We start from the raw sequence: 57671 nt of genomic DNA, 5'->3' as shown, positions 1-57671 counted from the left end.
CCGCTGCGGAGCTGGCTCGCTGATCCTAGCAAGAAGAAGGTCGGCTTTGATACGCATAAAGTGGAGCTGGCTTTGAAGTGGGCGGGCATCACGCTGAGCGGCGTGAGCTTTGATGTCCAGTTGGCTGCTTATGTGATTGATCCGACGGAATCGAGCCTTTTGCTCTCCGGCATTACCCATCGCTACGAACAGCCAGCTGTGCCTAGCGATGAGTCGGTATACGGCAAAGGAGCGAAGCTTAAAGTACCAGCTGCGGCCGTGCTGTATCAGCATCTGGCAACGAAAGCCGATGCGGTGCGCAGAGTGGCGCCTTTGCAGCGCGACGAGCTGAAGGAAACAGGCATGCTCAGCTTGTATGAAGAGCTGGAGCTGCCGCTCTCCGTTATATTGGCGGGGATGGAGCATCAGGGCATCAGCGTCGAGAAGGCGGAGCTGGAGATGCTTGGCAGCGAATTGGAGCGTCAGCTTACGACGCTGGTGACGGAAATTTACAAGCAGGCGGGTATGGAATTTAATTTGAATTCGCCGAAGCAATTGGGCGAGGTGCTGTTCGAGAAGCTGGGCTTGCCCGCGAGGAAAAAGACGAAAACGGGCTACTCGACAGATGCCGAGGTACTCGAGGAGCTGGCGCCATACAGTGAAATTGTTCCGCTGATTTTGCATTACCGGACGCTGGCGAAGCTGCAATCCACCTATGTGGAAGGGCTGCTCAAGGAGATTCGCGAGCAGACAGGCAAAATCCATACGTATTTCCGCCAGACGATAGCGGCAACAGGCCGTCTGAGCAGCCAATTCCCGAATTTGCAAAACATTCCGATCCGTCTGGAAGAGGGCCGCAAAATCCGCAAAGCATTCGTTCCGTCCGAGCCTGGCTGGACCATTCTCGCAGCAGACTATTCGCAAATTGAGCTGCGCGTGCTCGCCCATATTTCCGGCGATGAGAATATGAAGGAAGCGTTCATTCAGGACATGGACATTCATACAAAAACGGCGATGGACGTATTTGGCGTAACCGAGGATCAGGTGGATTCCAATATGCGCCGCTCGGCGAAGGCGGTCAATTTCGGCATTGTGTATGGCATCAGCGACTTTGGGCTGTCCAACAACCTGAACATTACGCGAAATGAAGCCGGTCGGTTTATTGAGCAATATCTCGGCGTCTTCAAAGGCGTGAAGTCGTTTATGGATCGGATTAAAGTCGAGGCGGCGAAGCAAGGCTATGTGACGACTTTGCTCGATCGCAGGCGGTATTTGCCGGATATTAATCATTCGAATTTCAATAAACGCTCTTTCGCAGAGCGCACCGCAATGAATTCGCCGATCCAAGGCACAGCAGCGGACATTATTAAGCTGGCGATGGTGCATATGAATAAGAAGCTGCACGAGCTGAAGCTCAAAAGCCGCATGCTGCTCCAAGTACACGATGAATTGGTATTTGAGGTGCCAGAGGATGAGCTGGAACAGATGAAAAAACTTCTTCCTGAAGTGATGGAATCCGCCATCAAGCTCGATGTTCCGCTTAAGGCGGACGTCAGTTTTGGAGCGAACTGGTATGAAGCGAAATAACCCGCTGGGAGCGGAAATCAGGTATAATAGACGTTGAGGTGAGATGCAATGCCGGAACTTCCAGAGGTAGAAACGGTTAGACGAACATTAATTGAGCTTGTTGCAGGAAAAAAGATTAAATCGGTTACGGTGCGGCTGCCCCGCATTATTCAGCGTCCGGCTGTGCCGGAGCAATTTGAGGATGCGCTCGTCGGCATGACAATCGAGACGGTCGAGCGGCGCGGAAAGTTTTTGCGTATCGTCATGGACGGGCTTGTGCTCGTATCGCATTTGCGCATGGAAGGCCGCTATGGATTATTTCAAAGCGATGAGCCCATCGAGCTTCATACGCATGTCTTGTTCCATTTTGAGGATGGAACGGATTTAAGATATAAAGATGTCAGGCAGTTTGGCACGATGCACTTGTTCACGCCGGGCACGGAGTTTGAGCTGCCGCCGCTGAATAAGCTGGGCCTTGAGCCGCTTGAGCCTGCATTTACTCGCGATGTGTTGCATGCCAAGCTGGCAAGGCGCTCTACGAAAATCAAGCCGCTGCTGCTCAATCAGGAATATGTGGTCGGGTTGGGTAATATTTATGTAGATGAGGCGCTGTTTCAAGCGGGTATCCATCCTGAGCGGAGCGCCAGCTCGCTTACTGCCGGAGAATGGGATAAGCTGCATGCAGCGATCTGTTCGACGCTTGGCAAAGCGGTGGAAGCGGGCGGCTCATCGATCAAATCCTATGTAAATGGGCAAGGCGAGATGGGCATGTTCCAGCATCAGCTGCTCGTTTATGGCCGAAAGGACGAGCCGTGCCCGGTTTGCGGAGAAGCCATTGAAAAGTTTGTTGTTGGAGGCAGAGGCACGCATATTTGCCCTAGCTGCCAGAAGGCGCCGGAGCAAGCAGGCGAGCAAAGCGCCGGCTAATCGCGATAACTAAAGCCAAGCCCTCCATGATGTAGTCATTCACCCTAGGCATGCAGCTGCATATGCTGTTGTGAAGAACAATAGGCAGATGCCCTGTAGGGTGAAATCGGGGCACCTGCGTATGCAGGGAGTGACGAGGGTTGGCTTTGCATCTGGTTTCGTTGATCGTGCTCGCTTTTGCTGTGAGCGTGGACGGCTTCGGTGTTGGCATTACGTATGGTTTGCGCCGCATTCGCATCCCGTTGCTGTCCGTGCTGATTATCGCGTGCTGTTCAGGCCTGATCATTTTATTGTCTATGAAGCTAGGCAGCGTTATCGCCAATTATTTGTCGCCAGGCTCGGCAAGCTTGATTGGCGCCATCGTGCTGATGGGTATTGGCTGTTGGGCGCTGCTTCAGCTGCGGCGAAATCGCCATGAAAGCAAGAAGGTGGATGTGGAAAATGCGTCTGCCGCTTCTGGTGCTAGCGGCCCGGTTTCAGAGGATCGTTCCGATCTGGCGGCAGTAGAAACAAACGCTGCGGAGGCAAGCCATCCGGTGCTCGTTGTGATTGTTGAGCTGAAACGCATTGGGCTTGTCATTCAGATTTTACGGACACCGCAGGCTGCTGACGTTGATAAGTCGGGCACGATTTCCGCCTCCGAGGCGATTATGCTCGGCGTAGCGCTATCGCTCGATGCTTTCGGCGCAGGAATCGGGGCCGCGATGATTGGTTTGCCTGCTTTGCTGACAGCGATTGTGATTGCTGCGGCTAGCGCCCTATTTTTGCTAGGGGGCATCAGCTTCGGCTTTCGCTTCTCGCATTGGAAGGGCATGCAGGCGCTGGCGGTACTGCCAGGCATTTTGCTTATTATGATTGGAATATCAAAGCTGCTGTAAAGATGAGGTGGAAGGGCATGAGGATCGGATTAACCGGCGGCATTGCTACTGGAAAAAGCACCGTTGCCCACCTATTAGTGGAGCTTGGAGCGCTGCTGGTGGATGCCGATCAGGTAGCAAGGGAAGTTGTTTTGCCAGGGGAGCCCGCTCTAGCGGCGGTCGCCTCTGCGTTTGGACAAGCTGTGTTACATAAAGACGGTACACTTGATCGGGCAGCGCTCGGCCAAATCGTATTTAATAATAAAGCGCAGCTGGGGCAGCTTGAGGCGATTTTGCATCCGGCTATTCGGTCTACGATGCAGCAGCGAATGGCTGACTATGAACGGCAGCATCCAGGCAAGCTGGTCGTTGCTGATATTCCGCTGCTGTATGAGACGGAGCAGGACCATTTATATGAAGGCGTGCTTGTTGTGTATGTGCCAGAGCATATCCAGTTGGAGCGCCTGATGGCGCGCAACAACGTAGATGAGCAGGAAGCAAGGCGGCGCATGGGGCTGCAACTGAGCATGGAGGAGAAGAAGCGCAGAGCTAATTGGGTCATCGACAACAGTGGAACGCTGACGCAGACGAGGGAGCAGGTTCAGGCGTTTTGGCAGAGCATGGGTCATACATGCTGAGGGCCAAGAGAAGAAAGGTCGCTCGTAGAAGGCTGTTTTTGCTATTATTTATTATCATAGTTGTCATTATTGTCGCTCAGCCCGCATGGATGCTCAAGAAGCTCTATCCTATTGATTATAAGGCCGATATTCGGGCAAGTGCCATTAGCTATCAGGTTGATCCCCATCTGGTGGCGGCCATTATTAAAGCGGAGACGAATTTCCAGACGGGCAAAGTTTCGAAGAAAGGTGCGCTCGGACTGATGCAAATTATGCCGACCACCGCCAAATGGATTGTCGAGAAGGCAGGCTTCGAGCAGGTGACAGAGGAGACGCTGCGCAATCGTGCTGATGTGAGCATCGAGCTGGGGGTATGGTATCTGGCTTCGCTGCACAAACAATTTGATGAAAATAATATCGTTGTCATTGCTGCCTACAATGCAGGACCAGGTAAAGTCCGGCAATGGCTCGATTCGGGGGAATGGGACGGCACGTTCGAAGAAGCCGCTAAAATTCCATATAAAGAAACACGCGATTATGTACAAAAGGTTGTGAAGTATTATAATAAGTACAAAGACTTGTACCCGGAACTTGAGCCGTAAACAGGAAGAAGCTTTGGCTGCTCGTCACTTCAGGACTTAAGCAGCCAAAGCTGTCTGTTATTACAAGAGCTATTTATTAATGGGAGCCCCCTGCAAGGGATTGCTCAGCGATTTGTACCAGACGGCGGGTAATGTACCCTCCGATGGAACCAGCGTCCTTTGTAGCCATGTTACCGTAGTAACCGTCTTGTGGAATCGCGATTCCAAGCTCTTGAGCAACCTCGAATTTCATTTGGTCGAGTGCTGCTGTCGCTTGTGGTACAACCAGTTGGTTGCTGCTGCGGTTTGCGCTCATGTGTGTTCACCTCCTCGCGGTTGGTAAAAGTATTATGTGCGAAAATCCGAACTTCATTACAGGGATTGTTTGGTAATTTTTAGGGATAGCTTAGAAGGGAGGAAAAGAGAATGAAGTGTCCATATTGCGACTACTCCGGAACGAAGGTGCTGGACTCGCGTCCCGCTAACGAGAACAAGTCCATTCGCCGCCGCCGGGAATGTGAGAAATGCAAAAGCCGCTTCACGACGTTCGAGATGATTGAGGAAACGCCGCTCGTTGTCATCAAGAAGGATGGCAGCCGTGAAGAGTTCAGCCGTGATAAAATTTTGCGTGGTTTAATCCGTGCTTGCGAGAAGCGCCCCGTGCCCGCTGAAAGGCTGGAGGTTGTCGTTTCTGAGGTAGAGAAGGAGCTGCGCACAACTGCACACGCCGAGGTGGAGAGCCGTGTCATTGGCGAACTGGTGATGGGACAGCTGTATCCAGTAGATGAAGTAGCTTATGTCCGTTTTGCTTCTGTTTATCGGCAGTTCAAGGACATCGATATGTTCATGAAGGAGCTTAGCAGTCTGCTGTCGAAGGACAGCTCACCCAATGGAATGAAGGATTAAATCTAATGCTGCTTCCGAAGCAGCGGTATGAATAGATTGGAGAAAACAGCGCCGCTCCAGGCGTTGTTTTTTTGTTTTTTTGTTTTTTTGCGTTAGAACGCCTTAAACAATAGTGAGTTGAATATTAAAACAGTTAAGTGTATAATTATTCATTGTTGAAAGGGAGGTTTTTTTATATGTCATTCAAAATTAGGCTGGCGGAAAAGAAGGATATCGGCAGCTTGACCGAATTAATGCACGACTATATCGTAGGCTTCTATCAAAATCCTTGGCCGGGCACATCAGAAATTCATCAATTAATTGAGCAGCTGCTGGAAAAGCAGGGCGGTATCCAGTTTGTCGTAGAGAAGGAGCAGCAGCTGATTGGCTTTGCTACTTTATATTTTACGATTAGTACAATGAAGACAGCGCGGATTACGCTAATGAATGACTTTTTTCTGCTGGAGCCGTATCGGGATACGGAAGTGGAGGAAGCGCTATTTTTGACATGCAGAACGTACACACAGGAGCAAGGCTTTGCTCATATGTTCTGGATAACAGCTCCGCAAAATAAGCGGGCCCAACAATTTTTCGCTAAAATGGATGCGGTTCAAGGCAGCTGGGTGAACTATACAATTGTCTAGAAAGCCTGATAAACCGCAATAGTATCCTTCAAGTAACTACACCACTTTCAAGTGCGTACTTCCTCAAATGTCGGAAAGGGGCTAGACTAAAACCTGTAGCAAGGTTAACAATTTCCAACATTTGATGAAGGAGTGTGCGTATACATGGAATTGCAATTGGCGCTTGATTTGGTGAACATTGAGGAAGCAAAGGTTTTGGTCAAAGAGGTTGAGTCGTTTATCGACATCGTTGAAATCGGAACACCTATCGTTATCAACGAGGGTCTGCATGCGGTAAAAGCGATTAAAGAAGCTTTCCCTAACCTCAAAGTGCTGGCCGATCTGAAAATTATGGACGCTGGCGGCTATGAAGTGATGAAGGCTTCCGAAGCGGGTGCGGACATTATTACCGTTCTTGGTGTTTCCGACGACTCCACCATTAGGGGCGCGGTTGAAGAAGCTCGCAAGCAGGGCAACAAAATTATGGTCGATATGATTAATGTGAAAAATATTGAAGCCCGTGCAGCAGAAATTGATGCGCTTGGGGTAGACTATATTTGTGTCCATTCCGGCTATGATCACCAGGCAGAAGGCAAAAACTCCTTCGAAGAGCTGGCAGCGATCAAGCGTGTTGTAAAACAAGCTAAAACCGCAATCGCAGGCGGCATCAAAATCGATACGCTGCAAGAGGTTATTTCGGCAAAGCCTGATCTGGTTATCGTAGGCGGCGGAATTACGGGTGTTGAAAATAAATCCGCAACTGCATCGCAAATGCAGCAGTGGATCAAACAGGCCTAAAGCTGATGCGTATTAGTCAGCTTGCAGGAGAAATCGTACAGGAGCTGGAGCGGCTGACGCAGCTCATTCCGGATGAAGCCGCAGGCGAGCTGGCTGATGCGATTATGCGCGCGCCGCGTGTTTTCGTCTCAGGCGCTGGACGCTCAGGCCTGATGGGCAAAGCTTTTGCAATGCGGCTCGTGCATATGGGCTTTGACGCTTATGTGGCTGGCGAGACGGTGACGCGTGCACTCGGCAAAGACGATGTACTTGTGTTGGGTTCGGGCTCAGGCGGGACGAGCAGCCTCATTGCGATGGCACAAAAGGCGGAGGCGCTCGGCGGCAAGCTGGCTGTCATTACGACGAATCCAGAGTCGGCGCTTGGACGTGCGGCGCATATCGTCGTAACGCTGCAAGCTGCGGCGAAGGAAGAGCAGGATGGGGCCAAGCAGACCGTGCAGCCGATGGCTTCTCTTTTTGAACAAGGCCTTCTAATTTTCTATGATGCGGTTATTCTTAGCTTGATGGAGAAGAAAGGGCTTAGCGGCAACACCATGTACAGCAATCACGCGAATCTGGAGTAGCAGGTGGCGCGCAGCATAGCTGGAAGCTGCTTCATCATGTATACTGGGAAGGAGGGGGAATGGATATGGCTCAGGAATTAAAGGAACGTATTAATTTACGTGAAATCAACTGCGAGAAGGAGCTTACGCTGGCCGTCATTGGGGGCAAGTGGAAGCTGATCATATTGTGGCATCTTGGTCTTGAAGGAACGAAACGTTTCAGTGAGCTGAAGAAAATGATTCCCCATATCACCCAGAAAATGCTGACGAATCAGCTCCGCGAGCTGGAGGAGGATTTGCTGGTTGAGCGCAAAGTGTATGCGGAGGTTCCGCCGCGAGTGGAATATACGTTAACGGCTTACGGCGAAAGCCTGATGCCTGTGCTGCGCATGATGTACGATTGGGGCAAAAACTACGGCGAGGAAGTCGTATGGAAATAGCGGCAATAGCAGCTTGATAGCTAAGGAAGGCTGGGGTGAGGGGCAGAGGATGCTTCTGGCTTCGGCCTTTTTTTTGATTTGAAATCGGAACCTATAATTGGTGAAGTTGTTCATGGCTGTGTTTCCTATTAAAATAAAATGATATCGAGCATTTATATTTGAATATAAGGAGAGGCTGATGGTTGACTACACATGTGGATGAGCAGTTTGAAGATCTAAGCCCGGAAGAGCAACAGGTTCTTGAAGAGGAGAGCGATAAGCTGGTTGAGCCGAACGTCTATTTGGATATGTTGGAGCAAGGTAATTTGTTGTACGGTGCGATGAATTTTCGCTTCTATAATGTAGGGGGAACAGCTAGCGAGCGCGAGGAATGGTTAATGGATACACTAGGGCTTGCAGCAATCGGCATTCCGGATGTGCAGTGCCACTTTTATGATTTAGACCCTAACGAGGTAGCCCAAAATTTTGGGAATATCGCCTATTATTTATTTGAAAATGGGGATGTTATCAACGATGGAGAGACGGTCGGCGGAACCGAGGACATACGCTGGCGCTGTGAGCATCAATATGCTCTTGCCGCACCACGACGCGTCGTCCTCGACCTTGATCCGGGAGAGCCTTATTATGCCGGTATGCAAGGGGGAAGCAACGACAGAAAAGACTGATGCAGCAGCTTGTACAAGACGCCAGCCGTTAAGGCTGGCGTCTTTGCGTTTAATCCATTTTCAATATGATGAGCCTGTCATGCTTAATAACGGCTGCCAAAGGTGCTGCCGACAGGAGCAAGCTCATTCAAGCTGGATAGCTCTTCAGATGTTAAGCGGATGGATAATGCCTCTACATTTTGCTGCAAATATTTCACACGCTTTGTGCCCGGAATCGGAACGATATCGTTTCCTTGCGCGGTTACCCACGCCAGTGCGATTTGGGCGGGAGTCACTCCTTTTTGCTGGGCGAGCAGCTGTATCCCTTGGACGATCTTCCTATTTTGTTCGAATGCCTCTTCAGAAAACCGGGGATTATACATGCGCCAGTCGTCTTGTGCCAGTTGGCTTCGACTTGAGAGAGTGCCAGTCAAAAATCCTCTTCCAAGCGGGCTGTAGGGGACAAAACCGACCCCTAATTCTCTGCAAGCATTCAAAATACCCAGTTCAGGCTCTCTGGACCATAAGGAATATTCCGTTTGAACGGCTGTAATGGGAAAGACAGCGTGAGCATCGGCCAATTGTTGAGAGGTTACTTCTGACAGGCCCAAATAGCGGACTTTTCCTTCTTTCACAAGCTCAGCCATGGCTCCAACCGTCTCTGTAATCGGAACATTAGGATCTGCTCTATGCAAGTAATACAGATCGATGTAGTCCGTGCCCAAGCGATGCAAACTAGCCTCACAGGCTTGCTTCACATACTGCGGCGTTCCATTGTAGCCTAGATGCTGCGTTTTATTGCGTAAAGAGCCAAATTTCGTTGCGATCTGCACAGCTTGACGATGCGTCCTTAACCCTTTGCCAACCAGCTTTTCATTTGCACCGATGCCGTCCTCGTCATAACCGTAAATATCCGCCGTATCAAAAAACGTAATGCCTAACTCCAGAGCGTGACTTAGCGTGCTTAAAGACTCTGACTCATCCGTTGCCCCATAAAATTCGGACATTCCCATACATCCTAATCCCAAACGGGATACTTGCAGTCCTTGACTACCCAATGCCAAAGCTTCCATGGTGTTCAAGCCTCCTTTTTATTTCTACATTTCTTGAAGATAACAATAGCACGTGAAAAGCTAAAAAGTAAACTAAATAATCTAAAAAAGTTCAATTAGTACACATTGTTCAAATTTTTGTGGGATTGGGTTATAATTCGAGGTATGAAGAATTAGGAGGCTTTACCCCATGGATACGAAATCCCCTTCATTGGAGAAGAGAAATAAAACGATCCAAAAGCTAATTATAAAGATTATACCCGTGCTGCAAAAAAACGGATTTTCCTCGCTGAAGATGGATGATGCAGCTAAATATATGGATATTAGCAAGGCGACCATGTATAAATATTTTGCTTCCAAGGATGAGATCATTGAAGCGGTTGTAGGTCGCTACGTGGCATATATTTCGGACATGGTGCAGGACTGGACCTTGACCGATCATTTGTCCTATGCCAAATCCTTTGATAAAGTGTTTCAGCAGTCTTTGCTGATGGCGGTATACTTGTCCGATATTTTCTTGCAGGAGTTAAGCAGCCTGTATCCACACTTATATGACAGGCTTTCAAATGAGGTTGAGCTGCGCAATGAACAGGTGAGGGAGTTTTTTGACAGGGGGATGGAAAATGATGTGTTTCAGCGTCTGAATTCCGTTATTCTCCTTATTCAAATGGACACGATGCTTAGGAAAATGATTGATCCCAAGCTGCTGATGCTCCATCATTTATCGCTGAAGCAGGCATTATCCGATTATTACAAAGTGATGAGACACCAAATCATAAAATCTGAATTCGTAAACTTAGAAAATAGTTCGGAGATGGATTTGTTTTTGAATCAGATGGTTCAAAAGCTGTCGAGGCAATAGGGGAGTGGCGCTCCGTGCGCGTGGAATAAACCCCGGGGGTTCGCTCCAAGGCATTCCATATAAAAGAAATGCCACCAACGTTGTATGATGACGTTGGTGGCGTTTCTTTTATATGCAGTCTAGGGAGGGGATATGCCTCTTCAATGTCTCTTCTAATTCGAAGCGGGACTTGTTATGATTCAGTGCGTTCTTCCCCTCGTAAAAAGCCAGCCGCCTGCCACGAAAGTGAGGAAAAGAATAAGATTAAATCCAACGCCCGCCAATAACGAGCCATTGAATAATAGGGCTTTGAAAAAAGAGACGACATGAACGCGCAGCGATGGAATCGACGTTCCAACCGGGATCGCCGCAGCGATCAGAGCCCATAGCAGCCAGCCGGTAAAGCGGTAGTAACCGGAGATCAGCATACTTAGCAGCGCCATCGCCATCAAATAAAAAACGGTTTGGTAGAGAAAAGAACCTGCCAAGCCAAAATCATCCCAATGAAATGCTTCTATAAGACCAACCGTGCTCTCGTGATCCTGGAGCACATTTACTTCAACATGAGTCCACAAAGAATTAAGCAAAGCGAGCACTGCTGCCCAGACAGCAAAGACGAATTGAAGTCCCCAAAAATATTGCTTTCGGCTTGCTCCTAATTGTACGATGCGTTTGTAATAACTGAGTGGCAGCACGATAGCCAAAAGAAGCAAAATGAGAATCAGCATGTTGCCAGCCGAAAGGATAGTACCTCCACTATTGTTAACAAGAAGGTTAACAATAAACTCCGCCAGTCTGCCAAGCACAGTTAAAATAATGATAAACCAGATGTAAATCCTCATTTGCAAATAGGTTGCCTTTAGATGAACGGTCAATGCCCCCACTTTAGTGACCTCCTTCGATCAAATACGAGAAAAACCTTTGAAGCGACATATTTTCAATCGAAATGTCCATCATGAGGGCCTGCTGCATGTCCTTATCGTTCAACGGTTCATAAATAGCGGCAAGTGTGCCGTGGCCATAGGATTCCGTATACAGTACGCGTTTCCCGGCTGTGAACGATTTCACTGCTTCCGAATTTCCCCGAATAGAAAAAGCCGCCATTCGTATTTGATCCAAATCATCATGAAGCAGAATGGAGCCATCTTCAATGATATAAACTTTTTCTGCGACAGGGACGATTTCGTCAATTAAATGCGTAGACAGTAAAATCGTTCGAGGGTAGTTTGCGTAATCTTCCATTAACTCTTTGTAAAACTTTTCACGCATCAAAAAATCAAGTCCGAGCACTGGCTCGTCGAATAATGTCAATGGTGCCCGGCTGGCCAGACCAATGGTGTTTCCTACGAGTGAACCCGCGCCTCTTGATAGCTGTCTGATTTTTTTGTCCGGATCAAGCCGAAACGTTTGGAGCAGCTTATGAGCTAATGTCCAATTCCAATTGGGATGAAAACTCGCAGCAAACTGCAAAATTTCGATCACTCGCGCTCCTCCGAAGCGTTTGTTATTCTCCGGTACGAAACAGAAATCTTTCGGAAGTTCTCCCCTGCCCAGCTTTTTTCCTCTTACCTCAATTGTGCCGTCATTCGGCAGGATTCCGCCTGCGATTAAGTTAAGCAACGTCGATTTGCCAGCGCCGTTTCGCCCGAGCAAGCCATAAATGACGTTCTCTTCCAGCTGTAGATCCAGATTCCGTAAGGCGTAAGTTCGACCGTATTTTTTAATTAATTTGTCGCAACTCAATACGATGCTCACGATGCGTTCAATCCTTTCTCAACTGCTTGATCATGTCTACGATATCGCCGGTTGTCAGCTCGAGTTTGTCGGCTTCGATCAGCAGATTGGACAACATCTCCTTATAGAAACGCTCTCTTCGCCGATTCTGAATCTTCTGTCTCGCATCCGTTGAGACATACATGCCAAGCCCTCTTTTTTTGTACAAAACACCTTCATTTACGAGCAGGCTAATCCCCTTGACTACGGTCGCTGGATTAATTTGAAACAGCTGAGAAAACTGAGCCACGGAAAGAATTTGCTCGTCAACTCGAAAGGTTCCGTTCAGAATATCGTCTTCAATTATATCAGCTACCTGTTGATATATTGGTTGCTTATCGTCGAAAGTGACGTTCATTGCCTCACCACTCAGCATCGTAGTTTGTTTCCCATCTAGTAGCAAACCATATCTTATGTACAAACAATTGTCAACAAACAAACGCAGGAGAAAACAACGGGCAACTTTTTTTACAACTGCTCCGGTTATTGACAGTTATCCAATCCGGTATTATAGTATACTACATTAGTAACATACCAATATACCTAGGGCCTGACCTGGCCAATAGAGTATTTGGAAAGTATAATCCAATACGATATGGGGAGCTGTAAAAATGGGAGCTTTAATCGAATTCAAAAAGGTAACGAAAGAATACAAAATAGGCGAAGTGCCTATCAAGGCTCTTAATGGTGTTGACTTTTCCATAAATGCGGGTGAATTTGTCGTTGTTCTTGGTGCTAGCGGCGCCGGTAAAAGCACGATTCTGAATATCCTTGGCGGTATGGATAACGCTACTTCAGGTCAAGTGTTTGTTGGCAATGAAGAAATTACAAGGTTGAGCGAAAGAAAATTAACTGAATATCGCGGTGAAAATGTTGGCTTTGTATTTCAATTTTATAATTTGATTCCGAATTTAAATGCGCTGGAGAATGTTGAATTTGCCACGGAAGTATGTCAAAACCATCTCGATGCCAAAGACATTTTATATAAGGTTGGACTAAGGGACCGCATACGAAATTTTCCTTCCCAGCTCTCTGGCGGGGAACAGCAGCGCGTTGCGATAGCGAGAGCGGTCGCTAAAAATCCGTTGCTTCTACTCTGTGATGAACCGACTGGAGCTTTGGATTACGTTACAGGGAAGGCCGTCTTAAAACTGCTTCAAGATTTGAACAAGGAAACGAAGAAATGTGTTGTGTTGGTCACACATAACACGGCGATTGCTCCAATGGCGGATAAAATCATTCAGGTGAAAAGCGGAAGGATCGAAAGCATTACGGTGAATCATAACAAACAAAGCGTTGAAGGGATCGAGTGGTAAGGATGAAGTTATTTAAAAAGTCATTAAGGGACATCAAACAATCGATCGGGCAATTTTTCGCCTTTGTGTTGGTAATTGCAGTGGGCGCTTTTTTCTATGCGGGACTGATCACGTTAAGCGATAATCTTAATCATTACACGAAGGCTTATTTTAAAGAGCATAATTTAAGCGACCTGAATGTCTATTACAACCACATTACAAGTCAGGACTTGGCGGAATTAAGCAAAATCCAAGGTATAAACAAAATCGAAGGACGGTACAGCTTCAATGCGACGCAAGCTTTTGAAAATACGAAAGCGACCTTAAAGGTCCATTCTATCCCTGTAAACAATAAAATCAATACACCTTTGATGATTGAGGGCAGGATTCCGTCGCATAACAATGAAATCTTGCTAGATTCCCATTATGCTAAAGAGCATCAGTACCGAATCGGAGAGCAGCTAAATTTAAATGTGAAGGACAAAAATGTGACATTCACCATTAGCGGCTTGGGCGAGAACGTGGAATATGCCAAAAAGAACGAAATCCAAGATCATAAAGCAAATGGATTTGCGTATGTGGCTGAAGCGGGAATACTACGACTCACAGACAGCTTGTACTATAATGAGATCTTGGTTGATGCTGAAGAAGGCTTCAACATTGACCGGTTGGGTCAAGCCATTGAAGCAAAATCCAAGTCTCTCTCCTATGTCGAACATATGAGTAAAGAGCGATCATTCAATTATTCTCAACTCCAACAAACGATCAAAAACAATCAATTGATGAGCAGTGTTATTCCGTTGGTTCTCTTTATAATTGAAGCGATTATCCTATTCCTCACTATGTCGCGAATTATTGATTCTCAACGAAACCAAGTAGGTATCATGAAGGCATTAGGTATAAAAAACAGAAACATCATGCTTCATTATATGGGATACCCGATACTGGTAGGGATCATAGGCTCCATTCTTGGTTGCGTCATTGCCGCTAATGTATTTATTCCATTAGTAAGGGCGTCAAATGCAAATTCCTACTCGCTGCCTGACATTACATTCTCGCTTTCCTTCTTCTCTGTAATTCCACCTATCCTGTTTTCGAGTGCATTTGGAATGCTGGCCAGTTATTTGAGCAGCAAAGCCATACTTCGAGAATGTGCAGCCCAGGCAATGCGCCCAAAACCGCCCCTAAAAATGAAAAAGCTGCTCATCGAACGAATTCCGAGGATTTGGGGTCGTATTCCCTACAGCTACAAGCTCATTTTAAGAAATATATTTTTAAATAAACAAAAAGCGTTAGCGAGCTCCATTGGTGTAGTGGTGAGCACGGTTTTATTGATTACTGCTTTCGGTACTCAAACTTCCTTGCAAAAGGTAGCTGACCAGGTTGCTGAGGTGAATACCTATGATTTAAAAGTCGATTTCAAGAAAGGAGCAGCCCTGGATACTTTGCAACTGCCCTCCAGCGTTAAAAGCAGTTATGGTCTATCCACCTTTCCAGTAAAATTCATAAAGGGCGATAACGAAAATGCTACGTTAGTGGTAACGGAAAAAGAAAACAATCTCATTACTTTCTTCGATGAAGATGACAATCGAATCGCTTTGGAAGACAATGGTGTGCTGGTACCCAAATCGTATGCCGACCACTATAAGATTGCGGAAGGCGATACCATTCAACTCAAGCTCACCGAGTCAGCGTTTGCCAATAAAACAGTCGATATGAAGGTTGTAAAAATAACCAACCAGTATGCAAATCCTTCCTTTTATTGCACGACAGCTTATCTCGAGAGCCTTGGCATCGCCTACAAGCCAACCTCGCTATTAGTGGAAACCAGCTCCACGAGCCTTACAAGCATTCGCCAATTTTTTGAACAAACTCAGCAGGTAGATGCATTTGAAGATAAAAATGATCTTAAGAAATCGGCTGAATTTATTTTGAAGCAAAATAGTTTTATGTTTATCATGTTTATCATTAGTGCCGTCGTTCTTTCTTTTGGCGCCATTTATACGATATCTTCCATAAACATTTATGAACGAAACCGTGAGATGGCCACCCTAAAGGTATTAGGCTATCCCAAGCATAAAATAAACCGATTAATTTTCTTTGAAAACATCATCCTCACCGCCTTTGCGGTACTTGTAGCGTTACCAATCAGTGGCTATATGTATGACCTCGTTGTCATGGGGCTTTCCAGCACTCATCAGCAAATCCCGGATCAAATAAGTTTGTTCGTCATGCTGAAATCTGTTATTCTTGCATTCGGGCTCACGATTCTTTCGAGCTTGCTGCTTCGAAGAAAAGTGTCACGAATCAATATGATTGAATCTTTGAAAAGTATCGAATAGTGCAGCGGGTGCGCTGTTAGCATTCCATTCAAAAAAACGCCACCGCGATATGTGGTGACGTTTTTTGTATGGAGCCTATGGGATTGGTTTCGTCTACATCGTAAATCCATCATGGGATGTCCTAATCTTTGTTGCGGTCATCCATTTAACGCAGTGCGAAATTACTACGGCCAATGCTGCAAGTCCCCTAATGCCGTCCAAATAGAACAGCTTTTTTTCGGCTGTCTCTTTATTCATTTTTTTCCCTTCTTTCATGAATAGAACAAAATAAACGCAAAAAAAACGGCATTTCTGCCGTTTGTGTTTAAGATATATGGAGCTACGCGGAATCGAACCGCGGACTGATCGCTGCCAGCGACCTATTTTCCCCCTAAACTATAGCCCCGTTTGCAATTTTGACCCCATTACTGCCAGCATAACATGCTACCAGCTGAGCTAAGGCCCCGAGTGACACTTTTATTATTATACATAGAACAGTCACTCCGCGCAAGGTAGTTGGAAATAAAAATATAGCAAAAAAGCCCAGACCTACAAAACGGATCTGTGTCACAAAAAAAACTCCCTTGTCGTTATACATGCAAATAAGCAAACGAACATAAAGGGAGTGGTTGTAATGGAAACGTTGACCTGTGTCGTCATTGGAGCGGGATATGCGGGTATTCATGCGATGAAGGAGTTGCGCAAAAATTTAATTAACGTTAAAAGAAGCCAGTCTATCCGATTCGTATTAATTGACAAAAATAGCTATCACTTGCGTAAGGTTATCCTATTTAAGCCAGCGGTAACAGACGAAAATATTTGTATACCACTTGCCCAAATGTTTCCTGAAGGTGTTGAGCTTGTTGAGGCAACGGTTACTGAAATTAAGAAGGTAGAGAAACAACTGCTGCTGCGGAATGCAAATGGGGAGGAGCAGCAGCTAAGCTACGATGTGCTTGTAGTAGCTATTGGCAGTATCATCCGCCAGCTCGACGAGGAAAAAGGCGGATTTCCGCTTGCTACGCTGGAACATGCGGTGAACATTCGGACAGCATGGCGTGCTAATTTACAGCGGGCCGCAATTGAAGCCAATCCGGCCGAACGAGAGTGCCTTATGACGATTGCTGTAGCGGGAGCTGGCATAAGCGGCATTGAAACGGCCGCTGAATTAGCCCATTATGTGCGGGCAGATGCGGAGCAGCTGGGATTAAATCCGCATCAAGTACACATTCGCTTGTTTAATGCACACGAAAGATTATTTTTGAATGGACCAGGCAAAGTGGCCTCGAAACTGGAGCAGCTGTTAACGAATAACGGAGTAGCAGTCGTTCATGGAAGCCGAGTGCTGTCAGAGGCAGGCGGGCGCTTGCTTTTGGCCAGTGGAGAAGAACTGCCTGTTGGCTTATGCGTTTGGACATTAGGCCTTATGCCAAACCCAGTTTTAAGACAGCTGGGCTTGCCGACAACAGAGGACGGGTTTGTAAACATTGATGCAAGCTATCGGGTTAAGGCTGCCAGCGGCATATACAGCATAGGAGATTGTGCGAAAGTAATCGATCCGGATACGGGCCGTTCAGATGGGATGACCTGCAAGGAGGCTATTCCGCAAGCGGTAAGGCTTGGCAAAGTGATAGCAGCTGATCTTGAAGGAAGAACTGCTCCTCGGCATACCGGCTATATGGATAGCTTCAGCATCGGACTAGGGCCGGAAAAAGGATTAACATGGGTGCACAAATGGGGAATGGATATCATGATTACTGGTAAAATGGCGTATCGAATTAAACAATTTACATGGAATATAGCCAGCTCCATTAAGTAAGTCAAGCACATGTATCCTTTCATAAAGCTGCTCTTTTTCTTGCTCAGGACATATGTCCTTTCCAATATGCGGTGTTCTGCCGTTTAATTAAGGAAACGAAGAGGACGGGGAGAGCACTCATGAAAGGGATCTTGTTTGCAATATTAGGAGGGGCATGTATTACGCTGCAGGGAATAGCCAATACCCGAATAAGCGGAAGCATCGGAACGTGGCAGGCCGCAACACTTACCCAATTTACTGGCTTTATCGTGGCTTTCATTATATTGATGAGCGTAGGTGCCGGAAAATGGCGGGAATTTCAGCAGGTGAAGCCTATCTATTTGGCAGGCGGCTCTTTTGCAGCTATTATTATTTTCAGCAATGTAACAGCTATTCAACAGATCGGCGTCACGCTCATGGTATCGATGCTGCTGATTGCCCAGCTAGGCATGACGGTTATAATAGAGACGAATGGCTTTTTCGGCTTGAAGAAGCAAAGGATAACGGTGTCGCAATTGATTGGCATTGGCATGATGATTAGCGGCGTGTTTTTATTAAAGGGCTGATTCCGAAGGCGAACTAAGCCATGAAAGAAGTGGGGAAATGATTGAAATTAAAGATCGCGAGCTGCTGGGTCAATATTTGCAGCTGCATCAGCTGGAGGCGGTGTTCAATGAGCCGCTGCTTCCTTATTTGAACTTGTACAGCTTTGAACAGGAGGAGCTCATTTGCGGCCAAGGAGAGACGCCCCAGCATATGTTTGTGCTCGTGAAGGGGAAAATTAAAGTATATACGAACTCGCCGGAGGGAAAGACGCTCATTATTTCCTTTAAGACGCCCCTTGAGGTCATTGGCGATGTGGAATATATTCGCGGCACGGAGTTTCTCAATACAGTGGAGGCTGTATCTCCCGTAATAATGATTGGGGTTCAGCATCGCTGGCTGGATAAGCATGGAAGGGATTATGCGCCGCTGCTGCGATTTTTATTGGAGAAAATTACGCGGAAGTTTTATTTTAAATCCAATTCCATGAGCTTGAATGTCATGCAGCCTGTGGATGTACGTCTGGCGAGCTATTTGCTGTCGGTTTCCTACGACGAATCCGATGAGCAATTTAAAGGGGAGCTCAGCACAGACAATTTGAAGGATGTCGCTAATTTGATTGGCACAAGCTATCGGCACCTGAACCGGGTCATTCGGCAGTTTTGCGAGGAAGGCCTCGTCGAGCGAACGAAGCAATGGATTGTCATTAAAAATAAGGAAGCGTTAAGCAAACGGGCCAATCATCACAATTATACTTTAACGGATCAGAAGGGAGAGCAGGGCTAATGATGACAGGCATATTGTTTTCGCTAATGGCGGGCGCGCTCGTCAGCATACAGGCGATTTTTAACAGCAAGGTAAATGAGCGGGCAGGGACGTGGGCGACGACGACACTCGTATTGGGGCTCGGGTTTCTAGCCTCGCTCACGATTGGCTTTATTTTGGAAGGGAAGCAGCTGTTTGCTTGGCAGGGGATGCAGCCATGGTTTTGGTTCAGCGGTTTGATCGGGGTAGGTGTAGTTATGAGCCTCGTGCAGGCGATGAAGCGGCTTAGCCCGACGATCGCGATTGCCATTGTCATGACGTCGGAGGTTTTATTTGCCCTATTATGGGATTCGCTTGGCTGGATGGGGCTGGAGCAGGTTCCGTTTTCGGTCAACAAGCTTCTGGGCGTATTGGTCATTATCGGCGGCATTTTTGTATTGAAATTTGGTGGTAAGCGTGAACGTCAGAAAGTGACGGAGGCGGCTTAGCCTCCTGCAATAGGATTGAAAGAGCGTTTCTCTGCAAAGAGGAATGCTCTTTTTAGTTTGAAAATGGAATCCTTTAAAACAACAAAAGTATATTAAATAGGATGGAATTTTTATTGTAAAACGATAAATATTATGTTAGAGTCGAATTAAATTTAATGCTAAGCGAGGGGCTTTTTATGGAACGAGGAACAACACTCTTTTTAAAGGCAGCGGTTATTTTTATGGGCATTCCAGTTCTTGCTTTATGCGTATTTTTGGTGCCAGAAATTGCGAATTTTATAGCAGAGTCATATCCAGATCATGCTTATTTGAAATATCTCTTTTTCATCGATTTATATGCAGCAGCGATCCCTTTTTACTTTGCACTGTTTCAAGCTTTAAAACTTTTAAGCTATATTGACCACAATAAAGCTTTCTCGGAATTATCTGTACGTGTTTTAAAGAACATAAAATTTTGTGCAATCCTAATCAGCTGCCTGTATGTGGCAGGCATGCCATTCTTCTATCTGATCGCGCAGAAAGTTGATCCCCCAGGCTTCATGGGAATCGGACTGGTCATCATTTTTGCCTCATTGGTGATTGCTGTGTTTGCTGCAGTTCTCCAGAGGCTTTTGCAAGAGGCTATTGATATAAAATCAGAAAATGATTTGACGGTCTGAGGTGAATGAAATGGCGATAATCATTAATATTGATGTAATGCTGGCGAAGAGGAAAATGAGCGTAACAGAGCTTTCGGAGAGGGTTGGAATAACGATGGCTAACCTTTCTATCCTGAAAAATGGAAAGGCAAAAGCGATTCGGATATCGACTTTAGAGGCCATTTGTAAAGCTTTAGAATGTCAGCCTGGCGATATTTTAGAATATAAAAGCGATTAGTAGGGGGCGAAAATGCTACCAAATTCATAAAGGATGGGCAGCGAATTCGCGTGAATGCAGCAGAAGGCTACATCGATATAGTCGATATATTGGAATAGTGTAATACAGCCCCACTTCTCTAGCGAGACACATGAGTTGAACAATCAAGGAGCAGCATTGCAGCCAGTCAAATGGCTTGGCTGCGATGCTGACAATCAATCAACATGCTTTATTGGCCCTCGCTCAATCTGCGCAACCGATAGGCGTTCATGGCGGCTTCGCCTAGCTCCTCGAGAATGGTATAATTCGCCCAAGCGCCTGCCACCGCTCCAATCCCCGGCACCATCTGCAGCATTTTTCGAAAGTCGATGGAGTCGCGGTATTCCTTCTGGAACGTCTCCCAGTCCATGTTTTTGGAGTAATCGGTATCCGTGAAGCACTGCTCCTTTTCAATATCCCAACACTTAATCGAGACCAGCAGCTTGGCGCGCTGTTCGGGACCGGAGAACGCCATTTGGAACACCTTAAGAATGAAAACGCGCTCGGAAAAATCCCTCGTGTCATACCCGTAGTTATGAGCCAATTCAAACAAAAATTTCATCTTAATTGCGATTAACGCAGGGAAGTCCACGACGTTAAGCACAATGCCGCCCGCCCCAGTGCCTGCGCCTTCGGCAGTCGCGATTTTTTGGTATAAGGAAAACAAGCGTTGCGCTTCTTGATCGGCATGTTCTAGAGAAAGAGTCCGCTGCACCGGTCGCTGAGGCGTATATTCCGCACCGAACAGCGCTGTCCGCACGATGGATTTTATGGTGGCCGTCATGACGTTGTGCACCTTGGGTGGAATCAAGTCGTTGATTCGCTTGCCAATCGTCTTCGATGTTCTCTCCAACCAACCGGGCGGCTTGAACAACTGGCGCTCCCAAGCGGCAATTTCGTTGTGCACTTTCTGTTCGTAATCCATTTTCAATCGCTCCTCCAACATATGTGGCTATATTGTATCGGAGAACGCCGCGATTGGGAACAGACTGCGGCAGGTGGCGGCACCCGACCAAAGTCGTGGGCGCGTTGAATTCTAAGCACAAGCTTCTCCTTGATTTCGCCTAGCTCCAGCAAAATTTGCATTAATGGGCATTACGGCGATTTTATTAAGAGCTGGATGAGGATACGCTTTTAAATTAACGGCAGAGAAGGGCAATTAAATGCAATTCCTTTGAAAAATAACAAGTATGCCTTGTTCATTGCATGTAAATCAAGCTCTTAAATATGTAAACTTAAATCAGCAAAACGATGGATGGCTTTGCTGACGAGTGAACCTATTATTAAGGGAGTGTTTTTACATTGAACAAGCATCAACTTACTTCTGCCCGCCGAGCGGCAGCGAGTACCCCAGCTACTGATCGTTTGCCATGGGCCGCATTATTAGCGCTTGCTATGGCAGGATTTATTTGTATTCTGACCGAGACGATTCCCGCAGGTTTGCTGCCGCAAATCGGACGGGGACTCCATATTTCAGAGTCGCTTGCCGGCCAACTGGTCACCGCGTACGCGCTGGGAACATTATTGACAGCCATTCCTTTGACCGCGGCTACAAACAATTGGCGTAGACGGCCTCTGCTTCTGCTATGTATGTTCGGCTTTTTGCTGTTCAACAGCGTAACGGCGTTTTCCTCCAGTTATGGGCTGACCTTGATTGCCCGTTTTATGGCGGGTGTAAGCTCTGGCATATTATGGGGCATGTCAGCTGGCTATGCTCGCCGCATGGTGCCTGATGCTCTGAAGGGCCGCGCCATGGCGGTAGCGATGCTTGGGGCGCCAATTGCGCTTGCACTGGGAGTTCCGGCGGGTACTTTTCTTGGTGTATTTGCGGGCTGGCGGTTTGTTTTTGGAATCATGTCGCTGCTTGCTATGCTGCTCATCTTGTGGATGATGTGGAAGATGCCCGACTTTGCAGGACAACCTTCTGCCAAGAAACGTTCCCTCTACAACGTAATGACAATTCCGGGAGTAAGGCCCGTTTTAGCCGTCGTTCTGGCTTGGATGCTTGCACATAACATTCTTTATACGTATATAGCGCCCTATTTGGCTATGGTCGGGCTTGTGGAGCGCGTTGATGTTGTTTTACTAGTTTTTGGAATGGCATCGGTTGCGGGCATCATACTTATTGGCCTGTTGATTGACCGCATGCTGCGGACTATGGTTTTAATAAGCCTCGCGGGTTTCGCCGTCGCCTCTATTCTGCTGGGAATAGGCAGCAGCGAGTCGATGATCATTTATATAGCCATTGCATTGTGGGGGCTGACATTTGGCGGGGCAGCGACGCTGCTGCAGACAGCGGTGGCCGAAGCCGCTGGCGATCATGCAGATGTGGCGCAATCCATGCTGGTGACGGCCTGGAATTTGGCGATTGGCGGGGGTGGATTAATCGGTGCGCTTTTGCTTGAAACGCTGGGTGTTATTTCTTTCCCATGGGTACTTTCCTTGCTGGTAATCATCGCTCTGCTCATCGCCTGGCTTGCCAAGGAGCATGGTTTCCGTTCGAATAGAGGCTGAGTAGCATCAGCCTAAATCCGTGAGGTACTGTGCTTCCGCAAGAACAGGGATTAGAAGCTTATGATCAATGGGGGACGACATGACGATCAAAATCGTATACGTCCCATATTTATCGCATTGATTGCCGAATTCTTCAAGGGATCGGGTAGAGTCGGTCATCACTTTCAATAAGTAATTGTGCTGGCCGCTGATGCGGTGGCACTCCATGACATCGGGAGAGGTATGGACAAAATCAAGAAAGGCATGGCAATCCCGCGTTTGAAACAGCATATAGGCGATGGAGGGCTTGCCGATTTTTTCTGGGGAAATGATCGTGCGGTATTCCTCGATAACGCCTTTTTCCTCCAGCCGTCTGACTCTTTCCGTTACAGCCGGTTGGGACAGGCCCACACTTTTGCCAAGGTCCGTCATGGAAATTCTCGCTTGATTTTGCAAATGGAATAAAATTTGTTTGTCCACATGATCCACGAAAAATGCCTCCTTTAGCCATTTGTATGACTATCATAAACCTATAAGCTTACTTTAAGCAAGTGACAGCTCCTCTTTGATATATTGCATCAATTGATGCTTGGAGGTCGCCGCATAACTCTCATTGCGCAGCTGCAGCAAGCCGATGGGAATGGAGGCATCCTTGAGCTTTACATCAAGGGCAACCAGATTTGGCGCCAGCTCTGTCGAAGCAAGAACAACGCCTATAGCGGCTGTCTGCTGGATAAATGCTGGAATTGCAGAAATTTGGCTGACCGTATGCAGGAGGGGGGATTCGTCATAGCGTGAAAACTGCTTGGATAATCGCAAATAATAAAGGCATGTACTTCCCCCAATTAGCAAAGGATAAGCAAGCAGCTCAGCAAAATCTATGCCGTCCCTTTTCGCTAGGGGATGGTCATTCGCTGCAACAAAGGCGATTTTTTCCTCGAACAAGGGCTCAAAGCGAAAGGAAGTCGAATCAGCAGGCTCCCCGCAAATGGCAAAGTCGAGCCCGCCTTGCAGCACTGCACGCGACAGCGTGTCGGTATTGCCTATAACAAAATGGCAGGAAACACGAGGCTTTTGCGCCTGGAAGCGCCGGAGTGAAGCAGGCAGTACCTGCTTTGCGAGCGATTCTAACGCGCCTACGCTGACCGTCCCGATTTCTTCTTCCTGCAAAGCCTTCGCCTGCTCCGCTACATAATGCCAATGTCCAATTAGCTTGTCTACCTCGGCGGCGAACAATTGCCCGGAGGCCGTAAGCTCGGCATCCCAGCCCCGTTTGAACAGCTGAATGCCAAGCGCTTTCTCCAGCCGCTGAACCTGATTAGTGACGGTAGACTGGGCATAATGCAGCTTGAGGGCGGCTTTAGAAAAGTTTCCTTCTTGAACAATCGTTTGAAACGTCGTTAATTCCTTCAAATCCATGCTGAACAGCTCCTTATATAAATAGCTAATAATCTCATTCGGTAAAACTGAATTAGGTTATTATTTTATTCAATTATATAAATAAACGGGGAGGCGTACAATAGGGACATCCAATTGATGACGAGCATGATGAAAACATCTTCCTCGCGAATCGCCAGCGTAAAGGGCTAAAACGGTACTGCGACCCGCAGCCCGAAGGAAAACGAAAAAACCAGTACACGGACAAGCGTCTCGTCTACTGGTTTTAGCCGTTTATATCATATCGAGGTAATCAATTTTCCAATGCACGGTTTTAATAAACTCGTCCAGCTTTGCAGAATCTCTTTCTTTGAAAAGCTGAATAATCTGCTTATGCTCCTCATTCATTTGCGACAATACCGAAAACAGCCGCTGCTTGTCCTCGCTTAAGTAAATTTGCCGGATAAAGCTGTTTTGCAGCGATTTCAATATTTCAGTTAAGGTGCTGTTGTTGCATTTCAATAAGTAAACATTATGGAAATCGTTCTGCCAATGCTGGTAATCGGTATAGTTTTGCTGCTGGATCGCCAAGTCGATTTTTTCAACCAGCCGCTCCATCGTTGCGATATCGTCTTCGTCTAAATGTGAAACGGATAAAGTGGCGGCAAGCGCATCCAGCACCCCGACGACCTGAAAAACATCCAGCTTCTTTTTCGTATCCAGCTCTTTGACGATGAAGCCTCGGCGGGGCAAGTTTTCCAGCAAATTTTCCGAGGCCAGCTGAATCAATGCTTCCCGGACAGGGGTACGGCTGACCCCCAGCGTTTGGCAAATGGAGGCTTCGTTCAATTTCTGATTAGGCAGCAAAGAGCCGTTTTGAATTTTTTCTGCTATATAATTGTACACATGATCTTTTAAAGACTGGTACTTTTTGATGGTCATTGTAGCGCTCCTTTAGGACGAATGAAAAATGCGGTTTCCAGTATCTGCAGGGAAATCTATGATTCATAGTACCATTGTCATAGGGTTTGATCAAGCGGCGAGGCCCTTTTGAAAGCGCTTCATAAATTTGTTGATTTTCAAAAGAATGCATGATATGATCAGAAACATAAACAAGGATATTGTATATTGTATACAAAATACAAATTGATCAAGGAGGCAATCATGCCGTTGTCAAAAGGAGCAATTGCGCCATATATTGTATACAATATACAATTTATTAAGGAACAAGTGAAGTTTCCTCGAATCTATGAACAATAGCAAAGGGTGAGAGAGCAATGCGTGAACACATCGATAACAATGCGCGAATAGGCACAAAAGCGGTATGGGGCGGGGAGAAGGATTTCCGAGTATTCGGATCCACTCAGGTTCCCGTCGTGCTCAGCGTAGCTTACGACTATAGCGACGTTGACGAATGGCAGGAAGTGGCGCTGGGGAACAAACCGGGATATACCTACAACCGGATGTCGAACCCGACCGTCCGGGCGATGGAAGAAAAGGTGCGGCTTCTGGAAGAGGCGGAAGAGGCTATCGCTTTTTCATCCGGCATGGCGGCGATCAGCAGCGCGCTTTATACGTTTTTGCGGCCTGGCGACCGCGTCGTCTCCGTCAAGGACACCTACGGCGGAACGAACAAAATTTTCACGGAATTTTTGCCGCAAATTCATATAGAAACAGTGCTGTGCAATACCGGTGATCATGAGGAGATCGAGCGCGAGATTGCCAAGGGCTGCAGCGTGCTTTACCTGGAGTCGCCGACGAATCCGACGCTGAAAATTACCGATATCGAACGTTTGGCCAAAGCGGCGAAAGCCGTCGGCGCGCTGGTGATGGTCGATAATACGTTCGCAACGCCGATCAATCAAAATCCGCTGAAGCTCGGCGTCGATCTCGTCATTCACAGTGCCACCAAATTTTTAAGCGGCCATGCCGATGTGCTCGGAGGCGTCGTGTGCGGGTCCGCAGCTTTGATGGAGAAGGTGTACCACTACCGGGAAATTCACGGGGCGAACCTCGATCCGTGGGCGGCTTATCTGATTTTGCGGGGGATGAAAACGCTTAAGCTCCGCGTCCGCCAGCAGGCGCAAAGCGCCATGGAGATCGCCCGCTTTTTGCAAAAACATCCGCTTGTCGAGTCCGTCAACTATCCTGGTCTGGAGACACATCCGCATCATGATATTGCAAAAAAGCAGATGAACGGCTTTGGCGGCATTTTGAGCGTTGTGCTCAAAGGGGAAATGGAAACGATCAAGCTGCTGCTGCCGCGGCTCCAGTATGCGAACCGGGCAGGCAATCTTGGCGCCGTTGAAACGATTTACGGACCGGCGAGAACGACCAGCCATGTCGAATGCACGCTGGAAGAGCGCCAGGCGCTGGGCATTTCCGAAGGCCTGCTGCGCATCTCTGTCGGCATCGAGGATACGGAGGATTTGATCGCCGACTTGTCGCAAGCGCTAGCCTATGTAGAATCGCAGATGCCTTTAAGCATCCATAACCTATAAGGAGAGATCGATATGGAACTCAAAATTGCACTGCTTGGCTTTGGTGTCGTAGGCCAGGGATTGGCGGAAATATTGGAAGAGAAAAGCAAGGCATTACACAGCGATACCGGGTTTCAGGCGAAAATTGTCGCGATCTCGGACATGATGAAAGGCTCTTTGTATCATCCGGACGGCTTGAATATCGTAGAAGCGCTGCGGGCTGTAAAAGAAACGGGCAGGCTCGACGCCTACCCCGAAGAGCCGGGGCTAAACCGCGGCTGGGACAGTTTCAAGACGATTCAGGAAACGAATGCCGATGCGATTGTAGAGCTGACTTTTACCGATGTGAAGACGGGCCAGCCGGCGATCGATCACTGCCGCGCCGCATTCAAATGCAAGAAAAATGTCGTGATGAGCAATAAAGGCCCGGTCGCGCTTGCTTATCAGGAGCTGTCGGAGCTTGCTCGCAGAAACGGCGTTCGCTGGGGGTACGAAGGAACGGTCATGAGCGGAACGCCTGCGCTCCGCATGCCAATCACCGCGCTTTCGGGCAATCGGATCAACGAGATCAAGGGCATTTTGAACGGGACGACTAATTATATGCTGACCCGGATGGAAGAGGGCATGAGCTATGCGGACGCGCTTGCCGAGGCGCAAGGACTAGGCTATGCGGAAGCGGACCCGACCAGCGATGTCGAAGGCTATGACGCGCAGTACAAGATTACGATTTTGAGCAATATCGTGATGAATGTGCCTCTGGAAAGGGAGGACGTTGCCTGCGAAGGGATCAGCAAGCTGACCCGGGAAGATATGGAGCGCGCCAAACAGGAAGGCAAGCGCTGGAAGCTGATCGCACGCTGCTGGCGCGACGGCGAGGAGGTCATCGCCAAGGTAGGGCCGGAGGCGATTCCGCTCAGCGATCCGCTGGCGGGCGTCGGCGGCGCATTGAATGCCGTTACGTACGATTGCGATTTGGCCGGGCCGATCACGCTGATGGGCGCCGGAGCCGGACGCAAGGAAACAGGCTTTTCGATTTTGATTGATCTGATCAACATTCACCGCAATCAACTGTAGCTTCTGCAATCATAGAAATTAAACAACCAGGATGAGGTGTAAACAATGACTATGGAAACTATGGAAAAGAAAAGCAAGATGTATTTGGCCGGACAATGGGTGCTGCGCGAGAACTTGATGGAAGTCCGCGATCCGCAGGACGATAGCCTGATCGCGACCGTGCCCGCTGCCTCGACGGCGGACATGCTGTATGCCATCGAACAGGCGAAGGAAGGGTTCCGGCTGAGCTCGGAGCTGCCGACGCATGAGCGGATCGCCATTCTGAACCGCGCAGCCGACTGGGTGGACGCGCATAAGGAAGACTACGCGAAGACGATTGCCCGCGAAGGCAGCAAAACGATCAAAGAAGCGCGGAAGGAAGTCAGAAGATGCGTGGAGACGCTGCGCATCAGCGCGGAGGAGGCCAGACGGCTGCATGGCGAGACGATCGCATTCGACCAGATGCCGGGCAGTGAAAAACGTTTCGGCTACTACTACCGTTTTCCGATTGGCATCATCGGGGCGATTACGCCCTTCAACGATCCGCTGAACCTGGTTGCGCACAAGGTCGGCCCGGCAATCGCCGCAGGCAACGCGATTATTGTAAAGCCTGCGCCTGCGACTCCGCTTAGCGCGCTGATGCTGGCGGAAGCTTTTGATCAGGCGGGTCTGCCTGCCAAAATTTTATCGGTCGTAACGGGCAATGCCAGCGAAATCGGCGATGCTCTGGTGACGCATCCCGATGTCAGAATGATTTCGTTTACCGGGGGGCTGACGACAGGCAAAGCGATCATGCAAAAGGGCGGACTAAAAAAAATGGGCATGGAGCTCGGCTCCAACTCCCCGGCTATCGTATTGAACGACGCGAATATTAGCGACGCGGTCGAAGCGACCGTATCCGGCGCATTCTGGGCGGCGGGCCAAAATTGCCTGGGCGTGCAGCGCATTTACGTGCAGGAGGCGATGTACGCATCCTTTGTCGCCCAATTCGTCGCCAGAACGAAGCTGTACCGCATGGGCAGCAAGTTGGAAGAGGACACGGACATGGGCCCGATGATCAACGAAAGAGAAGCGAAGCGCGTGGAGAGCTGGATTCGGGAAGCGGTAGAGCAGGGCGGAGAACTGCTGTGCGGCGGCCAGCGCCGCGGTGCATTCGTGGAGCCGACGGTTATGGCCAACGTTCCGAAGACGTGCAAAGTCGTGAAAGAGGAAGTGTTCGGTCCCGTCGTGACGATTTTCAGCGTGCCTGATTTGGATACGGCAATACGCGAATCCAACAGCGTCGATTTCGGGCTGCAGGCAGGAATTTTCACGGCAAATCTGGAGCATGCCTTTACCGCCGTTCACAAGCTTGACGTTGGCGGCGTGATGGTCAACGACAGCTCGGATTACCGCATTGACGCCATGCCTTTCGGTGGCGTTAAAGGCTCCGGACTTGGCCGGGAGGGCGTTGCCTTCGCGCTTCACGAGATGACCGAGCCAAAAGTGGTCTGCTTTCAGATGTCGAAATAAATGAAACGAACTTGTATTCCACCAAGATGACTTCGGGGAGAGATCCACATGTCAGTGCGTATCGAACATGATTTTCTCGGTGAAAAGGCGGTACCCGCCGAAGCCTACTACGGCATTCAGACGCTGCGGGCCACCGAAAATTTCCCGGTTACCGGAACCCCGGTTAGCCCGCATTTGATGACGGCTTTGGCCGAGATCAAGAAGGCCTCGGCATTGGCCAATATGGAAACCGGCATGCTGCCGAAAACGATCGGTTCCGCGATTGTGCAGGCTGCGGAGGAGGCGGCTGCGGGCAAGCTGTCGGCGCATTTTATCGTCGATGCCATCCAGGGCGGTGCGGGTACTTCCATCAATATGAATATGAACGAAGTGCTGGCCAACCGGGCGCTGGAGTGGCTCGGCAAGCGGAAAGGCGATTACTTCCACTGCTCGCCGAACAATCACGTCAACATGTCCCAATCGACGAACGATACGGTTCCGACGGCGATCCGTATCGCCGCTTACCGGCTCGCCGAACCGCTGCTGGCCGCTGTTGCGGCTCTCGAAGCGGGGTTTGCGCGGAAAGCGGAGGAGTTTGACGATGTTCTGAAAATGGGACGCACCCATTTGCAGGATGCGGTTCCGATCCGGATGGGACAAGAGTTCGGCGCCTATTCCCGCGTAATCGGCAGGGACCTTGCAAGAATTACCGCGGCGGCAGCCGGATTGCTGACGGTTAATCTGGGCGCGACAGCCGTTGGCACGGGGCTCAACGCCAATCTGAAGTACAGCGAGCTGGCCGTGCGGAATTTGATTGAGCAGACAGGACTTCCTTTAACCGCGGCGGATGATTTGGTGGACGCTACTCAAAATACGGACGCCTTTACGGCGCTCTCTGCGGCGCTTAAAATTATGGCGGTAAATCTGTCTAAAATTTGCAATGACCTCAGGATTATGGCTTCGGGACCTCGAGCCGGACTGGGAGAGATTCAATTCCCTCCCAAGCAGCCCGGATCGTCGATTATGCCGGGCAAGGTTAATCCGGTCATGGCGGAAATGGTCAACCAGATCGCCTTTCAGGTGATCGGCAACGATCATACGATTTGCTTGGCTGCTGAAGCGGGCCAGCTTGAGCTGAATGTGATGGGGCCGGTCTTGGCCCATAATTTGCTCCAATCCTTACTCATCCTGCGCAACGGGCTCAACGTTTTCCTGCGCGAGGCCGTGGAAGGGATTCAGGCGAATGAGGAAACCTGCAGATTGCACGTGGAACGAAGCTTCGGCGTCATGACGGCGCTGAATCCTCATCTCGGTTATGAAACCGCTGCCAGGCTAGTAAAGGAAGCGCTTCATTCCGGACAAACGATCAAGGAAATATGTCTGGAAAGAAATCTTTTGACCCCCGAAGAGCTAGATGTTATATTAAATCCCTTTGAAATGACAACCCCTGGAATTGCGGGCCTTGAGTATCTCGAAAACTTCGACAAGGGAGCGAAATAGGATGAGCAAAATTGGCGAGAACGAGCAGCACACATTGAAAAGATCGATGAAAAGCCGGCATATTTTCATGATTTCACTTGGCGGCGTCATCGGAACTGGACTTTTTCTAAGCACAGGCTATACGCTGAATCTGGCCGGGCCGGGAGGGGCCGTGCTCGCTTACCTGGTCGGTGCGCTGATTATGTATTTAGTGATGCTTTGTCTGGGCGAATTGAGCGTGGCGATGCCGGTTACGGGTTCATTCCCGGCTTATGCGACCAAATTTATCGGGCCTGCTACGGGTTTTACTATCGGCTGGCTTTATTGGCTGACGTGGGTCGTGACGGTCGGATCGGAGTTTACGGCGGCGGGTCTGCTGATGCAGCGCTGGTTCCCTGATATCTCGGTTTGGATTTGGAGCGCGATATTCGCCGTTTTACTGTTTGCTTTAAATGCTTTATCCGTGAAATTTTTTGCAGAATCCGAGTTTTGGGTTGCCGGCTTTAAGGTCATTGTTATTATCCTTTTCATTGGGCTTGGCGGAGCGGCCATGTTTGGGCTCATTCCGATGGAAGGCAACGCCTCGGCGCCGATGTTCTCTAACCTGTTGAATCAGGGCGGGTTATTTCCAAACGGCTTCCTGCCGGTATTATTCGTCATGATATCCGTCAATTTCGCTTTCTCCGGCACCGAGCTGATCGGCGTGACCGCAGGGGAGACGGAAAATCCGGACGTCAGCATTCCGCGCTCCATCCGCACAGTCGTTTGGCGGACGATGATCTTCTTCGTCGGCGCGATTATCGTGCTGGCCGGGCTTATCCCGTGGAAGGAAGCGGGAGTTATCGAAAGTCCATTCGTTCTCGTATTTGACAAGATCGGCATTCCGTATGCGGCTGACATTATGAACTTTGTCATTTTGACCGCTTTGCTGTCGGTGGGCAATTCGGGACTGTATGCTTCGACGCGGATGCTTTGGGCGCTTTCCCAGGAAAAAATGATCAGCCCGTGGCTTGGGAAAGTGACATCGAGTGGCGTACCGTTGAATGCGCTGATCATCAGCATGCTGGTTTCCTGCCTATCCCTGCTCTCCAGTGTGATTGCTCCTGATACCGTCTACGTCGTTCTGATCGCCATCTCCGGGTTCGCCGTCGTAGCCGTATGGATGGGCATCGTCGCTTCGCAATTTATGTTCCGCAGGCAGTTTCTTAGGGAGGGCGGCAGGCTTCAGGATTTGAAATATCGGACTCCGCTGTACCCTTATGTGCCCATTGCGGCGTTTCTGCTCTGTCTGACGTCCTGCATAGGATTGTATTTCGATCCTGCTCAGCGCATCGCTTTGTATTGCGGAGTTCCTTTCGTCGTCATGTGTTACCTTATTTATTATTTGAAAAACAAAAAATCAGCGGCGACGCCGCCTGCGCAATAAATGGAGCAGCTCTTTGGATCGGTTGGAACGCGGCCGATTCCAGCAGCGGCAATTTGTGGACTGGGAGTGATCGGAAATGACGGTAAAGGCGAGTGTAAGTGGAGGCACAAGTATTATTATTAGGCTGGAAATCGCCAAGGATGTGGTGACGTTCGGGCAGATCGCGACAGCGATCGGCGATGCCGGCGGGGATGTTATTGCGATCGATGTCGCGAAATCCGGCAAAGCGACGACGATTCGGGATATTACGGTTCACGTGAGCGATCATAAGCATTCCGACTCTATTGTAAGCGCTGTCAAAAAATTGGCAGGCATCAAAGTTTTGCATGTTTCCGACCAAACCTTTCTGATCCATCTCGGCGGGAAAATCGAAATGGTGCCGAAAATGCCGATCAAAAACCGCGAGGATTTGTCGCGCGTTTATACGCCGGGCGTGGCGCGAGTCTGCATGGCAATCCACGAGGACCCGAGAAAAGCGCATTCGCTGACGATCAAGCGCAACACGGTTGCGGTCGTTTCCGACGGCTCTGCGGTGCTCGGACTCGGCAATATCGGGCCGGAGGCGGCGATGCCGGTTATGGAAGGCAAAGCGATGCTGTTTAAGCAATTGGCCGGTGTGGATGCGTTTCCCATTTGCCTGAATACGCAGAGCACCGAAGAAATTATTCAAATTGTCAAAGCGCTCGCGCCGACTTTCGGCGGCATCAATCTGGAGGATATTTCGTCGCCGCGCTGTTTTGAAATCGAGAATCGGTTGATCGAGGAACTGGATATCCCCGTTTTCCATGATGACCAGCATGGGACGGCGGTCGTCCTGCTAGCAGGATTGCTGAACGCCGTCAAAGTGGTGAAAAAAGAGCTAGGCCGCTGCAAGGTAGTCGTATGCGGCATCGGAGCGGCGGGCATCGCCTGCACCAAAATGCTGCTGGCCGCCGGGGTAACCAACCTTATCGGCGTGGATCGGCAAGGTGCTATCGTGCGGGGGCAAAACTATGACAATCCTGCATGGCAATGGTTTGCCGAGCATACGAATCCCGAAGGCCGAAGCGGCGCTTTGAGCGAGGTAATCCGCGGCGCCGATATATTCATCGGACTGTCCGGGCCTAAGGTGCTCCGTGTGGACGATGTACAAAATATGGCCAGCGATCCGATCGTTTTCGCCATGGCGAATCCGACGCCGGAAATTCCGCCGGAAGAAGCGGAGCCGTACGTCCGCGTGATGGCGACCGGAAGGTCGGATTACCCGAATCAGATCAACAACGTGCTTTGCTTCCCGGGCTTGTTCCGCGGCGTCCTCGACTGCCGCGCCTCGCGAATTACGGAGGAGATGAAGCTGGCCGCGGCAAGCGCGATCGCTTCCGTCGTTACGGAAGAGGAGCTGAATGAGTCCTACATTATTCCAAGCGTATTTAACCAACATGTTGTGGAAAAAGTGCGGGAAGCCGTCATTGCCGCAGCCTACCAGTCGGGCGTAGCGCGCCGGAGCCTCAGCCAAGAGACCACGAACGAGGCGGCCGAAGCGCGGCTCCAGGAAGAATTTGCATGAACGAGCATTTGAAAAATGGTGCTGCCATCCTCGTCGGCTCGGCGATTATGGGCTTTGGCATCAACTATTTCAATGCAGCTAACGGGCTGGCCGAGGGTGGTATTACCGGAGCCAGCTTATTGCTGAAATATATGTTTGGCTGGGATGCAGGGGTAACCAATTTTTTGCTTAACCTCCCGCTTTTTTTTGTTGGCTGGAAGGCGCTCGGAGGGCGTTCTTTGGCTTATACCGTTTTTGCAACGTTGATGTTCTCGTTTTTTGTATACATCTTTCGGGACTTTCATTTTGTTATGAGCGATCTGCTGCTGGCTTCCTTGTATGCCGGCGTGACGGTCGGCGTCGGGTTGGGCCTTGTTTTCCGGTATGGCGGGACAAGCGGCGGAACGGACATTTTGGCGCAGGTGCTCAAAAAGTATTGGGGATGGCCTGTCGGAAGAAGCGTTTTTATGTTCGACTGCGCCACTATTGTGCTGTCGCTTATTTATTTGGATCGGGAACGGGCGATGTATACGATTGTGGCCGTTTTCGTGGGCACGCGGGTGCTTGACTACGTCATGGAAGGCTCGGGAAGAGGCAAAGCGGCGATCATCATTACGAGCCATGCCGATCAAATATCAGCCCGCATCCACACGGAAATGCAGCGAGGCACGACGTTTTTCCACGGGAAAGGCGGTTACAGCGATGCCGAGAAAAAAATTATTTACTGCGTCGTCAGCCGCTCCGAAGTAGGCCGGCTCAAAAAGCTGGTCCACGATACGGACCGCTACGCCTTTGTTACCGTTCACGACGTCGTCGAAGTGTTCGGAGAGGGGTTCAACTCGCTGCGGGAAAAAGAGTGAGCGCTGTAGGCCTAGGCCTTATTTCCTTCAAATTGCTGCTGAACAGCTCCTTGTATAAATAGCCAACCATCTTATTCGGTATAATTGAATAAGAATATGATTTTATTCAATTATACAAATAAGTGAGGAAGGCGTACAATGAGGGCATCCAATTGAAGGAGGAAGCCAGCATGCCATTCGTCAGAGTCAGTTATTTGGAAAATAAATATGATGAGCCACAGCTGTCAGCCATTAGTCAGGTTATTATGGGTGCTCTTATGGAGCATTTCCATGTGCCGGAGGACGATTTTTTTCAAGTATTCCATGGGCATCGGGCAAGCGAATTTTATTATAGTCCCCATTATCTAAATATTAGGCGGACCGAAGAGTTGCTTTTTATCCAAATTACTTTGAAATCTGGAAGAAGCACGGTGCAAAAGCAGCATTTTTATAAAAGGGTAGCGCAGCGTTTGGCGAGCGAACTGGCCATTCGCGAGGAAGATGTATTCATCATGCTCGTCGGGACGGAACTGGAAGATTGGACGTTCGGCAGCGGGATCGCCCAAATGATTAACCCTCCAGAAGCGATCGCTTCAAATGTCCGGCAAACGTTCGGAGATATAGCGCCCGCTTTTGTCCAATATTCGGAGGAGCTGCTCTTCGGAGAGGTTTGGAAAAGAGAGCAGCTGTCGCTTCGGGAACGCAGCCTGCTTACGATATCTGCATTAGTGGCCGCCGGATCGACGGAGCAACTGCCCTTCCATATTCGTCTAGGGAGGCAGCATGGCTTGACGGAGGAGCAGGTCGTAGAGGCATTAACCCATCTTGCTTTTTACGCGGGCTGGCCGCGTGCCGCAGCTGCTATCCAAGCAGCGAAGCAGCTGTTTCAAGAAACGAGTTGATCCTCCCCCCCCAAACGGGGGATTTTCTAATCGCTTGCTTCCTATTATGATAAACAAGAATACAGCATTGTTTTTTTCGGTGACACAATACGACGCATTTTGCCTCTCAAGGCATCAGCCGAGCTGCTCAGCTCCAATGGTGCCAGCCTATACTGCAGATCGCGGCAACGCCTCCACTTAGAGACGCTGCCCATCTGTGGGACACCTCAACAATCGTTAATTCATAAGCTAACCTATCTAATACGGCGGGTACTGGTCAAACAGTACGTGCCGTATTTTTATTGCCCTGTTTTCTGCTATACTAGGGGGTGGCCTGAAATAATGGGTATTGATACATAGGCATTTTCGGAGGTGTCCGCAAGTAATGGCAAGCATTAAACTTCATATTCCTCCTATTCGCAGCCCTTTAGTATTTCGGCCGAAGCTGATGAGCAAGCTGGAAGAGGGAATGAAAGCGAAGCTGACCGTCGTTTCCGCACAAGCCGGCTATGGGAAAACGACAGCCTTGAGCGGGTGGGCGAGATTATGCAGCTCGCCAGTGGCATGGGTTTCACTGGATGTGCATGACAATGATTGGATTGCCTTTTGGAGCTATGTGACAGCGTCCATTCAAGCCCGTGTTGCCGGGTTTGCTCCTTCCCTTCGAGCCTTGATAGAGAAAGGGCCATCGGTATCCGCAGAGCCTGCGATGAGCATGCTGCTGAATGAGCTTGCCGGCTTGGATAGCGAGCTTTCCATCATTCTTGACGATTTTCAATTTATTGAACTGCCGTCTATTCAGCATTCTTTCATTTATTTGCTGGAGCACTTGCCTGCCCATATTCATATATATATCGCCAGCCGCAATGAACTTCCCATTCCTACAGCAAAGCTGCGGGCAAAAGGGGAATTTCATCAAATCAAGATGCCCGATTTACGGTTTGAGCTGGAGGAAGGCTTTGTTTTTTTTCGCGATTTGACAGAGCTGCATTTAACGAAAGAACAGGTGGCGCTGCTGTGCCTTCAGACGGAGGGCTGGATCAGCGGCTTGCAGCTGGCTGCCATTTCCTTAAAGCAGAGCGGCAATATTCCGGAATCGATTGAGCAGTTTAATGGGCATCATCATCATATTTCGGACTATTTGCTGGAGGAAGTATTTAGTCAGCTGCCGATTCAATTGCGCGATTTTCTACTGGAAACGTCAATTTTACAAAGGTTGAACGCTTCTATATGCGAGGCGGTAACGGGCTGTGCCAACAGCCAGGCGCAATTGGAGAAAATCGAACGATTGAATTTATTTATTATCCCGCTTGACGAGCAGCGTGGCTGGTATCGGTATCATCATTTGCTTTCGGATTTTTTGCAGCAGCTGCTGCTGAGGGAAAAGCCGGATAAAAAGCTGCAAGCGCACATTCGTGCCGCACAATGGCTGGAGAGCCAGGGGTTTGAGCAGGGGGCAGTTGAGCATTTTCTGCAGGGCCAGCAGTATAGCGATGCCGTACGTTTAATAGAGAAAAATCTCATTGCTTTCATGCAAACGAAAAGCGTTGTATTAAATAGATGGCTGTCCGTCTTGCCGGAAAGCACCTTTGCAGATAAGCCGATGGTTGAAATGTTTTATATTTCGGTTCTGCTCGGGGTGGGGGAATGGAAAGCCGCTTTCCGCAAAATAGAGCAAGCCCGAATTCGCTTTGCTTTATTGAAAGAGCAATTAGATGAAGCGGATTGGAAGCGGGCAATGGGCAACATTTATTTCTTTTGCTCCATCGTTTCCTATTTACATAAAGACCTCAAGTTGACGTCGGAATATTTGGAGCAAATGGAGCAATACATGCCAGAGGGCAGTTTTTTTCAAACGATGGGACGCAATCGCTATCAAGGCTATGATGCTTTTGACGACCACTTGGCATTTATAAACGATCTTCATGCGGCTGGTGCATTTTTACTGAGATGGATTAAAGCATGGGAGGATAAAAAACAATACCCGTTTATCGGCTTCCTCAACGTGTCGTACAGCAAATTGCTTTATGAATGGAATCGGCTGGATGACGCTTCGTTTTATGCGAATCAAGCACTTGGACGCGGCGATATTAAGCCTTTTGCCCGAATTATGATTCAATTAGCGGTTAGCGCTTCACAAATTGAGCAGGCTAAGGGAAATAGCGAGCGGGCCGCGGAGCTGCTCATGCAGCTAAAGTCGCATATCGATTCTCCCGATGCGGTATTGTTCCATTTGCGAATTGAAGCGGAGCAAGCTCGGCTTGCTTTGCGGCAAGGCTTCATCCAAGAGGCGCAAAATTGGCTCCATCATTGCGGCATGCGGCATACGGACGAAGTATCGCTAGGCCGTGTGCCTGAGCATCTCATATTGGCCAGAGTGCTTGCTGCCTGCGGCAGGCCGGTCGATGCGCTGCATTTGCTAGGGCGGCTGCTTCAGCTATTAAGCACGGAGGACCGGCTTCGCGACCGCATAAAAAGCATGATTTTGCAAAGCTTAATTTTTGAGCAAATGGGCCGGATGGATGCTGCGCTTGCACAGCTGGAGGGAGCGCTGCGGCTTGCCGAGCCGGAAGGCTACATTCGCAGCTTCATTGATGAAGGCGAACGGATGGCCTTATTGCTAATCGCTTATACACGGAATAGACATGCATATAAGAGCGTTAAAGAGCAGCGGGTGCCCGTTGTGACGCTGGATTATGTTAGGGCATTGCTTCTTGCTTTGAATGTGGAAGCAGGAGAGAAGCAGCAGGTGAAAATGATTTTAACGGAACAGGAAATGCGGGTGCTGCGGCTCATTGCTGATGGCTTGGCAAATAAGGAAATCGCCGCCAAGCTCGGCAATGCGAGCGAGACGATAAAGTGGCATATTAAGAGCATATATAGAAAGCTTGGTGTGAGCAATCGCGTCCAGGCGCTGCAGGTTGCTAGGGAATCTAATATTTTTCTGTCATAAATTGGATTTGAAAGTCTTGCCGCGGGGCAAGGCTTATTTTTTCATAGACGCCCTTGCCTTTTTGCAAAAAATAGCGTAAATTAAATTTAATTAGATTATCTAACTATAATCGTTGCCTTGCAAAAACGAGATACCAAGGCAGCCGCAAAGGCGGAGGTACGCAATGGCTAGAAAAAATAATAAGGAGCTTACGGCTGAGCAGCTGCCAAAGCTCGGAGCAAGTCCCTACCTGGAGCTCATGCAGGCTACGGCTGCACAGGACACGGACCGGAAATCGGCTTCAATCGGACTGCTTATGCTGTGGCTAGGCGATCATATTTTGGACGTCATGGATAACGACTTAGCCGAATTTGGCATTACCGAAAGCAAATTCGATCTGCTGCTGCTGCTAACGCTGCATGAAGGCCGGGAGCTTGTGACGCCATCCGCGCTTGCTGAGCGGCTTGGCATTCGCAGAGCCTCGGTAACGGCTCTGCTGGATTGGCTGGAGAAGCGCAGCTGGATTGCCCGCGAACAAAGCGTTATTGATCGCCGCATGATTCATGTGAGCATTACATCGGAGGGCCGCGACTTAGTGAGCCGAATATTGCCGGTGTTTTGGTCGACCTGTTCATCTTTGCCAATCGGGCTTGAGCCGGAAGAACAGCAGGTTTTTGACAAGGTAATGGTAAAGCTGAATGCAAGCATCGAAAAGAGACTGGGGGTGGGAAGATAATTTTTTTGCGATAATAGTTAGATAATCTAATTAAATTAGCGAACCCTTATAAAGGATCCAATCATTTTTTTGAAAGAGGTGCTGTATGTTACAAAAAGATGCTTCATCTGTCACTCTACCCGCTCGATCTGCCAACTATTCCGTTATGACCTTGATTTTGTGCTGGTCCGGTATGGCAGTTATGTCTAGTCTCTATGTTACCTTGCCGCTGCTGTCTCTATTCGCGGAGCATTTCAGCGTAACGCTGACCCAAGCTGCCGCAGCAGGCAGCATTTTTTCGCTCGGCTTTGCGATAGGCTGTCTGCTGTATGGGGCAATATCCGAAAAGTATGGCCGCAAAAAGATTATTGTTATCGGGCTGGCCGCTCTAACGGTGCTATCATTGGCGATTGGTTTAGTTGACCAATTTCCATGGCTCCTTGTGCTTAGAGGCTTGCAGGGGGCTGCGGCTGCAACCTTCTCGCCTGTGGCACTTGCATATGCTGTGGAAATGTTTCCGATAGAGAGACGGGTAACGACGATTGGTTTTATTAGCACCGGATTTCTGGTCGCGGGAATCGCTGGTCAAGTCATGAGCAGTCTAATAAGCGAGCATTATGGCTGGAATGCCGTCTTTGTGCTGCTTGCTGTTGTCTATACCGTGACAGCACTGCTCGTACAGTCGCTGCTGCCGAAGGGGAATGCGCAGCAAGCGCATGCGAGCGTTTGGGCACCGCTGCGGGAAATGGGAACCGTGTGGAAGCAGCCTTATTTGGTGCTAAGCTACATCGTCGCTTTCGTGCTGCTTATGTCCTTCGTGAGCATGTATACGGTGCTGGGCAGCTATTTAAGCGGACCGGCTTTTGGACTAGGCAAACAGGAGCTGCTTTACGTACGTGCCATAGGAGTAGTCGGCATGATCGTTTCCCCTTTCGCAGGAGCGCTTGCGAAACGGCTTGGCGTCCGTTTGGTGCTGCGAGTCGGGCTCATGCTCGCGGTTGCGGGACTGGCATCCTTGGGGCTTGCGCGCAGCCTGCCCTTATTAATCGTAATGAGCGTCATATTTGTTGCTGGAATAGCACTCGCTGTCCCGTCACTTGTGTCGCTGATTGGGCAGTTAGGCGGGAAATCGCGGGGGATCGCCGTATCCATCTATACGTTTATTTTGTTCGCGGGAACCAGCTTTGGGCCGATGCTTTCGTTATTTTTCATGAAAATAAGCAGTTATCGCATAACGTTCTTCCTACTGGCGCTTGTGCTCGGCATCGGCTTGCTGGCGGCGTGCCTAATCCGACGTGATAATGAACAATAGTAAAAATAGATTAATTACAATATTTTCTGTGTAGAAAGACCTATTTTTATAACAAAATATTTAAAAATAGATGATTTATTCAGATTCTAATGCTCTTTCAAAAATAATAGCTAATGTCTTATAATAGAATGTGAAGTAAATTATAGGAAATGAGTAGGGAGGAATCTTTTTTGCTTGAAATTTCAGCATCCTATGTCGATTCGCTTGCTCCGAATGCTGCCGCAATCAAGAACGGGCAAGGACTCGTTAAGAAAAACAGCTTTGTGCAATTAAACCGTTCCGAGGCAGGGGAGCTATTGTTTGGGAAATGCTCAGGCAGCGGCAAGTCCAACTATGAGTGCTCGGTTGACTTTGTCATCCCAGAGAAGCCGACCTTTCGCTGCACATGCCCCAGCCGCCAATTTCCTTGCAAGCATGGCTTAGGCTTATTGTATGCGTACACGGATGGATTGTCCTTTGAAGTGGCGCCGATTCCTGAAGATATTATAAGCAAACGCGAAAAAGCAGAAAAACGCGTTGAAAATAAAGCACAAAAGGAAAATAGTGATGAGCCGCCAAAACCGAAGAAGGTGAACAAGACAGCCCTGAAGAAAAAAATAGCTTCCCAGTTAGAGGGGCTTGATGTGCTGGAAAAGCTCATTCTTTCGCTCATTCGCAGCGGCCTTGGCACCATCGACAGCAAAATGCTTAAAGCTATCCAAGAGCATGTTAAGCAATTGGGCAACTATTATTTGTCGGGCGCGCAGGTTGAGCTGCGGCGGTTTGCGCTGCTGCTCGCCGATCAACGTGACCGGGAAGCGAGTTATACCGATGCGGCGGAACAGCTGACCAGGCTGCATGCTTTTATCAAGAAAGGACGAGCTTATCTGCTCTCCAAGCTGGAAGATCCGGAGCTTGCGCTGGACCATACGTCAACAATTGAGGAGTGGCTGGGCCATGCCTGGCAGTTAACCGAGCTGAAGGAATTTGGCCTTGTAACAGAACAAGCAGAGCTGCTGCAGTTGGCCTTCTACAGCTATGACGATGATGCCCGACAAGAGTTTGTAGATGTCGGCTATTGGCTTGAAGCGGCTAGCGGCGAAATTCACCGCACCGTGCAATATCGCCCCCGCAAAGCGGCAAAGCATATGCGCGAGGACGACAGCTTTTTTGAAGTCGCTCAGGTGCCTTCCTTGTACAAGTATCCAGGAGATATGAATGCCCGGGTGCGGTTTGAGGAAATGGTGCCGAGAGCTGTGACAGCTGCTGATTTGGCGAACGTATCTTCCAAGGCGAACGGTACTTATGCAGAAGCGGTCAAGCGTGTAAAGAACCAGCTGAAAAACCCGCTCGGCGACAAGTCGCCAGTTATGCTGCTGCACGCCGCCAAAGTCGGAGCAACCGAAAGCGGGCAGTTTGCGCTAATAGACGAAGCGGGAGGACAGCTTGTGCTGGAGGATGCTGCAGCGCTGCCGCAAGGCACCGTATCTCTGCTGCCTTACCTGAATGACACTCAACTGAAGGACTGCTGCGTTCTGGTCATGTTTGAGCACCGGATGGACCAAGGGCGGCTTGTTGCCCAGCCGCTGACTATCATAAAGGGTGAAAATATAACCCGGCTTTTATACTAGCTTCTATTATCAATTTAGGGGGACAACCCATGAGTACAGCGTTATTGCAAGAGCTTCATCAAGAGGTAAGAAGGCTTTATATTGCCGGGAGCGACCTGGCTGCGGGAGATTTTCGTTTGAAGCGCCTTCTGCCGCAATTCGAGCAGCTAGGCGAACGCGCAGCCATTTTCAAAAAATTGGGAGAGGGCATTGCAGCGCTGCTTGAATCAGCCGAAGGCACGGGAGCAGCCGTGAAGCTGCAAGAGCTGGCCGTGCTGCTAGGCTCCGTGCTGTACACGCAAGGCCATACAGCGGTGGATGGCGAGGTTTTGGATCTGGCAGGCGGAGGGGTTCCATTATCCACAAGCTACTCCTATCGCAAGCTGGCCGAGGTGCAAAAGGCGCTTTCTACGACAGGCAGCGGCCGCTACGAAATCGTGACCGATGCTTTTGCCGAAGGGCTGTTCAACGATTTGCGCCTATTTCCATTTGCGATACGTGCACTGGACGATCCCTATTCCGAAATGGCCGAATTTGCCATGGATAAAATTTTGCCCTCCTATGGCTCAGCGGTAGTTCCGTATTTAATCCAATGCTTTAACCGTTCCGGCGGCAAAAGCGATGTGCGCAAGCTGCGTGTTATTTATAAGGCAGGTGGTGCAGCGGAGCTGGAGCTCATCTTTGATGCGGCGGAGAATGGGGCAGATGAAATTAGGGTCGCTGCCATTGAATGTCTTGCCGCTCATGAGGAGTATGCCGATGCCTTAATAGGCTGGACGCTGGACAAAAAGAAGCCCATTCGTGAAGCGGCTTATGCCGCCTTGGCAGCAGGAGCTTCTGCGCAGGGCACAGAGCGTTTATTTGCGGCGTTTTCTGGAAAAGACATCGAGCTTGCGGCAGAAGCGCTCAACAGCTGGCCCTCTGAGCCGCTGACGGAAAGGCTTATTCCCCTGTTTAGGGCAGAGCTGGATCAGGCTCCAGTGAATAATAAGGATGAGAAGGCTAGCGATAAAGCGTGGGCGAAAGTCCAGCCGTTTTTGAGAGCGTTCGAATATGTGCGCATGCCCCAGCTTGAGGAGCTTTATGATCAGATTGTGCGTGAAGCGGACCGTTTCACCGCTTTAAGCTGGATCACGCTGCTGGACAAAGCAGCGCAATATTTGGAACAAACGAATTCCATGGAAGTATTAAGCCTGCTGCAGGAGCTGGATCACAAAAATCATCGTTATTTGCCGTATTCATTCCGCATGGCGAAGCGCCTTTTGCCTCCTGAGGAAGTATACATGCATTATGTGGGTTCTACTGCGAGCAAGCTGAAATCGGTCGTCACCAAAGCATCAAGCGCTCGCGAGCGCCAACTGCTCGATACGATGGAGTATATGGTAGGCAGCTATGACTACTACAATGGGGAGATAAATACTGCAGCGCCGCTGGTTGAAGCTTGGGATGCCCGCTGGCTGGACTGGCTCATCGATCGTAAACATTTGGAGCTGGTCGCTGTTTTTGCACGTCCCGGGCACAAGAGGGTAGAAGAATTTCTACTGCAGAGCCTGCAAGAGTGGAAAGAGAAGAAGAAAAGCGGTTTAAATACAATTGGCGTGCATGTTTTTAAAGGATTGGAGCATGCCGGAGTGGAAGAAACTCGGCGCCTCGAGCTGTTGATGGAGATTTTGGAGGATTCAAAGGACAAAAGCCTGTACAGCTTCTCCGTTTATCTGTTCCATTTGATGTTTCATTTCCCTAAGAGCTATGCTGACCGTTTGGAAGCTATTCTTCCTAGCTATAGATATGACTGTGCGAGACAACTGGAAGAAATTATCGGCTTATTGCGAAAATAAGGGGGCTGCCCTAACGCTGAATGTTCAACAGCCTATTTAAACTTAAAGGAGATGTACGAATGACAACAGATCAAGAACAGCTTCAGGATATGATGCGGCTGCCGGCAGAGGTTTTGTACAGTCACGAGCTGGAGGCGCTGCGCAAGGCGGACAAAGGGAAAATTCCGGCAGGCTGGCAAATGTCGCCTCGCTCGGTGCTGACGTTCATCATTGGCGGCAAAGCCGGCAAGACAATCATTACGCCTAAATATATCGGCAATACCCGCTTAATTGAGATGGCGATTGCTACGCTTGTTACGGACCGCGCCTTGCTGTTAATTGGGGAGCCGGGCACCGCCAAATCATGGCTGTCGGAAAATTTGGCAGCCGCGATCTATGGCAATTCCGGGCTCGTCGTGCAGGGAACTGCCGGAACGAGCGAGGAGCAGGTGCGTTATTCTTGGAACTATGCCATGCTGCTGGCTAATGGGCCTACGCCTGAGGCGCTTGTGAAAAGTCCGATTATGCGGGCGATGGAGGATGGCGGCATTGCCCGCTTTGAGGAAATTTCCCGCTGTGCGTCGGAGGTGCAGGATGCGCTCATTTCGATCCTTTCCGAGAAGACGATATCGGTGCCCGAGCTTGGAAAAGAGACGAGCGCCCGCAAAGGATTCTCGATTATAGCGACAGCCAATACCCGGGATCGCGGAGTGAATGAAATGTCTGCCGCGCTCAAGCGCCGGTTCAACATCATTGTGCTTCCGGCACCATCGGATCTAGAAACAGAGCTTGAAATCGTGAAAAAAAGGGTCGGCGAAATTGCGGCGTCCTATGAGCTGGAGGCTTCCCTTCCAGCAGACGAGGCGCTGCTCAAGGTGGTTACGATATTCCGCGAGCTGCGCAGCGGCATGACGCTCGACAAGAAAGAGAAGCTGAAATCGCCAGCAGGTGTCATCTCGACTGCGGAAGCGATCTCTCTGCTGACCAACAGCATGGCGCTGGCCGCAAGCTTCGGCAGCGGGGAGCTGACAGATAGCGATTTGGCTGCCGGTCTGCAGGGCGCCATTGTCAAGGATGATGATAAGGACAAGCTCGTCTGGAAGGAATATTTGGACAACGTCATGAAGAAGCGGGGAGCGGAGTGGCGGAATTTGTATCAAGCGTGCAAGGAGATGAACGAGTGAATGTAAATGCTGACGATCAGGTGTTTATTTTCGGAGTGCGCCATTTGTCTCCTGGCGGGGCGAAGCAGCTGCTTGAGTACCTGAATGAGCGTGAGCCGACGGCGGTGCTTATTGAAGGCCCCTCGGATGCGACTGGCGAGATCAAGCACTTGACACATGCCGCTACTGAACTGCCCGCAGCCATATTAGCCTTTACCGAAGAGCTTCCCGTGCGTACGGTGTTATGGCCCTTCGCTGTATATTCGCCGGAGTTTCAGGCGATGAAATGGGCCAAGGAGCATGGCGCATCCGCGGCATTTATTGACCTTCCTTCTTCCGTGACGTTAGCGCTGCAGGATGCACTCCGGTCAAAGGGAAAGGAGCCTTCTGCTGTACCTGAAGGGGAGGAGAAACGCTCCATTTACAGCCGGATTGCCGAGCTTGCGGGTGAGAGCGATTATGATATGTATTGGGAGCGCAGCTTTGAGCATAATGCCAATCCCGGCGCATACCGGGAAGCCATTCTCGCTTTTTCGGCGGAGATGCGAGAGCTTGGCGAGGCGAAGGAGCAGCGCGAGCACCCGGCTGAGCATGCCTATAATGCATTACGGGAGTCTTATATGCGGCGGCAAATCCAGCAAACGATTGCGGCAGGTCATGACCCCCAGCGAATCGTGGTCGTCTGCGGCGCCTATCATGCTGCTGCACTAGCGGATTTGACAGCGGCGATGAGCGATGAAGAGGCAGCGGGACTGCCATCCCGCAGCACCAAGCATACGTTAATGCCTTACTCTTATTATAAGCTGTCGACGATGTCGGGTTATGGTGCCGGAAATGATGCGCCCCACTATTTCCAAATGATGTGGGAGGCGATGGAGGGCGGAATGCTGGAGCAGCTTCCACACCGTTATCTCGCCTCGGTTGCCAGACTTGTAAGGAGCGGGGGCACTCACCGCTCTACCGCCGAGGTGATTGAAGCTGTACGCATGGCAGAGTCACTCGCTGCGCTGCATGACGGCAGCGCGCCTACTTTGCGCGATCTTCATGATGCTGCTCAAACGCTGCTCGGGCATGGAGAGTTATCTGCTGTCGCTGAGGCGCTGGCAAGAGTTGACGTGGGAACGGCGATAGGCCGCTTGGCAGAGGGAGTGAGCCAAACCCCTATTCAAGATGATTTGAACCGGCAGCTAAAAAGATTAAAGCTGGAGAAGTACAAGACGACGGTCGCCAGCACCCTAACGCTTGATCTTAGAGAAAACCGCAGGGTCGCTTCAGTGGAAGCTGCCTTTTTGGACTTAAACCGTTCCATCTTATGCCACCGATTGCTATTGCTTGGCATATCTTTTGTGAAGAGTCAGCCAAGCGGTCAGGAAGGAGCAACCTGGGCGGAAAATTGGCTCATCCAGTGGTCGCCGGAAGCTGAAATTCAAGTTGTGGAAGCGACGCTGCTCGGGGAAACGATTGAAGTAGCGTGTGCTTATGTGCTTCGTGAGAAGCTTCTTGCCTGCCGCTCTATTGAAGAAGCTTCGGCGCTCATTCATGTTTCCTGCTGCTGTGGAATGACCTCGCAGATGGAGGAGGGCAGCAGAGTGCTGCAGACGCTGGCTGCCGACAGCCGCGATGTCGTGCAAATTGCAGCGGCGGCACGGGGATTATCGATGATTATTGGCTATGGCGATATTCGCAAGGTAGATACACAGCCGCTTATTCCGCTGCTGGAGCAGCTGTTCCACCGCGGCTCCTTATATTTGCTGGATGGTGCGGGCTGCAATGATGAAGCGGCAGGCAGCATGATTACGGCGATAAACGAGCTCAACCGCATTTCGCAGGATCATAGTGAAATCATTGACGACAAGCAGTGGGTGCAAGAGCTGCTGCATTTATCGGAGCGGGATGACCGAAATCCCAAATTATCCGGCTTCGCCTGTGCTATTTTGATGGAACGGGGTGCGATTACGGCGGAGCAGTGTGCTGCAGAAGTTTCCCGGCGTCTTTCCCCAGGCATTACGGCTGATCTTGGTGCAGGCTGGTTTGAAGGGCTATCGATGCGCAATCGCTACAGCCTGCTCTCACGGACAAGCTTGTGGGAACAGCTGAACCATTACATTAATTCGCTGCAGGACGATGAGTTTAAGCGGGCGCTTGTCTTTTTACGGAGAGCGTTCAGCTCCTTCTCTTCAAGGGAGAAGACGATGATCGGCGAGCTGCTGGGCGAGCTGTGGGGAGTAAGCGGGGAGCAGGCCGCAGAAATTATAACAGGTGAGCTAATGGAGGAAGAGATAAAAATGCTGGACGATCTGAATGATTTTGACTTTGAGGATCTTTAACATATGGAGGAAAATCGGAAAGAAAATACAGTATCGCGCTGGCGGCTGATTTTGGGACAAGAAGCGGAAAGCCAATTGGCTAGCTGTAACGAAGACGGACGGCTTGCTCTTACGGAAGAGGAGCTTATTATGGATGCGGCGCTGGCAGCCATTTATGATGAAAGCGGTGCGGCCGGCAGTACGAAGGGCGGCTCAGGCACTGGAGCTGGAAGAGGGTCAAGTACAGGCCACGGATCGCTTAACCTGTCCAAGTGGCTCGGCGACGTGAGATCGTTTTTTCCAGAGGATGTCGTATCTATCATTCAAAATGATGCGATGGAACGCAAAGGCTGGAAGCAGCTGCTGTTCGAGCCGGAACTGCTCGCCTCCGTAAAGCCGGATATTCAGCTCGTGGGCACGCTGCTGTCGCTTAAGGGGAAAATTCCTGAGAAAACGAAAGATACGGCGCGCCTGCTTGTGAAAGCGGTAGTAGATGAACTGGTGAAGCTGCTGGAAACGGATATTCGCCGCGCGGTGACGGGAGCGCTCAACAAGAGGCAGCATTCGCCGCTGCCGTCCCTGAGCGGTCTCGACTGGAAGCGGACCATTCAGCGGAATTTGAAGCATTATGATACGGAGCGGCGGGTAATCATACCTGAGAAATTTTATTATTTTGACAGGGCGCAGCGAAGCAGGGAATGGACGGTCATTATCGACATTGATCAGAGCGGCTCTATGGCCGATTCGATTATTTGGGCTTCGGTTGTCGGCTCGATCTTTGCCAGCATCCCGGCGCTAAATACTAGAGTAGTCGTATTTGACACAGAGGTTGTAGATTTGACCGAGCAATGTGCCAACGATCCCGTCGATATGCTGTTCGGCATTCAGCTTGGCGGCGGCACGGATATTCATAAGTCGGTCAAATATTGTGAGCAATTTATTGAAGAGCCGAAGAAAACACTGTTCATTATTGTCTCCGATCTTTATGAAGGCGGCAATCAATCCGGGCTTATTCGCCGAATGCGTGAAATGCGGGAATCGGGTGTGCGCACGATGTGCCTGCTCGCTTTGTCGGACAAGGGCAAGCCATTTTACGACGAGGGACTTGCGAAACAGCTGTCACGCGACGGCACGCCGTGCTTTGCCTGTACGCCCGCCTTGCTCCCAGACCTTGTGGAAGGCGCACTGAAAGGACAGGATTTGGCAGAGCTATCGAAGCGGATTGGGACTTTGTAAGGCAGAAGCGGCAGCCTATAGCCTATATGTTTCTGTAAATGGGGATTTAAATCTACTAAAGTTTATAGTCGTATTATGTATATAAAAGTTGGCCCATTTCTTTCTTTTTTAATGAAAGAAATGGGCCAAATATTGATGATCGAAAGGTTGCGTTTTCCATGAAACAATCAATTGCTGCTCTGTTAGTTTCTTGCCTATTATTCTTATCATCCAGTGCAAGCGTTTCGGCAGAAAAGTGGAGCAAGTTGCCAGCTCCTCAATGGACACAAGGGACTGGCTCTGATTATCTGGAAGTAAAAAAGGACATTCATGTGTTGCCCAACAAAAAAACAGTTTATATGCATATGCAAGATGAAAAAGTTTATACCAAAGCATGGCCTTATGATACTCTGAAGGCTGTTGATTTAGACACAGGGAAAATTAAATGGACATATCATTTTTATAAAGCGGGCATTGGTTATTTTAATACAGATAATTCTTTTTTATACGCTCCCAATGGAACGGTGTACGCCTACTTTGAATGGGAAAATGTTCTCTTTTCAATTCATGCAAGCGGCAAAGAAAATTGGATGATTCGACTTCCAGATCAAGGAAAAATGCACTTAATGAAAGATGGCACATTGCTGCATGTCGTTTCTACTTCATCTAAAGCTGGAGAGGAAACAAGTACGGTGTATGGATATAATAAGGAAGGTAAACAATTGTTTAAAAAATTAATTAAAGGGACTGTTGCAAAAGTATCAGATACTTTAATTATAGTAGAAAATCATTCGGCATCCTTTACAGATTTTAAAGCGGATATCTACAATTCTTCGATGAACAGAGTTTTTCGTTATAACTTTCCGCAAGGCTCTTATACAGATCTAAGCTATTCTCTGCTGTTATCTAATGGGAATATTATTTTTAGGGCTAATTTGAACAAAACAGGCAATCGTCTCATAGCCCTTTCATCAAAAGGCAAGGTGTTGTGGGGACGTGATATTCCAGGAAACTCAGAGATCATTGCAGCCGGAGACAATTATATGGTTTACTTAAATAAAACGGTCTCATTGTATAATACAAAGGGACTTGTAGCAAAGCAAACATTTAGTAATTTGAATACTGAAATTCCGATATATCCATTAGCAGAAATTACAGGAGACGATAATATATTATTAAATCTTAGAACAGCTCAATATGTTCTTGATCAGAAAAAATTATCTGTACTTCAAGAGTTCGTACTAAATGATACTGATGCTGAGATCATTTATTATAATGACAATACTGTATTTTCTCACTTGAAAAAAGCAAATAAAATAGCTAAATATAAATTGAAATAGAATCTACACGGAAAGGGCACTCCGTGTCTTTTTTATTTTTTCAATACATCGAATATGGTATGATAACGGTCACGAGTCAGAGCGACTAGAAGATAAGCTTTCAGACAAAAAGGAGATCAAAATCATGTCTAGCATTATAGCGAAACCATTTGATAAAGAAATGCAGAACACACTCGGCGAGATTACGACGACCTATCATGCAAGCGAATTGAGCCAGAAGGACCAAGCGGAGCTGCCGGAAAACATTTATATAATTGAAACAGACGAGACGATGGTCGGATACGGCGTCATCTGGGAATATGCGAGCGGCAAGCAGCTGATCGAAAAAGCGGAAAAAGATTATTTTAGCGATGACGAAAAATATTTGGAAAAAGACTTTTATATCGACATTAAAAATAAAAAGGATTTTGTTTTTATCGAAGCGCTCGATGTGCTGAAGGAATATGAAGGCAAAGGCCATGCGGCTTCCTTTATCAATTGGCTTAAAGCGAAATATCCGAAAAAGAGAATGTATGTGTACACGCTGGATAAATCGCGCAACTTCTGGTTTAAGCAAGATTTTGAAGTGCTCGGCACGACAGCCTGGATGACCTATAACTAGCCGATGAACATTGAATTTGAAAATCATACGATATCGTTTCATGTTCAATATGGCAATCGGGAAAAGAAAATCTCCATTCAGATCGAGCCTTCAGGCTTCATCACGGTTAAAGCGCCGAAGGCGGCAAGTGAAGAGGTCATTAAACGGGCCGTCGGGCAGCATGGCAAATGGATTTTGGAGCAGACGCGGCATCTTGGGGAGGCTAATAAAGCGCCCCAAACGAAGCAATACCAAGATAAAGAAAAATTTCTCTACCTTGGCAAAGAGCATTTGCTGCATGAATTAATCGAGACAAACGGTTTAACAGAGGAGGAGCTGCGAAAAAACCTCAAAAAGTTTTATTTTTCAAGCTGCAAAAAAATAATTGGCGAACGTCTGCCTATTTATCAGGCGCAGTTGAAGGTAAAGCCCAAAACGGTTGAAATCGTAGAGTCCACGACGAAGTGGGGAAGCTGCAGCGCAACTAAGCATTTGACCTTCAATTATCGTCTGGCGATGGCGCCAATTGATGTCATTGATTACGTCATTATTCATGAGCTTTGCCATCTATTCCATATGAATCATGATCGTTCCTTTTGGCGGCGCGTAGGCAGCATTATGCCGGATTATAAAGAAAAGGAACAGTATTTGGCCAAATACGGAAGCTTCATGACGCTCTAATTTAGTAGGAGAAAAGAACGCCATATTGTTTGAAAAAGCCCATAATCGCAGCCTTGTCCATCCGCGAGTCCGGCAGGTCCTCTGGATAATAAACGCCGGGGGCGAGCGGTTCAATTTCAGGCATCAACAGCAATTTCTCGGCTTGGACAGCAGCTCCCAAAGCGGTAAGGTGAGTCTGGCCAAGCGGGTCCGAAATGGCGATTCGCCGCTCTACCAGGCGTCCATTAGGGTCGTGTCCCTTTAGGTGAATAAGCACATGATGGGCGCTGCCGGTACCTGGATTGTAGAGCAGACGCTGTCTGAACGAGCGGAACCTTTTTCCACTGATTATCTTCCATATGCCGCTGTTAACGAGTCCCACAAGCAGAGAGGTGGATGCTTTGCTGTCGAAGGAGATGCGGAAGCTGGCTGTGTGAATATGGCTTGCCTTAAGCAGTGTCACATGATCAGGGGTGTCCAGCCGATAGCATTTTGCCTTGTAGCCATTGGGAAACTGGACCTTCACCGGATCGGTCATCGGATGGACAAGCCGGTTTCTTCCCGCTTCCGTAATATGAAAGGGGATGGTCATCCGATCCATGTATGCGGTAGAATCCGGGCCTGCTTTATCCTGCAGGGAGTAGAGGGCATGGATATCGACAGCTACGTTGTCAAGCGAATCGGCATGCAGCATAGCGAATAGCGAGGCCGTTCCTGCCATCCAGCCCGAAGACAGCACGACAGGAGCATGGAGCTCCACCTTTCTCAATTTAGCAGAAGCCTGCTCGAATAGCTCCGTCCAGCGCGTCACGTCGATAAACGGGATTTTTCTTCTCACGGCAGCAAGAAGCAGCTTATCCTGCAAATCGTTGACTGCGCTAATGATGAGCGAAATATGCTCGCCTGCATGCTGGAGCGGATCTTCCGCATTCGTATCTACAACGGCAGTATGTACGCGTTGAGACTCGAAGGCTTTCGCTTTCTCCGGTGACCTTCCTCCCAATACTATTTCCAAATTCGCATGCCGCTCAAGTAAAATGTGGGCGATCTGCCTGCCAACTTCTCCATATCCCCCAACGATAAGAACCTTGTTTCTATTCATAAAATGAACCTCCGATTAAATGTTTATATGTTTAAGTTATTCAACCTATAGCCGTTTGAAAAAGGAATGGCAGCAAGCTAGCCTCATATTGGCACTAGCATTGGCATTCCTCTTCTACGAATTGGACAAGCTGTTTCATAAGCGCAATCGCATCATTGATTTCAAGCCGATAATACATTTCGGTTCCTTTTTTCTGAACGGTAAGCAGCCCTGCCTGGCGCAATATTTTTAGATGATGGGAAACGGTAGGCCGCGACATCGGAATATGCTCAGCAATTTGCGTTACATTCATACTGTCTTTATCGATTAGCAGCGATATAATTTGCTGGCGAACAGGGTCCCCCAAGCCTTGAAAATAAGGGCTTAAACTTTCAAAAATGTGAATCGCTTTCTGATTGCCGATAAATTCGCTCATGGCTCCACTCCTCCGCTATATGGTTTAATTGTTTAAACATATCGCCAAGTATAATTCATTTCAGACAAAAATTCAAATCAACACAAAATGTCACAAAAACCAGCCTCTCCTCGTTATATGGGCAAATGGATTTACAGGAGACAAGGGGCTTGCTTAATGATGCGTATGGACGCCTAATGGTGTGCTTGATATGATCGATACAAGTAGTGCAGGCAAGCATAGATGGGGGCATGCGAAGTGACGGAGCTTTATGAACGGTACAAAAATCTTTTATTCCAGCTGGCGTATCAGCTAACCGGTTCGGTATGTGACGCGGAGGACGCAGTTCAGGATGTATTCATCAAGCTTCAGCGAGTGGACCCGGCGCGGCTGCAGGAGCCAAAGGCGTATTTATGCAAAATGATGACGAATCATTGCTATGACCTGCTCAAATCTGCGCGCAAACGCCGGGAGCAGTATATTGGGCCATGGCTGCCCGAGCCGCTGCAAATGAACGCTGAGGATGGATTTGAAGCCATCATCCGCGGTGAACTGCTATCTTATGCGATGCTTGCATTGTTAGAGCGTCTATCTCCGGCCGAGCGGGCGGTATTTGTGCTCAGAGAAGCGCTCTCGTTCGATTATGCCGCTATAGCGGAAATTACGGGCAAAAGTGAAATGAACTGCCGCAAGCTGCTTAGCCGGGCCCGGGGAAAAATGGGCGTTTCGGAGCAGGAGCTTGCGGGGGCAGGCGCAGTTAGCGACGAGTGGGCGCAGCAATTTCTCACAGCTTTGTCCGAGGGTAAGGTCGATACGGTGCTGTCTATGCTTGCTGAAGACGCCATGCTGCTATCCGATGGAGGAGGCAAGGTGAGTGCCGCTATTCGTCCGATCCAGACGAGCGAGCATGTGGCGCGTTTCCTGCTGGGCATCATTCGCAAGGCAGGCGAAGGAGAGGACGATCGCTTCAGCATCGAAATCAAGCAGCTGAACGGCCAGACCACCATCATGTTCAGGCAGCAAGCGCGCATAACCTCCGCCGTATTCCTCCATATGAAAAACAAGCTGCTGCAAAATATTTATATTATCCGCAATCCGGATAAGCTGGAGCGATTGAATCAGCAGGCCTTATAGTGAACAAATAAAGAGATGGGGAGCAGCCGCTTCCCGTCTCTTTATTTGTTCAGGCACGTGGCTTGCCGAGATGGGAAAGCTCATTACCAGCTAGCGGTATACTTTATACCGAACAAAATATGGAAGCCTTTTACATTGACAGCATACACTAAATTAATTACTCTAATTAAAGTATATAAAATAAAGTATAAGGTGGAGTGGAGCATGAAAGCATTTTTGAAAAACAAAATTGTAATCGGCGGCATTTTTATGATGGTTTTTTATCAGATCGCGATGATCGGGATGTTTATGTACGGGTACAGCGCGGTACCGAAAAACCTGCCTGATCTCACGGTGGCGATTGTAAGCGAGGACGAGCAGACCGGAGCGAAGATGGTTGAGCAATTGAAAGAGCAGCTGCCATTCCATATCAATACTGCTCTTAGTCTGGAGCAGGCTAAAACCGAGCTGGACAATCGCAACGTCCATTTAATCGTGCATATTCCGCAAAATTTTACGCAGCAGCTTTCGCAGCCGGGTGAACAGGCCCAATTGGATTTTTTCATGAATGATTCTAATCCGGCAACGACAAGCAGTGCGATGCAAAGCGTGGCTGATCAAATTTCCAGCAAAATGGTCGCCCAAATTCAGACGCAAAGCTTTGAAGGGCTTTTGCAAAATATGAAGCTGCCTGAAGATCAGGCGAAGCAGACGGTGGAAGGCGTCATGACCAAAGTATCTCCTAATATGGTTGTGACCAACCCGAAGCCTGCCGGCATGCACAATCAGATGGCACCTATGTTTCTGGCGATGGCTGGTTATGTTGGGGCCATGATTTATTCCATGATTAGTGTTGGCGCCTTGCAGCAGTTGAAAGGGCAGCTTGGCAAATGGAAAGCCTTTTTCAGTTTGCAGGGCCTTAATGCGCTGCTGGCCTTGATCGTTCCGCTCATTGGCTTGACTATTTATTTCTCCATTCATGGCTATGGTGCCGAGACTTTTCTAAAAGTGTGGATGGTGCACGCCCTTGAATTATTTACCGCTATTTCGTTTACGAGCATCTTCTGCATGCTAGCCGGCCAAGCGGGCATGCTGCTTAATATGCCGCTGCTGCTGTCGCAGACCATCGCAGGCGGTGCGATGATGCCGCAGGAAATGATGCCAGGCTTGTTCAAAGCCATCAGCTACATTTCTCCGATGTTTTATACGATTCAGCTGGATTACAACCTGCTCTTCGGCGGGGGGCAGACGTCAAAGTATTTGCTAGGACTCGCACTAATTGGTGTTGGAGCTTTGCTGATCAATACGCTGATTCACCAATTTAAAGGGGTTAAAACAACGACCGAGGAAAATACGACTGCAGCGCAGCCGCAATTCATGTAAAATAAAAGGGTTGGCAGGCGGTTAGCAGCTTGCCAGCCCTTTAAGCTAGTGATGGAGGCGAAGCAATGACCTTGCAAATTTTTATTCTTGGAACGTTGAGCGAAGCGGAAAGCCATCCGTATGATATAAAAAAACGGTTGCTTAAGTCGCTCGGCAATACGATTCCCATAAACGATGGAACGCTGTATTATCAATTTGATGTGCTGCAAAAAAAAGGGCTTATTCAAAAGCTTGAGGTCGTCCAATCGGATAATCGTCCAGAAAAGACGACTTACGGCATTACAGATAAAGGCCTCAAAGCGCTGGAAACCGAAATTTATGCCGCTTATCAGAACGTCACGAACATAACGGCTTTATATGCTACGCTTTTTTATTTGGACAAGATCGATAAACACAAGCTGGCTTATTTGATCGAGGAAGCGATTGACAAGCGCCAGGCTAAACTCAGGCTGATTGAGGAAACCGATCTGGATACGCTGCAAATTCCGCAGGACAAGCAGCAGCCGCTTGAGCTGCTGACGGACCATGCCTACCATTTGATCCAGAGCGACGTCGCTTGGCTGCAGAAGCTGCTCGTTTATGTACGAAGCGGATAGGCCCATCGTGGATAAAATTCAATATTTGTCGCAATTTAATCTGCTTCATTCCTTGTCGATGGAAGATTTAATCGAGATGGAGGAGCTGACCGTCATTACGCCTTTTCCGAAAAATACATTTATTCAGACGCCGACATCCTTTGCCGAAGGACTTTATTTTGTGAAAAGGGCAAGGTGCGCTTGTATCAGGTTAGCGCGGAGGGCAAGCAGTTCACCTCGGATATTTTGAGCGAAGGCAATGTATTTGGGGAAATGGCGATGATTTCGTTTGGTACGCGGAACCATTACATTGAAGCGGCCGAAGACAGCCATATTTGCTTAATGGACCCGAAGCGATTTGAAAATTTTTTGCTGCATCGGCCCCGGTTTATGCTGTCACTGCTTCAAGTATTAAGCGAACGCTTGAACGGAATGAGCCTGTTGACGCAGCATTTGGCGCTCGGGAACCTGCATGATAAAATTTTGCATGCGCTTATGCGGCTCGGCAAGGACTTCAGGCCTTACGAGCGCGGGCGAATTCACTAAAATTAACTTTTCGCTCTCGCATCAGAAATTGGCTGGCATCCGTCCGTATGCAGCAGACCCTCATTTTGGCGTGCGCGAAATCGCTTGGATGGCCGTCAGAGAGCCCATTATTCGCGAATTAAGCGCAGCATTGGCTTGTTTCAAGGGCTGGGTAACGGATGCCGATCCCCATATTCGGCGGTTAGACATTGAAGCGACGCGCCCGGTAGGCGTATGGGCCAAGCATATTGCGGCTTTAAAGGAAGAGCCTGCTCCTGTTTTGCCGCTATTGGAGGCTGTTTGCTCCGACCCGGCAAAATATGTGCAGGATTCGGTAAGCAATTGGCTGAATGATGCTGGCAAAACGAATCCGGATTGGGTGCTTCAGGTTTGCAAGCGTTGGCAGGAGCAGTCCGAATCGAAGCAAACGAAGCGGATTGTAACAAGGGCAACACGAAACCTGCTCAGCCTATAATAACAGCTCCCGCAGCAGGAAGCGGGTGAATCGTATTGATGAATAGCATGCGCATTGGGCACATGCTATTCTTTTCAACTTTTATTGAGAAGGTTTATCATTTATAATGGGGGAAAAGCGGTTTGGCTACAGTAGGGGAGAAGCAGTGTGAAGCTGGGTGAGCATATAGCCGTATGGAATCATACAGCGGTAAAAATATTTGATATCAGACATATCGTCATGAATGCGGGGGAGCGTCTGGGCGACTATCGTTTTCCTGCTAGCGGTTTTTTGTATGGGGTAAAAGGTGCAGCGAGCTTGCATTTGGACGGCCAATTTCATAAATCACGGCGTTTTTATTTGCTGCATGGCGCAAAGGGCATGCGGCTGGAAATCGAGGCCCAGGAAGAGTTTGAATTTTATTTGCTGTATTATCGGGCAAAGCTTGCTTTCTCTGGCTGGAGGGAAATTCGGCAGCTGCTGGAGCGCCGAAGCCCTTTTGAAATGCAATATGGGTTTGAGCCCGATGAACCGCTGGCTATGCTCGTGCTGATGTCGACGATGAATCAGACGCTCAGAAATGAAGGAAGTCTCGGCAGCGTGCAAATTAAGGGGCTCTTCTACCAATTTGTGCACGAGGTGCTGGGCCAGCTGAAAACAACGGAGGCGGCCGTCAGCGAGCCGGATCTTGTGACTCAGGTGATACGTTTTCTGCACGAGCATTATCAGGAGGGCATCTCGCTGGATGAGCTTTCCAATCGCTTTAATTACAGTCCGCGGTATCTGTCGATGAGGTTCAAGAAGCAGACGGGCGCAAGCCCGATTGACTATCTTATTCAAATTCGCATTAAGGAAGCGAAAAAGCTGCTGCTGGAGACGGGTGCCACACTTCGCGATATCGCGGCATATGTGGGTTATGCGGATGAATATTATTTCAGCCGTTTATTTAAGAAGCAGACGGGCCTATCGCCAGCGCGTTTTCAGGCCAAGGAGCGAGGCAGCGGCATAAAGGAAGATAGTCCATTCGGCAGTACCAAATTGTCCATTGGATCGTACGAACAGCAACGTTATAGTATGGATGGTGGTGATAATCATTATCAATATTATGGCGGAGGGTTTACAAATATGAAACGAAATAAAAATTCAGCACTAGTATTGAGCGTGCTGCTCAGCTTGACGCTGCTGCTTAGCGCTTGCTCAGCGGGAGGAACCAATGCGGGTTC

57 protein-coding genes, 1 tRNA gene and 1 pseudogene (2 of these 59 running past the window's edge) are annotated in these 57671 nt (G+C 48.9%); 46 read left to right on the top strand and 13 right to left on the bottom strand.

From position 1 onward, the window contains the following. The 5 genes from polA to AC50X8_RS02305 form a co-directional block, all read left to right on the top strand. Positions 1–1566 carry the 3' portion of a DNA polymerase I gene (gene polA / locus AC50X8_RS02325; protein WP_056030185.1) on the top strand. Its footprint begins 1110 nt before the window's first position, so 1566 of the gene's 2676 nt are visible here — the last part of the coding sequence; its start codon lies beyond the left edge, outside the window; it ends in the stop codon at positions 1564–1566. A gap of 48 nt (positions 1567–1614) precedes the next feature. Next, positions 1615–2472 carry a DNA-formamidopyrimidine glycosylase gene (mutM, locus tag AC50X8_RS02320; RefSeq protein ID WP_494878403.1) on the top strand — a complete coding sequence of 286 codons (858 nt, stop codon included), beginning with the start codon at positions 1615–1617 and terminating at the stop codon, positions 2470–2472. Between the two features lie 140 nt (positions 2473–2612). Continuing rightward, the gene (locus tag AC50X8_RS02315) at positions 2613–3350 is read left to right on the top strand and encodes an MntP/YtaF family protein (protein WP_056030179.1); all 738 of its coding nucleotides are present in this window, start codon (positions 2613–2615) and stop codon (positions 3348–3350) included. 17 nt (positions 3351–3367) lie between these two features. Next, entirely contained in the window at positions 3368–3967 is a 600-nt protein-coding gene (gene coaE / locus AC50X8_RS02310) for a dephospho-CoA kinase (RefSeq protein ID WP_056030176.1), read from the top strand. Continuing rightward, entirely contained in the window at positions 3961–4548 is a 588-nt protein-coding gene (locus tag AC50X8_RS02305; protein WP_046230245.1) for a lytic transglycosylase domain-containing protein, read from the top strand. The genes coaE and AC50X8_RS02305 overlap by 7 nt, the downstream gene beginning before the upstream one ends. A gap of 76 nt (positions 4549–4624) precedes the next feature. On the opposite strand, the gene AC50X8_RS02300 is transcribed toward AC50X8_RS02305, so the two are convergent. Further along, entirely contained in the window at positions 4625–4843 is a 219-nt protein-coding gene (locus AC50X8_RS02300; protein ID WP_046230244.1) for an alpha/beta-type small acid-soluble spore protein, read from the bottom strand. Between the two features lie 110 nt (positions 4844–4953). Here AC50X8_RS02300 and nrdR point away from each other — a divergent pair, with 110 nt between their 5' ends. The 6 genes from nrdR (at position 4954) to AC50X8_RS02270 (ending at position 8480) form a co-directional block, all read left to right on the top strand. Next, the gene (gene nrdR / locus AC50X8_RS02295; RefSeq protein WP_046230243.1) at positions 4954–5433 is read left to right on the top strand and encodes a transcriptional regulator NrdR; all 480 of its coding nucleotides are present in this window, start codon (positions 4954–4956) and stop codon (positions 5431–5433) included. 176 nt (positions 5434–5609) lie between these two features. Then, the gene (locus tag AC50X8_RS02290) at positions 5610–6056 is read left to right on the top strand and encodes a GNAT family N-acetyltransferase (protein WP_494878401.1); all 447 of its coding nucleotides are present in this window, start codon (positions 5610–5612) and stop codon (positions 6054–6056) included. Between the two features lie 144 nt (positions 6057–6200). Next, complete coding sequence (gene hxlA / locus AC50X8_RS02285; RefSeq protein ID WP_056030167.1) at positions 6201–6833, top strand: 3-hexulose-6-phosphate synthase; 633 nt, start codon at positions 6201–6203, stop codon at positions 6831–6833. A 5-nt stretch (positions 6834–6838) separates the two neighbouring features. Continuing rightward, the gene (gene hxlB, locus AC50X8_RS02280; protein WP_056030164.1) at positions 6839–7396 is read left to right on the top strand and encodes a 6-phospho-3-hexuloisomerase; all 558 of its coding nucleotides are present in this window, start codon (positions 6839–6841) and stop codon (positions 7394–7396) included. A gap of 65 nt (positions 7397–7461) precedes the next feature. Beyond that, positions 7462–7815 carry a winged helix-turn-helix transcriptional regulator gene (locus AC50X8_RS02275; protein WP_046230239.1) on the top strand — a complete coding sequence of 118 codons (354 nt, stop codon included), beginning with the start codon at positions 7462–7464 and terminating at the stop codon, positions 7813–7815. Between the two features lie 182 nt (positions 7816–7997). Beyond that, entirely contained in the window at positions 7998–8480 is a 483-nt protein-coding gene (locus tag AC50X8_RS02270) for a DUF4261 domain-containing protein (RefSeq protein ID WP_494857977.1), read from the top strand. Positions 8481–8563: 83 nt separating this feature from the next. On the opposite strand, the gene AC50X8_RS02265 is transcribed toward AC50X8_RS02270, so the two are convergent. Then, complete coding sequence (locus AC50X8_RS02265) at positions 8564–9532, bottom strand: aldo/keto reductase (RefSeq protein WP_056030160.1); 969 nt, start codon at positions 9530–9532, stop codon at positions 8564–8566. Between the two features lie 169 nt (positions 9533–9701). On the opposite strand from AC50X8_RS02265, the gene AC50X8_RS02260 reads away from it, so the two are divergent. Further along, the gene (locus AC50X8_RS02260; RefSeq protein ID WP_494857979.1) at positions 9702–10373 is read left to right on the top strand and encodes a TetR/AcrR family transcriptional regulator; all 672 of its coding nucleotides are present in this window, start codon (positions 9702–9704) and stop codon (positions 10371–10373) included. A gap of 179 nt (positions 10374–10552) precedes the next feature. On the opposite strand, the gene AC50X8_RS02255 is transcribed toward AC50X8_RS02260, so the two are convergent. From AC50X8_RS02255 to AC50X8_RS02245, 3 genes are read right to left on the bottom strand one after another with little or no spacing between them, the layout of a single operon-like run. After that, positions 10553–11236, bottom strand: coding sequence for a hypothetical protein (locus AC50X8_RS02255; protein WP_056030154.1), 684 nt, complete (start codon positions 11234–11236; stop codon positions 10553–10555). Between the two features lies 1 nt (position 11237). After that, positions 11238–12107, bottom strand: a complete 870-nt coding sequence (locus AC50X8_RS02250; protein WP_056030152.1) for an ATP-binding cassette domain-containing protein — start codon at positions 12105–12107, stop codon at positions 11238–11240. A gap of 7 nt (positions 12108–12114) precedes the next feature. Next, the gene (locus tag AC50X8_RS02245; protein WP_056030147.1) at positions 12115–12501 is read right to left on the bottom strand and encodes a GntR family transcriptional regulator; all 387 of its coding nucleotides are present in this window, start codon (positions 12499–12501) and stop codon (positions 12115–12117) included. A 235-nt stretch (positions 12502–12736) separates the two neighbouring features. On the opposite strand from AC50X8_RS02245, the gene AC50X8_RS02240 reads away from it, so the two are divergent. Together AC50X8_RS02240 and AC50X8_RS02235 are read left to right on the top strand one after the other, a co-directional pair. Beyond that, entirely contained in the window at positions 12737–13441 is a 705-nt protein-coding gene (locus AC50X8_RS02240) for an ABC transporter ATP-binding protein (RefSeq protein ID WP_056030144.1), read from the top strand. A 2-nt stretch (positions 13442–13443) separates the two neighbouring features. Next, positions 13444–15762, top strand: a complete 2319-nt coding sequence (locus tag AC50X8_RS02235) for an ABC transporter permease (protein ID WP_494857983.1) — start codon at positions 13444–13446, stop codon at positions 15760–15762. 93 nt (positions 15763–15855) lie between these two features. Here the strand turns inward: AC50X8_RS02235 and AC50X8_RS02230 are convergent, their stop codons facing one another. Further along, positions 15856–15999, bottom strand: a complete 144-nt coding sequence (locus AC50X8_RS02230) for a hypothetical protein (protein ID WP_155972772.1) — start codon at positions 15997–15999, stop codon at positions 15856–15858. Positions 16000–16076: 77 nt separating this feature from the next. Further along, a tRNA-Ala gene (locus AC50X8_RS02225) sits at positions 16077–16147 on the bottom strand. A gap of 228 nt (positions 16148–16375) precedes the next feature. Between AC50X8_RS02225 and AC50X8_RS02220 the strand changes: the two genes are divergently transcribed. The 6 genes from AC50X8_RS02220 to AC50X8_RS02195 all read left to right on the top strand — a co-directional run bounded on the left by AC50X8_RS02220 (position 16376) and on the right by AC50X8_RS02195 (position 20211). Continuing rightward, complete coding sequence (locus AC50X8_RS02220) at positions 16376–17560, top strand: NAD(P)/FAD-dependent oxidoreductase (RefSeq protein ID WP_494878398.1); 1185 nt, start codon at positions 16376–16378, stop codon at positions 17558–17560. A 119-nt stretch (positions 17561–17679) separates the two neighbouring features. Next, entirely contained in the window at positions 17680–18105 is a 426-nt protein-coding gene (locus AC50X8_RS02215) for a DMT family transporter (protein WP_494857986.1), read from the top strand. Between the two features lie 37 nt (positions 18106–18142). Next, on the top strand, positions 18143–18868 hold the full coding sequence (locus tag AC50X8_RS02210; protein WP_056030134.1) for a Crp/Fnr family transcriptional regulator: 726 nt from the start codon (positions 18143–18145) through the stop codon (positions 18866–18868). After that, positions 18868–19335: a DMT family transporter gene (locus tag AC50X8_RS02205; protein WP_056030131.1), complete on the top strand. Its 468-nt coding sequence runs from the start codon at positions 18868–18870 to the stop codon at positions 19333–19335. Before AC50X8_RS02210 ends, AC50X8_RS02205 begins: the two co-directional genes overlap by 1 nt. Before the next feature lie 176 nt (positions 19336–19511). Beyond that, a complete protein-coding gene (locus tag AC50X8_RS02200) occupies positions 19512–19994 on the top strand; it encodes a DUF2975 domain-containing protein (protein WP_056030128.1) in 483 nt (160 codons plus the stop codon). A 10-nt stretch (positions 19995–20004) separates the two neighbouring features. After that, positions 20005–20211 carry a helix-turn-helix domain-containing protein gene (locus tag AC50X8_RS02195; RefSeq protein WP_056030125.1) on the top strand — a complete coding sequence of 69 codons (207 nt, stop codon included), beginning with the start codon at positions 20005–20007 and terminating at the stop codon, positions 20209–20211. Positions 20212–20419: 208 nt separating this feature from the next. Here the strand turns inward: AC50X8_RS02195 and AC50X8_RS02190 are convergent, their stop codons facing one another. Further along, positions 20420–21154, bottom strand: coding sequence for an EcsC family protein (locus AC50X8_RS02190; RefSeq protein WP_494878394.1), 735 nt, complete (start codon positions 21152–21154; stop codon positions 20420–20422). 377 nt (positions 21155–21531) lie between these two features. Here AC50X8_RS02190 and AC50X8_RS02185 point away from each other — a divergent pair, with 377 nt between their 5' ends. Beyond that, positions 21532–22743, top strand: coding sequence for an MFS transporter (locus AC50X8_RS02185; protein ID WP_494878392.1), 1212 nt, complete (start codon positions 21532–21534; stop codon positions 22741–22743). A 6-nt stretch (positions 22744–22749) separates the two neighbouring features. On the opposite strand, the gene AC50X8_RS02180 is transcribed toward AC50X8_RS02185, so the two are convergent. From AC50X8_RS02180 to AC50X8_RS02170, 3 genes are all read right to left on the bottom strand, one after another. After that, positions 22750–23211: an Lrp/AsnC family transcriptional regulator gene (locus AC50X8_RS02180; protein WP_056030116.1), complete on the bottom strand. Its 462-nt coding sequence runs from the start codon at positions 23209–23211 to the stop codon at positions 22750–22752. Positions 23212–23265: 54 nt separating this feature from the next. Next, positions 23266–24141 (bottom strand): LysR family transcriptional regulator, encoded by an 876-nt coding sequence (locus AC50X8_RS02175; protein WP_056030112.1) that lies wholly within the window; start codon positions 24139–24141, stop codon positions 23266–23268. 252 nt (positions 24142–24393) lie between these two features. Then, positions 24394–25041, bottom strand: a complete 648-nt coding sequence (locus tag AC50X8_RS02170) for a GntR family transcriptional regulator (RefSeq protein WP_056030109.1) — start codon at positions 25039–25041, stop codon at positions 24394–24396. A gap of 335 nt (positions 25042–25376) precedes the next feature. Between AC50X8_RS02170 and AC50X8_RS02165 the strand changes: the two genes are divergently transcribed. The 19 genes from AC50X8_RS02165 to AC50X8_RS02075 all read left to right on the top strand — a co-directional run bounded on the left by AC50X8_RS02165 (position 25377) and on the right by AC50X8_RS02075 (position 50923). After that, positions 25377–26600 carry a cystathionine gamma-synthase family protein gene (locus AC50X8_RS02165; RefSeq protein ID WP_494878390.1) on the top strand — a complete coding sequence of 408 codons (1224 nt, stop codon included), beginning with the start codon at positions 25377–25379 and terminating at the stop codon, positions 26598–26600. A 12-nt stretch (positions 26601–26612) separates the two neighbouring features. After that, a complete protein-coding gene (locus AC50X8_RS02160; protein WP_494878388.1) occupies positions 26613–27653 on the top strand; it encodes a homoserine dehydrogenase in 1041 nt (346 codons plus the stop codon). A gap of 45 nt (positions 27654–27698) precedes the next feature. Next, positions 27699–29144 (top strand): aldehyde dehydrogenase family protein, encoded by a 1446-nt coding sequence (locus tag AC50X8_RS02155; protein ID WP_494858003.1) that lies wholly within the window; start codon positions 27699–27701, stop codon positions 29142–29144. Positions 29145–29192: 48 nt separating this feature from the next. Beyond that, positions 29193–30623, top strand: coding sequence for an aspartate ammonia-lyase (aspA, locus tag AC50X8_RS02150; protein ID WP_494878386.1), 1431 nt, complete (start codon positions 29193–29195; stop codon positions 30621–30623). 1 nt (position 30624) lies between these two features. Continuing rightward, complete coding sequence (locus AC50X8_RS02145; RefSeq protein WP_056030097.1) at positions 30625–32028, top strand: amino acid permease; 1404 nt, start codon at positions 30625–30627, stop codon at positions 32026–32028. 76 nt (positions 32029–32104) lie between these two features. Further along, positions 32105–33574, top strand: a complete 1470-nt coding sequence (locus AC50X8_RS02140) for an NAD-dependent malic enzyme (RefSeq protein WP_494878384.1) — start codon at positions 32105–32107, stop codon at positions 33572–33574. Next, positions 33571–34413 (top strand): YitT family protein, encoded by an 843-nt coding sequence (locus AC50X8_RS02135; RefSeq protein WP_056030091.1) that lies wholly within the window; start codon positions 33571–33573, stop codon positions 34411–34413. The genes AC50X8_RS02140 and AC50X8_RS02135 overlap by 4 nt, the downstream gene beginning before the upstream one ends. Positions 34414–34583: 170 nt before the next feature. After that, positions 34584–35294 carry a tautomerase family protein gene (locus AC50X8_RS02130; RefSeq protein WP_081418606.1) on the top strand — a complete coding sequence of 237 codons (711 nt, stop codon included), beginning with the start codon at positions 34584–34586 and terminating at the stop codon, positions 35292–35294. Between the two features lie 364 nt (positions 35295–35658). After that, entirely contained in the window at positions 35659–38226 is a 2568-nt protein-coding gene (locus tag AC50X8_RS02125) for a winged helix-turn-helix domain-containing protein (protein ID WP_494878380.1), read from the top strand. A gap of 163 nt (positions 38227–38389) precedes the next feature. Continuing rightward, entirely contained in the window at positions 38390–38941 is a 552-nt protein-coding gene (locus AC50X8_RS02120; RefSeq protein ID WP_494878374.1) for a MarR family winged helix-turn-helix transcriptional regulator, read from the top strand. Positions 38942–39026: 85 nt separating this feature from the next. Continuing rightward, positions 39027–40232, top strand: a complete 1206-nt coding sequence (locus tag AC50X8_RS02115) for an MFS transporter (RefSeq protein WP_494878372.1) — start codon at positions 39027–39029, stop codon at positions 40230–40232. Positions 40233–40402: 170 nt separating this feature from the next. After that, positions 40403–41842 carry an SWIM zinc finger family protein gene (locus AC50X8_RS02110; RefSeq protein WP_494878370.1) on the top strand — a complete coding sequence of 480 codons (1440 nt, stop codon included), beginning with the start codon at positions 40403–40405 and terminating at the stop codon, positions 41840–41842. Positions 41843–41871: 29 nt separating this feature from the next. Beyond that, the gene (locus tag AC50X8_RS02105; RefSeq protein ID WP_494878368.1) at positions 41872–43659 is read left to right on the top strand and encodes a HEAT repeat domain-containing protein; all 1788 of its coding nucleotides are present in this window, start codon (positions 41872–41874) and stop codon (positions 43657–43659) included. 59 nt (positions 43660–43718) lie between these two features. Further along, positions 43719–44822 (top strand): ATP-binding protein, encoded by a 1104-nt coding sequence (locus AC50X8_RS02100; protein WP_056030074.1) that lies wholly within the window; start codon positions 43719–43721, stop codon positions 44820–44822. Further along, the gene (locus AC50X8_RS02095) at positions 44819–47128 is read left to right on the top strand and encodes a DUF5682 family protein (protein WP_494858019.1); all 2310 of its coding nucleotides are present in this window, start codon (positions 44819–44821) and stop codon (positions 47126–47128) included. Before AC50X8_RS02100 ends, AC50X8_RS02095 begins: the two co-directional genes overlap by 4 nt. A gap of 3 nt (positions 47129–47131) precedes the next feature. After that, positions 47132–48343 (top strand): VWA domain-containing protein, encoded by a 1212-nt coding sequence (locus AC50X8_RS02090; protein WP_494858021.1) that lies wholly within the window; start codon positions 47132–47134, stop codon positions 48341–48343. A gap of 158 nt (positions 48344–48501) precedes the next feature. Beyond that, complete coding sequence (locus AC50X8_RS02085; RefSeq protein WP_155972769.1) at positions 48502–49662, top strand: PQQ-binding-like beta-propeller repeat protein; 1161 nt, start codon at positions 48502–48504, stop codon at positions 49660–49662. A 124-nt stretch (positions 49663–49786) separates the two neighbouring features. Then, the gene (locus AC50X8_RS02080) at positions 49787–50263 is read left to right on the top strand and encodes a GNAT family protein (RefSeq protein WP_494878366.1); all 477 of its coding nucleotides are present in this window, start codon (positions 49787–49789) and stop codon (positions 50261–50263) included. A gap of 3 nt (positions 50264–50266) precedes the next feature. Further along, entirely contained in the window at positions 50267–50923 is a 657-nt protein-coding gene (locus AC50X8_RS02075; protein ID WP_056030060.1) for a M48 family metallopeptidase, read from the top strand. Position 50924: 1 nt separating this feature from the next. Here AC50X8_RS02075 and AC50X8_RS02070 read toward each other — a convergent pair whose 3' ends face one another. Continuing rightward, a complete protein-coding gene (locus tag AC50X8_RS02070) occupies positions 50925–52004 on the bottom strand; it encodes a saccharopine dehydrogenase family protein (RefSeq protein WP_494878363.1) in 1080 nt (359 codons plus the stop codon). A 94-nt stretch (positions 52005–52098) separates the two neighbouring features. Further along, positions 52099–52419 carry an ArsR/SmtB family transcription factor gene (locus AC50X8_RS02065; protein ID WP_056030054.1) on the bottom strand — a complete coding sequence of 107 codons (321 nt, stop codon included), beginning with the start codon at positions 52417–52419 and terminating at the stop codon, positions 52099–52101. Positions 52420–52656: 237 nt separating this feature from the next. On the opposite strand from AC50X8_RS02065, the gene AC50X8_RS02060 reads away from it, so the two are divergent. The 6 genes and pseudogenes from AC50X8_RS02060 to AC50X8_RS02035 all read left to right on the top strand — a co-directional run. Then, positions 52657–53532 (top strand): RNA polymerase sigma-70 factor, encoded by an 876-nt coding sequence (locus tag AC50X8_RS02060; RefSeq protein WP_494878360.1) that lies wholly within the window; start codon positions 52657–52659, stop codon positions 53530–53532. A gap of 204 nt (positions 53533–53736) precedes the next feature. Continuing rightward, positions 53737–54894, top strand: a complete 1158-nt coding sequence (locus tag AC50X8_RS02055) for a YhgE/Pip domain-containing protein (protein ID WP_494878354.1) — start codon at positions 53737–53739, stop codon at positions 54892–54894. Between the two features lie 65 nt (positions 54895–54959). Continuing rightward, positions 54960–55490, top strand: coding sequence for a PadR family transcriptional regulator (locus AC50X8_RS02050; protein ID WP_494878352.1), 531 nt, complete (start codon positions 54960–54962; stop codon positions 55488–55490). 174 nt (positions 55491–55664) lie between these two features. Beyond that, entirely contained in the window at positions 55665–56015 is a 351-nt protein-coding gene (locus AC50X8_RS02045; protein WP_494878350.1) for a Crp/Fnr family transcriptional regulator, read from the top strand. Between the two features lie 22 nt (positions 56016–56037). Then, positions 56038–56469, top strand: a pseudogene (locus AC50X8_RS02040) (DNA alkylation repair protein); the annotation flags it as partial. A 147-nt stretch (positions 56470–56616) separates the two neighbouring features. Then, a protein-coding gene (locus AC50X8_RS02035; protein ID WP_494878348.1) for an AraC family transcriptional regulator crosses the window boundary here: on the top strand, positions 56617–57671 show its 5' portion. Its footprint extends 904 nt past the window's final position; 1055 of the gene's 1959 nt are visible here — the first part of the coding sequence; its start codon is at positions 56617–56619; its stop codon lies beyond the right edge, outside the window.

The sequence above is a fragment of the Paenibacillus sp. JT22N15 genome, from assembly GCF_059383755.1.
This window is presented reverse-complemented; position numbering and strand designations above follow the sequence as displayed.

Bases quoted from the DNA above. Each gene is read 5' to 3' on its own strand.
- mutM (WP_494878403.1), top strand. From the start codon at position 1,615: ATGCCGGAACTTCCAGAGGTAGAAACGGTTAGACGAACATTAATTGAG.
- coaE (WP_056030176.1), top strand. From the start codon at position 3,368: ATGAGGATCGGATTAACCGGCGGCATTGCTACTGGAAAAAGCACCGTT.
- AC50X8_RS02305 (WP_046230245.1), top strand. From the start codon at position 3,961: ATGCTGAGGGCCAAGAGAAGAAAGGTCGCTCGTAGAAGGCTGTTTTTG.
- AC50X8_RS02300 (WP_046230244.1), bottom strand. From the start codon at position 4,843: ATGAGCGCAAACCGCAGCAGCAACCAACTGGTTGTACCACAAGCGACA.
- nrdR (WP_046230243.1), top strand. From the start codon at position 4,954: ATGAAGTGTCCATATTGCGACTACTCCGGAACGAAGGTGCTGGACTCG.
- AC50X8_RS02290 (WP_494878401.1), top strand. From the start codon at position 5,610: ATGTCATTCAAAATTAGGCTGGCGGAAAAGAAGGATATCGGCAGCTTG.
- hxlA (WP_056030167.1), top strand. From the start codon at position 6,201: ATGGAATTGCAATTGGCGCTTGATTTGGTGAACATTGAGGAAGCAAAG.
- hxlB (WP_056030164.1), top strand. From the start codon at position 6,839: ATGCGTATTAGTCAGCTTGCAGGAGAAATCGTACAGGAGCTGGAGCGG.
- AC50X8_RS02275 (WP_046230239.1), top strand. From the start codon at position 7,462: ATGGCTCAGGAATTAAAGGAACGTATTAATTTACGTGAAATCAACTGC.
- AC50X8_RS02265 (WP_056030160.1), bottom strand. From the start codon at position 9,532: ATGGAAGCTTTGGCATTGGGTAGTCAAGGACTGCAAGTATCCCGTTTG.
- AC50X8_RS02260 (WP_494857979.1), top strand. From the start codon at position 9,702: ATGGATACGAAATCCCCTTCATTGGAGAAGAGAAATAAAACGATCCAA.
- AC50X8_RS02245 (WP_056030147.1), bottom strand. From the start codon at position 12,501: ATGCTGAGTGGTGAGGCAATGAACGTCACTTTCGACGATAAGCAACCA.
- AC50X8_RS02240 (WP_056030144.1), top strand. From the start codon at position 12,737: ATGGGAGCTTTAATCGAATTCAAAAAGGTAACGAAAGAATACAAAATA.
- AC50X8_RS02235 (WP_494857983.1), top strand. From the start codon at position 13,444: ATGAAGTTATTTAAAAAGTCATTAAGGGACATCAAACAATCGATCGGG.
- AC50X8_RS02230 (WP_155972772.1), bottom strand. From the start codon at position 15,999: ATGAATAAAGAGACAGCCGAAAAAAAGCTGTTCTATTTGGACGGCATT.
- AC50X8_RS02220 (WP_494878398.1), top strand. From the start codon at position 16,376: ATGGAAACGTTGACCTGTGTCGTCATTGGAGCGGGATATGCGGGTATT.
- AC50X8_RS02215 (WP_494857986.1), top strand. From the start codon at position 17,680: ATGAAAGGGATCTTGTTTGCAATATTAGGAGGGGCATGTATTACGCTG.
- AC50X8_RS02210 (WP_056030134.1), top strand. From the start codon at position 18,143: ATGATTGAAATTAAAGATCGCGAGCTGCTGGGTCAATATTTGCAGCTG.
- AC50X8_RS02205 (WP_056030131.1), top strand. From the start codon at position 18,868: ATGATGACAGGCATATTGTTTTCGCTAATGGCGGGCGCGCTCGTCAGC.
- AC50X8_RS02200 (WP_056030128.1), top strand. From the start codon at position 19,512: ATGGAACGAGGAACAACACTCTTTTTAAAGGCAGCGGTTATTTTTATG.
- AC50X8_RS02195 (WP_056030125.1), top strand. From the start codon at position 20,005: ATGGCGATAATCATTAATATTGATGTAATGCTGGCGAAGAGGAAAATG.
- AC50X8_RS02190 (WP_494878394.1), bottom strand. From the start codon at position 21,154: ATGGATTACGAACAGAAAGTGCACAACGAAATTGCCGCTTGGGAGCGC.
- AC50X8_RS02175 (WP_056030112.1), bottom strand. From the start codon at position 24,141: ATGGATTTGAAGGAATTAACGACGTTTCAAACGATTGTTCAAGAAGGA.
- AC50X8_RS02170 (WP_056030109.1), bottom strand. From the start codon at position 25,041: ATGACCATCAAAAAGTACCAGTCTTTAAAAGATCATGTGTACAATTAT.
- AC50X8_RS02165 (WP_494878390.1), top strand. From the start codon at position 25,377: ATGCGTGAACACATCGATAACAATGCGCGAATAGGCACAAAAGCGGTA.
- AC50X8_RS02160 (WP_494878388.1), top strand. From the start codon at position 26,613: ATGGAACTCAAAATTGCACTGCTTGGCTTTGGTGTCGTAGGCCAGGGA.
- AC50X8_RS02155 (WP_494858003.1), top strand. From the start codon at position 27,699: ATGACTATGGAAACTATGGAAAAGAAAAGCAAGATGTATTTGGCCGGA.
- aspA (WP_494878386.1), top strand. From the start codon at position 29,193: ATGTCAGTGCGTATCGAACATGATTTTCTCGGTGAAAAGGCGGTACCC.
- AC50X8_RS02145 (WP_056030097.1), top strand. From the start codon at position 30,625: ATGAGCAAAATTGGCGAGAACGAGCAGCACACATTGAAAAGATCGATG.
- AC50X8_RS02140 (WP_494878384.1), top strand. From the start codon at position 32,105: ATGACGGTAAAGGCGAGTGTAAGTGGAGGCACAAGTATTATTATTAGG.
- AC50X8_RS02135 (WP_056030091.1), top strand. From the start codon at position 33,571: ATGAACGAGCATTTGAAAAATGGTGCTGCCATCCTCGTCGGCTCGGCG.
- AC50X8_RS02130 (WP_081418606.1), top strand. From the start codon at position 34,584: ATGCCATTCGTCAGAGTCAGTTATTTGGAAAATAAATATGATGAGCCA.
- AC50X8_RS02125 (WP_494878380.1), top strand. From the start codon at position 35,659: ATGGCAAGCATTAAACTTCATATTCCTCCTATTCGCAGCCCTTTAGTA.
- AC50X8_RS02120 (WP_494878374.1), top strand. From the start codon at position 38,390: ATGGCTAGAAAAAATAATAAGGAGCTTACGGCTGAGCAGCTGCCAAAG.
- AC50X8_RS02115 (WP_494878372.1), top strand. From the start codon at position 39,027: ATGTTACAAAAAGATGCTTCATCTGTCACTCTACCCGCTCGATCTGCC.
- AC50X8_RS02105 (WP_494878368.1), top strand. From the start codon at position 41,872: ATGAGTACAGCGTTATTGCAAGAGCTTCATCAAGAGGTAAGAAGGCTT.
- AC50X8_RS02100 (WP_056030074.1), top strand. From the start codon at position 43,719: ATGACAACAGATCAAGAACAGCTTCAGGATATGATGCGGCTGCCGGCA.
- AC50X8_RS02090 (WP_494858021.1), top strand. From the start codon at position 47,132: ATGGAGGAAAATCGGAAAGAAAATACAGTATCGCGCTGGCGGCTGATT.
- AC50X8_RS02085 (WP_155972769.1), top strand. From the start codon at position 48,502: ATGAAACAATCAATTGCTGCTCTGTTAGTTTCTTGCCTATTATTCTTA.
- AC50X8_RS02080 (WP_494878366.1), top strand. From the start codon at position 49,787: ATGTCTAGCATTATAGCGAAACCATTTGATAAAGAAATGCAGAACACA.
- AC50X8_RS02075 (WP_056030060.1), top strand. From the start codon at position 50,267: ATGAACATTGAATTTGAAAATCATACGATATCGTTTCATGTTCAATAT.
- AC50X8_RS02070 (WP_494878363.1), bottom strand. From the start codon at position 52,004: ATGAATAGAAACAAGGTTCTTATCGTTGGGGGATATGGAGAAGTTGGC.
- AC50X8_RS02065 (WP_056030054.1), bottom strand. From the start codon at position 52,419: ATGAGCGAATTTATCGGCAATCAGAAAGCGATTCACATTTTTGAAAGT.
- AC50X8_RS02055 (WP_494878354.1), top strand. From the start codon at position 53,737: ATGAAAGCATTTTTGAAAAACAAAATTGTAATCGGCGGCATTTTTATG.
- AC50X8_RS02050 (WP_494878352.1), top strand. From the start codon at position 54,960: ATGACCTTGCAAATTTTTATTCTTGGAACGTTGAGCGAAGCGGAAAGC.